This is a genomic window from Enterobacter sp. PL_is379, from assembly GCF_055817355.1.
This window is the reverse complement of the sequence record NZ_JBVPGT010000022.1, coordinates 114,150-170,976: the sequence shown is the minus strand read 5'-3', so window position 1 is coordinate 170,976 and position 56,827 is coordinate 114,150. Positions and strand designations below refer to the sequence as shown.

The following is a 56,827-nucleotide window of genomic DNA, read 5'->3' as shown; positions in this document are numbered from 1 at the left end:
TGCCAGATTGTATTTGCTCCAAAAGAAAAGTTTAAGAAAGCAATAGGTTTCTGCATTTTATCAATACAGAATACGGAGGAGCTTGAAGATAACAGTTCACTGAGACCTTTATCTTTTGAAAAGTTTGGCAAAGAGATGAAGGTTGTTTTCACTGGCAATCAGAATATTAGCAAAGGCATTTGGAAAATTATTGGCCACGCTAATCTTACTGAAGAAAAAAAAGAATTAAAAATATTTAATTATGCTGGCGGCTTATATGATGGGGAGGACGAAATCAGGCGTTTATCTGTTGCTGAATATCCAAATTACACAACAATGGGGGTTTCAGGCTTTGAGCTTGTCGACAATGTTCTGATAAATATTTGATCATCAGGGGAGGCGGGCTTCCTAAGCTAATTTTCATACAGCAACAGCTCATAAACACCTTAAATAAATTCGCGATTTTTTTGAACATCTGGCCAAATAATATATGAATCATTTCAGTAACTGTGAAAAAAAGATTGGACGTGCAGATATTGCTAAAAATGAAGAAGAATTATCTATTATTCTTCCTGATGATTTCATTTCACATTATCTGCAATTTAATGGTGGCACTCCTGAGAAAAGTTGGTGGGCCGATGATGAAGATTTTGAACCAGTAGAGGTGGCTGGGTTTAAACCGTTTATTTATAATAGTCAGACAAATGATGACCCTAGATCTTTAATTGATGGTTGCTATGTCAGCATGTTGGATAGGCAAGTGATCCCAAAAAACCTTTTTCCCTTCGCAAATGATTGGGGAGGGAATTTCTTCTGTCTGGATTTAGATAATTACTCAATTGTATACTTTGCTACAGATTCTTTTGATGAGTATTTGACTATGCAAGAGAATCATATAAAACTTCAAAGATATCTGACAAATTCATTTTCCATCTTTGTTAATGGATTGGTAACAGAAGAAGATCTTTCATAAGAAGCCATTGAATGTTAGCAATACATTCACTACAATTAATAAGGGTAAATGTAAATTGAATAAGATGCCAGATAATTCAATTGTTGTTATTGATGTGGCTGGGACTAGTATAAAAATACGTGTTTTGGGAAGTGGTTTAATTAAAAAAATGCAGGCGATAGGTTTTTCATTAAAAGATGAGTTTATGGTTATACCTGTAATTGACGAACAGAATAAACAAAGAATAATAAGACTGTTAGTTGACGAAGGTGCTCTTTTTTTATTTGGACATGGTTGGTATCCATCTGAAGTAATAGAGTATTATAAAGAACAAAACATCAAATTTGGTAAATATAAAATTATTTACTGGAGTAATAGAAATACATACCATATAGAGGAGAGATAATCCCTCATAAAATAAATTCTGAAGAGCACTAATCAACCATTCAGATAATCTTCAAAGTACAGGAAGAAAAAATACTTTTGTTTTACCGGCTGAAGGCGTTTTTTTACTTAAAATTGAAAAAGTCAAAGGAAGTAAATGTTGTCTGTAGCTTCACAGTTCATACCCTGAATACGACCAGGGTCGTGTTCAACAGCTGCATGCTGAAAATAGAGTTATTAATTACGACAAGATTGATATTTTCTCAGAGGAACTATGATAAATTTGCAATCTTATAATGAAGCATTGGATTTTCTGGAATTATTTTTTCAAAAATATATTCTTGATTATAATTGCCTCCAGGATATGCAATCTATTTTAGAGGGTTGTCGAAAAGAAAAAACGGTTTCTATTCGATCTATAGACTCATGCTTTATGGTATATAGACGAAAGACTCAAGATTATAGAGTCATTGCTCATGAGGAACAGGAGATATGGAGGCAGTTGTTCAATATATGGCAATAAATTTTTATAATCAAAACTGGCAAGAGATGACGGATATCAAAGAGCAGTAATTGTGGTGCATGTTGTAATATTGGTAACATTTTTATCAGAGCAGTCAGGTGTAACGAGAATAAAAATCGAGGTAAGGTAATGAACAATAAAAACATACAAATAGTTAATCTACTGATTTCGCATAGTCAAATATTGTTACGATCCCGAGACTATGATGAGAAACTGAGTCAGTGGGGGAAAGGAAATATTTCACAAGGTGCTGTACTTCATAAGGATTATGTCATATTTGATCCATTGCCAGATGATGCATTTGGCGCAAACGTGAATATTAAAGTAGAACAATCTTTCAATTTAGATGATAATTCTCAGCGCTGCATCGTTGTGCCATTTTTTGTTACGGAACAACATAAATTACAAGTCGCTTCAGCAACTGAAAAATTTGATTTAAGCTTAGGATTAAATGATAAAACTTATTCACTGTTTTATGAAGTTTGTGAAGGAGATGAAATTTATTATAATTTCACGCTCGTACCGACAAAAGAAACTGTTGCAGCTAAGTTTTTGCTAGACGATCCCTGGGGTGGAATAAAAAATCATCCTCTTAAAGAAGGTGTTTTTTAAATTTAAAGCTAACCAAAGAAGATTAATTTATAAAGAATCAGACGTAAAGAAGGCGATCATTATGTCGCCATCTTTAACGATGCAATTTTTCCCTTCCGCACGCAGGGCTGTTGAGCGCATGCGATGAATTCTACCGTCTCGATCGCTCATTGCCGCGTATTGACGGCGATGATGCACCGGCAGGGTTGCACGACAATCAGTTCCGGTATTTTTTGAACTGGCCGATTACTCTGAGGTACAGAAATGAAGAGAGATGACAGCGCGGTCGCGTGGATCAGATATAGACACTGCACTTTCAATAGACTCCTTTACAAGGTGACTCGTGGTCGTGGGAGTCTTCTTTTGACGCATGAAGGAACATGAAATCATTCTGAAAGGACTTCTAAGAGGCTACGTTGAGGCGAATTTACCATGATAAATGATGATGACCTTATTGAGTATGCGCGAGAAAAAATTCCGGATGAATATAATTCTTCTCTAAAAAAAAGAATAATCTTCAATGTGCATCATTTATAAACAATACTCAAGATGAGTTGCGAATAATGAAAGCGCATAAAAATAATACAAAACTTACAGGGTTGAAGGTAGAAGGTCTTGATGAATTAATTATTGCTCTTGAAAACTATGATGAAGAAACTGTCTTAGTAATTAATATCCTAACTAAGTCATTTTCCTTTAAAATTTATTCAGATAAAAACAATGCTCTACTGGGTGTTATAATCCTAAAATTAAAAAAGAAAACCAACGATGAAATTCGATTTGGGCGAGATGTTCTTAGCATTACGACTCCTCCTCCTGACATAGAAAATGATTAGTTTTTATTGCTTAAACAGGTGTACAAACCAACCAGAATCTCCATGCGTAGCGTTCTAGTATCAATTAACGCTTGCATACATGACTCCTTTGTTAAATGGAAACACTGTTTTAGGCGCAACCAAAAGTTGGATGTACTAAAATAAATCGAAATAAGAGCTCAGAGAAGCCTGTCATGAATTACGATTCATATAACGAAGTACTCGATTACCTCATTGTTTTTTTCAACGAAAGAGTGAATTCATCAATTTATTTAGAAAAAATAATGACTTTGATTGAAGGATCTCGCTCTGAAAAAACGGTGATGATAAGAGCTATTTATGAAACATACATGCAGTATGTAAAACAAAATAAAGATGGCATAAAAGTTATCGCTGGGGAAAAAGAAATGTGGATTGACTTATTGCACCATTGGCAATAAGACTTTATTGCTATGTGGATATTATTGTAAATGTTATAACAAATGTGATTTTACACGGAAAATTATCGTCATATAGTTGTTATCATGTTAAGTCGACTATATCATTAAGATCTTGTTAGACAGTCAAAAGTAAAGCAGGGGAACATGATTGAATTCAATTTAAATCCGATTACCGGTGATCTGACATTTGATGATCTTCCTTTGGGAATTGATACTGAAGAAGGATTTTGTAAGAGTGGATTATACCACGAATTAAACAAGCGAAAAGCTGTAAATAAAACCATGCCGAATCACTACCTTGTTGACTCAGTAGCGTTTTTCGACAAAGAATTTCAAGTTACTATACGCCCGTTGTGCTATGGTTTTCCTTTTATGCTTCATCTTGTTGATAAAAACAGTCAGTATTATAACGCATTAAATGACTGGAATGCGCGAGCTAATATTCACATGCTAAATGAATCAGTGAAAAGCTTATCTGATTGGCTAAAAGAATCACTCAATCTGGACACGCCTGATACCACGGAAACAGACATGATTAGGTGGCGCTTTGAATGGGGGCGGGTTTCTGTCTCATATGAGATAAAATCATTTAATCACGGGATATATTTAACCTGGAATATAATGTAGTCACTTCCAGACAAGGTGGTTTAGATATGTTAGAAATGAATTTTGATGTTAATAGTGGCTTTGTGGCTATTAACAATTACCCCCTCGAGTTAAAGGATGTTGAGACTTTTAAAAACTCCGAATTTTACATGTTATTCTCTCCGTTGAATACAATAGGCTCTTATTATTTCTCTATTGATAATATCGATTGGAAAGATCAAACTTTCATATTAGAACTGAGGCCTTCTGTGTTTTCTTTTTCTCCTTGCATATTCCTTACCAGTAAGAATGGGAATTTTTATAAAACTTTATGGGATTGGGATAAAAGAGCCAATTTGCGTAATTTATCTGAAGAAGAACAGCGCTTGACAGCATGGGTTAATAGTGAAATAACCTCACGCCCTAAACTTAAAATTAGTACGCCTCCATACGGAACTCAGTGGCATCATGAGTGGGGAAGCATTATTGTACAGTCTAATGAGAAAAGCTTCGACTGTGGAATTTATATAGAATGGAATGTTTGACTGAATGACATTATTGATTAATAAAATTAAAAGGTTATAGAAAATGAGAATAACTAATCGACTGAAAAAGAAGGTACTAGTCCTGGATGGCATAGATAATGACTTTTTAGATTCTGGCGCAGAAATAGCATGCCCTGAATGCGAGGGAGTAATAATCTATTCTATCGTAAACTCATATGAATTTGACTCGCTCTCTGAAGATGTGAAAGACTTTTTTGTTAAGAAAATGAGAGGTGTGAAGTTTGTTAGTGAACATAAGAAGTATATCTACGATGAAAGCCAATTATATGTTTCGAAAAACACTTGTTCAAAGTGTGTAAAGGAATTTTCTACTGTATTAACGTATAAAGAAGTGCAGCCAGCACGATACCGGGTATATCTTGTGGGGCTTTTTGAAGGTGATTTGAAACAGATCAAACTTTAAAAGTTGAGGTTTACCGATGATTGAAAATCTCATTTGTATTAAAGAAAATGACCTGCTTCAGTGGGCGTGTGCTGAACGTAACATACGGGTTAGGATGCCATTTTTAGACTCTGCAATGGTCGACTCAACACGCCAGTTAGTCTTTGCGTTAAGCGAACCAAAGCCATTACCAACTATTTTGACCATCTTCAGTGCTCAGGGCGAAAAACTATTTTGGTCTGCACCTCCTGAAGGCGCTATTTTCTATTACTTAACTTTCAACCAGTCAAAGGAAGTAATTGTGGCCTGTAGCTATGTGGTAAAGCAAAACGGCTGGCATGACTGGTTCTATTCGTGGAATAGGAAGAATAACGCGTTGTCTCGATCGGGCCCTGCATATTAAGATCAAATGTGCCCAAAATGATAACGATACCCGATGGCAACAGAGGAACTGCATAAGCAATTCCAACAAACGGCTAAAAACACAGCTGAGAGGCAAAGGATGAGCACGGTTTATATTGTCATTTTAACCTATATCAAACCACTCGAAGAGATTGACGCAGCAATACCTGCGCATGTCGAGTGGCTAAAAAAAGGGTATGCAGAGGGAATTTTCCTCGCATCCGGAAAACGGGTGCCGAGAATCGGTGGCGTCATTCTCGCGAAATGTGAGAGTCTTGCCTCTCTTGAAGAGCGATTACGCGAGGATCCTTTTCAGAGGTTAAAGCTCGCGACGGCTGAAATCATTCCTTTTGAACCCAGCATGAAAACAGAACTCTTAGACAATGTCTTTTGACCCCGCAATAAAAAAACCACGCCAGGGCGTGGTTTTTTTTCATTCAAGACGACTCAGACGTTGAACAGGAAGTTCATCACATCGCCATCTTTAACGATGTATTCTTTCCCTTCCGCACGCATCTTGCCGGCTTCCTTCGCGCCTTGCTCACCCTTGTAGGTGATGAAATCTTCAAACGCGATGGTCTGCGCACGAATAAAGCCTTTCTCGAAGTCGGTGTGGATTTTACCCGCAGCCTGAGGCGCAGTTGCACCCACTGGAATGGTCCAGGCACGCACTTCTTTCACGCCAGCGGTGAAGTAGGTCTGCAGGTTGAGCAGGGCATAACCAGCACGGATAACGCGATTCAGCCCGGGCTCTTCCAGGCCCAGTTCTGCCATAAACTCATCACGCTCTTCGTCATCCAGTTCGGCGATATCGGCTTCTACTGCGGCACAAACCGGAACCACGACAGAACCTTCTTTCTCGGCGATAGCACGCACCTGATCGAGGTACGGGTTATTTTCAAAACCGTCTTCGTTCACGTTGGCAATGTACATGGTTGGCTTCAGCGTCAGGAAGCTCAGGTAGCGGATGAGCTCTTTCTCGTCTTTGCTCAGATCCAGAGAACGCAGCATGCCCGCGTTTTCCAGCTGTGGCAGACATTTTTCCAGCACCGCCAACTCGGCTTTGGCATCTTTATCGCCACCTTTGGCTTTCTTGGAGATACGGTGGATCGCACGCTCGCAGGTATCAAGATCCGACAGCGCCAGCTCGGTGTTGATGACATCAATATCTTCAGCCGGGTTTACTTTACCCGCTACGTGAATGATGTTGTCGTTCTCGAAGCAGCGTACAACGTGGCCGATCGCTTCGGTCTCACGGATGTTGGTCAGGAACTGGTTACCCAGGCCTTCACCTTTGGATGCGCCTTTTACCAGGCCCGCGATGTCCACGAACTCCATGGTGGTCGGCAGAATACGCTGCGGCTTCACGATTTCCGCGAGCTGATCCAGGCGCGGGTCCGGCATTGGCACCACGCCAGTGTTAGGTTCGATGGTACAGAACGGGAAGTTCGCCGCTTCGATACCCGCTTTGGTAAGCGCGTTAAACAGGGTGGATTTGCCCACGTTTGGCAGACCGACGATACCGCATTTGAATCCCATTTCTAAATCACCTTAATATCTTGATAATCAATCCGTTAACGATAACCGATTGATGAAAAGTAAATAACTACGCCTATTATACACGTAACCCGCATGACGCGCGGTAAAAAAGCCGGAACGGGCAGATTATTGCGCTTTGAAAGCGTGTAAGCGGTTTGTCGCTTTGGTTAACCCGTCTTTTAGCCAGATTTCGGTGCAGCGCGCCGCTTCGTCTACCGCTTCGTCAATCAGTTTCTGCTCAGAAACCGGGGGCTTACCAAGTACGAAACCGACAACTTTGTTTTTATCGCCCGGATGGCCGATTCCGACGCGCAAACGGTGGAAATTCGGGTTATTGCCCAGCTTGCTGATGATGTCTTTAAGACCGTTGTGGCCGCCGTGCCCGCCGCCCAGTTTGAATTTTGCTACGCCAGGCGGGAGATCCAGCTCATCGTGAGCCACCAGAATTTCATCCGGGTTGATGCGATAAAACGTTGCCATTGCCGCCACAGCTTTACCGCTCAGGTTCATAAAGGTGGTAGGCACCAGTAAACGAACATCCGCGCCAGCAAGGTTGATACGTGAGGTATATCCGAAGAATTTAGGTTCTTCACGCAGGGGAGCACGTAACCGCTCGGCCAGCAGATCGACATACCATGCCCCGGCATTGTGGCGGGTAGCCGCATATTCTGCGCCCGGGTTGGCGAGGCCGACAATCAGTTTAATCGTCACGATTCAATTCCTAATGGGTTCCAGATCTGGCGCGTAGTTTACTGTCTGACGCGCCGCTTGACAAAATTCTGCGATCGTCGAAGCGAAATACGAATAATTTCTGATTTGAACAATTAGAATTTCAAGCTGTTCAAAGTGTTATTTGTAAACTTTTGTTTGGGAGTTATCTGTAATTGTGATCATTCACGCAACTCATAAAAGGGGCGTTGTCTATACTTTACACACAAGGATTAGGGGCTTTTCCCCTGACAACCCAAAGTTCCGGAGGTGACACATGAAACGCAAAAACGCTTCGTTACTCGGTAACGTGCTGATGGGGTTGGGGCTGTTCGTGATGGTAGCCGGCGTGGGTTATTCAATTTTAAACCAGCTGCCGCAGCTTGATCTTCCGCAATACTTTGCGCATGGCGCGATATTGAGCATCTTCATTGGTGCAGTGTTGTGGCTGGCGGGAGCACGCGTGAGTGGCCATGAGGAAGTGTGTGACAAATACTGGTGGGTGCGCCACTACGATAAACGCTGTCGTCGCGACCAGCATAAGCACAGCTAGTGCTATGATAAAGAACACCGAAACGGCTCCTGAGGGAGTCGTTTTTTTTGCATCAAAGGTTGACCCTCACGTAACGTAAGGCTCCAGAGTGATGCCACTGGCAAAGAAAAGGAGCAGTTATGTTGATTCAGGTGGGTGAGCTGGCGAAACGTGCCGGGATCACCGTGCGGACATTGCACCACTATGAGCAAACAGGGTTGTTGCTGCCTTCTGCCAGAAGCGCGGCAGGTTATCGGCTTTACAACCTGGCGGATGTCCAGCGTCTGCACATGATTCAGGCGCTGGCAAAAGCGGGGCTGGAACTTGCTGAAATCAGGGATTTCCTGGAACAGGAGTCGCTGTCGTTAACCGAATTACTCGATGCGCAAATCACGCTGCTGGATAAACAGCTGCGCAGCATACATACGCTGCGCGACCGGCTGGTGGAGCTGCGGACCGGGCTTCTCGACGATGCGACGCCGGATCTGGAATCCTGGCTACAGACTCTGGAGTTAATGAATATGTACGATCGCTGGTTTAGCAAAGAAGAGTTACAGCAGCTCCCGTTTGCGGTGCAGAAGGATGCGCTGGCGGCTATCTGGTCAGGGCTGGTTGCAGAGGCAAACACGCTGTTGAAACAGCACATACCCGTTACGGACCCGCGGGCCATGGACCTGGCGACGCGCTGGATGGAACGCCTGGAGCAGGATACGGCGGGCAAGCCGGAATTTCTCACCCGGCTGAATGAAATGCATAGCGTTGAACCGCAGATGCAGGTGCAGACCGGTATCACGCCGGTGATGACGGTTTACATCACGCGCGCGTTTGCGGAATCAAAGCTCAACATATGGGAGAAGTATCTCACTGCCGAAGAGATGGCCTTTACCCGGGCACACTACTTTGACCGCATGATGGAGTGGCCGCCGCTGGTGGCAAAACTGCATCAGGCGCTGCGAGAAAATATCGACCCCGCCTCTGACGATGCGCAAAAGCTGGCTGAAAACTGGCTGACATTGTTCCAGTCTTACGCGGGCACCAGCCCGGAGACTCAGCAAAAGTTTCGCACGGCCATGCAGCAGGAGCCGCATCTGATGAAGGGAACCTGGATGACGCCTGCCGTGCTTGCTTGGCTCCAGCAGGCGATCGGGGTGATGATGCAAAGACGTTTCTCTGCACCAGGTGGCTCACAGATCCGCTAATGCGGCTTCACGGTTAGGATAAAAGGCAAGGCGGCCAGGGATCGGCTGCACGCCCGCCCGCGCCATGGTGCGCAGTGGCTGAAACTCCAGGTTACTCACCCGCAGTTCACAGCCTTCCGGCAGACGTGCAACAAAGCGCTGGAAGGCATCCAGGCCGCCTGCATCCAGCACCGGTACGGCATCCCATTTCAGCACCACAACCCGTTTGCCCGCGATGCGGGACTCCAGATCGCTGAACAGACCTTCCGCCGCGGCGAAGAACAGCGGGCCAATTACGCGCAGAACCAGCACATCATCAGGCACCTCTACGTTGACCGGGGAGAGGCGCGTCATTTGCGCAATGCGGCGCATAAACAGCAAAGAAGCCAGCACGATCCCGACGCTGATGGCGATAACCATATCGAACAGCACAGTCAGCGACATGCAGATCAGCATCACGATGATGTCGTCTTTCGGCGCGCGACGCAGCAGGTTCACCACCTTATGCGCCTCACTCATGTTCCAGGCCACCATCAGCAGCAGGGCGGCCATGGCGGAAAGCGGTAGCCAGGAGAGCAGCGGGGCGAGGATCAGCAGGGCGAGGATCACCAGCACGGAGTGGATAACCGCCGAAACGGGTGAGGTTGCCCCCGCGCGCACGTTTGCAGCTGAACGGGCGATGGCTGCCGTTGCGGTAATTCCACCGAAGAACGGCGCGACAAGGTTGCCTAATCCCTGACCGACCAGCTCGCTGTTAGCTTTGTGCTTGGTGCCGGTCATCCCGTCCAGAACGACGGCGCAGAGCAGGGATTCAATCGCCCCCAGCATCGCCATAGAGAACGCGGCTGGAAGCAGGGCGCGCAGGGAATCCCAGCTTAGGGTAAAGCTGGAGCCGGGCATGTCCCACGGCAGCACCAGCTGCGGCAACAGCTGCGGAATGCCGCTACCCTGTGAACCGTCCGCCAGAACATAGTGGAACTGCGAGCCGATAGTCGCGACGTGACCACCGAACATATTGACGATGGCCATCACCGCGCAGCCCAGCAGCAGCGCGGGCAGGTGGCCCGGCAGACGGATCCCCAGACGGGGCCAGACGATCAGCGTGCCCAGCGTTACAATCCCGATGGCGGCGTCGCCGAGGTTCGCAGTCGGTAGCGCCATAAACAGGGCCCCCACTTTTTGCAGGTAGTGTTCCGGTACGTGGGGCATCTGCAGTCCGAGGAAATCCTTGATCTGCATGGTTCCGATGGTGATACCAATCCCCGAGGTGAACCCTAGCGTCACGGAAAGGGGAATGTACTCAATCAGCCGCCCAAAGCGGGCCAGGCCAAACAGAATCAAAAAGACCCCGGACATCAGGGTGGCGACCAGCAGGCCTGCCAGACCAAACTGCTGTGAAACCGGGTAGAGGATCACCACAAAGGCGGCGGTCGGGCCGGAAACGCTGAAGCGCGAGCCGCCCGTCAGGGCAATGACTATCCCGGCAACGGCCGAGGTGTACAGGCCATACTGCGGGGCAACGCCGCTGCCAATCGCCAGCGCCATCGCCAGCGGGATGGCAATAATGCCTACGGTGATCCCGGCAATCAGGTCACGCACAAAGCGTGAGGAGGTGTACTTCTCTTTCCAGCAGGCGTCGATGAGGGCGCGAAAGGGCAGAACATGTGAGGAGGCTACGTTTTTCACAATTATCTATCATCCGTATGCGCATCATCTGTCATGTGAATGGCAGGTGAAGGAGGCATTAATCATACAAATAAAACTCAGAGACAAAAAAACCCGCCGCAGCGGGTTTTTCGGCCGTGTTCGATTAGTGTTCGAACATTGCTGAGATAGATTCTTCGTTGCTGATACGACGAATCGCTTCGGCCAGCATCCCGGACAGGGTCAGGGTACGCACGTTTGGCAGTGCCTTGATCTCGTCGCTCAGTGGGATGGTATCGCATACCACAACTTCGTCAATTACGGAGTTGCGCAGGTTGTTTACGGCATTGCCGGAGAAGATCGGGTGGGTCGCGTAAGCGAATACGCGCTTAGCACCACGCTCTTTCAGCGCTTCAGCCGCTTTACACAGCGTACCGCCGGTATCGATCATGTCGTCGACCAGCACGCAGTCGCGGCCAGCCACGTCACCGATGATGTGCATCACCTGAGAAACGTTAGCGCGCGGACGACGTTTGTCGATGATCGCCATGTCGGTATCGTTCAGCAGCTTAGCGATAGCGCGAGCACGTACCACGCCGCCGATATCCGGAGAAACCACGATTGGGTTATCCAGGTTCAGCTGCAGCATGTCTTCCAGCAGAATTGGGCTGCCGAATACGTTATCAACCGGGACGTCGAAGAAGCCCTGGATCTGCTCTGCGTGCAGGTCAACGGTCAGTACGCGGTCAACGCCTACGCTGGACAGGAAGTCAGCGACAACTTTAGCGGTAATTGGCACACGCGCGGAACGGACGCGACGGTCCTGGCGGGCATAGCCGAAGTAAGGGATTACAGCAGTGATACGGCCTGCGGAAGCGCGACGCAGGGCGTCGACCATAACAACCAGTTCCATCAGGTTGTCGTTCGTTGGAGCACAGGTGGACTGGATGATGAAAATATCACCACCGCGTACATTTTCGTTAATTTGTACGCTGACTTCGCCGTCGCTAAAGCGACCTACGGCGGCGTCGCCGAGGGAAGTGTACAGGCGGTTGGCAATACGTTGTGCTAGTTCCGGGGTGGCGTTACCAGCAAAAAGCTTCATATCAGGCACGAGAAGAACCTCAGGCATGCGTCCAGTGGTGGATAGCGTTCGCCGTAAACTGTGCGGGCCAGGCAAAGGCTATCCAGGCGGTGTATTAAAGAGCGCGATGCAACGTCTGGAACAGGGTGACGTTGTCACCGAAACTCAGTCTGCGCCAGAATGGCCTGCTGTAGGGGGGAAATGTTCATCCCACGCGCTACAAAACCATGCAGCCAAACCGGCGCTTGCTCAAGCACCTGACGAGCGGCGGATTCGGTGTCAAATTCAGCAAAGACACAGGCCCCTGTACCAGTCAGGCGCGACGGCGCGTATTCTAACAGCCAGGAAAGCACCGCATCAACCTCGCGAAAACGTTTTCTTGCGATATCCTCGCAATCGTTGCTGAATTCACAATTTAATAACGTTTCTATTGACCGAACCGGGGTATTCCTTTTCAGGTCAGGATCTTTAAAGATGACCGGAGTCGGAATGCTCACGCCAGGGTGAGCAACCAGATACCATTTCTCCGGCGGTTCAGCCGGGGAGAGGATCTCACCCACGCCCTCGGCAAAGGCCGCATGACCGCGCACAAACACCGGGACATCCGCCCCCAGCGTCAAGCCCAGAGTTGCCAGTTCGTCCGTCGACAGCCCGCAGCCCCAGAGGTGGTTCAGCGCAACCAGCACGGTCGCGGCGTTAGATGAGCCGCCGCCCAGACCGCCGCCCATCGGCAGACGTTTCTCAATACGAATATCCGCACCGCTTCCTGCGGGCAGACGGCCTGATTCCGCCGCGGCTTTCATCAGCAGACGCGCGGCGCGCACGATCAGGTTGTCCTCATGCGCCACGCTATCGACCGGCGTCAGGAGGCAAATCTGCCCGTCCTGACGCAGTTCAATGGAGATCGTGTCGCCATAGTCAATAAACTGAAACAGCGTCTGCAGGGTGTGATAACCGTCAGCGCGCTGGCCGGTGATGTACAAGAACAGGTTCAGCTTTGCCGGAGAGGGCCATTGGGTCATCATTTAACGATCCAGTTGTCCATTTTCAGCTTGATACGCTGGCTGCCCTGGGTCAGTTCCATATTCGATGGCAGCGACGGTTTACTCTTACTGTCATAGGCGCTGTACACCACTTTCCAGGTTTTACCGTTCTGGGTGTAGTTCACCTGGCTCAGACGATACTGATCGTCCAGGGTGTAGTCGGTGGCGTCACCCGGCAGGCCGAGGATCCACTGGCGCAGGCTGTTGAGCGGGATAGGCATCCCGGTCAGCTTGCCAATCATCTCTTCGGCATCGGTCGCGGTGTAGTGCTGACCTTTGTTATCGGTGATCTGCGCTTCACCCGGTTTCGCGATAAGCTCCAGCTCGGTGCTGCCCAGCGGGTTCAGCAGCAGCAGGCGATAGTGGTCCTGACCCGTCTGCTGCCAGAAGAAGCGGGCATAAACTTTTTGTTCGTCAGAGAGATAAGCGAACGCGCCGCGGGTCTGGTACTGGTTCAAATTACGGACGTCCTGCTGGTGCTGACGCCACTGCGGTGAATCAGGGCTTTTGCCCGGGCCTTTTGGCTGGGTGACGGTACACGCGGTCAGAACCAGTGCTGCCAGCGGCAGCAGGCGAATCAGTCGGGTCATAATAAGGACAAATCCTTGAGATACGTTGCAGTTATAACTGTTAATGCTAGCGTCGAAGGGGGCTACCGTCTACGTTCAAATTATCTCAAAGCGTTGTATCTACCCTAAATAATTCAAGCTGCATGAAGGCGGCAAGAGAGTGAATCCCCATGAGCATAGATAACTATGTGATTGGGGTGAACGAGCGCAGCCAACGCGCATGCAGCTTGAAGTATGACGGGTATAAGCTATTACTCCGAAAGGGGGCTGTCTCTTTTATTGATCTCGCGCATCCTGTATGATGCGTTCTGCTAACCTTATTAACGCTGGTACTACTCCCGCTCAACATGACCCTATTAGCACTCGGCATCAACCACAAAACGGCCCCGGTTTCGCTGCGAGAACGCGTAACGTTTTCGCCAGATACGCTCGACCTGGCGCTGGACAGCCTGCTTGCACAGCCGATGGTGCAGGGTGGCGTGGTGCTCTCGACGTGCAACCGTACCGAGCTCTATTTAAGCGTGGAAGAGCAGGATAACCTGCACGAAGCGCTGATCCGCTGGTTATGCGACTACCACAATCTCAATGAAGACGAGCTGCGCAACAGCCTGTACTGGCATCAGGACAACGATGCCGTCAGCCATCTGATGCGCGTGGCCAGCGGGCTGGATTCGCTGGTGCTCGGCGAACCGCAGATCCTGGGGCAGGTGAAAAAAGCGTTTGCGGATTCGCAAAAAGGGCATCTGAAGGCCAGCGAGCTGGAGCGCATGTTCCAGAAGTCGTTCTCCGTGGCGAAGCGTGTGCGAACCGAAACCGACATTGGTGCCAGTGCGGTTTCCGTTGCTTTCGCGGCCTGCACCCTTGCGCGCCAAATCTTTGAATCCCTCTCCACCGTCACCGTGATGCTGGTGGGCGCGGGCGAAACCATCGAACTTGTGGCGCGCCATCTGCGCGAGCATAAAGTGAAAAAGATGATTATCGCTAACCGCACCCGCGAACGCGCGCAGGTGCTGGCGGATGAAGTGGGCGCAGAGGTGGTTGCCCTGAGCGACATCGATGAACGTCTGAAAGAGGCGGACATTATTATCAGCTCGACCGCCAGTCCGCTGCCGATTATCGGAAAAGGGATGGTGGAGCGTGCGCTGAAGTCCCGTCGTAATCAGCCGATGCTGCTGGTGGATATTGCCGTCCCGCGCGATGTTGAGCCGGAAGTGGGCAAGCTGCCTAACGCCTACCTCTACAGCGTGGATGACCTGCAAAGCATCATTTCGCACAACCTCGCCCAGCGTAAAGCGGCGGCGGTGCAGGCGGAAACCATTGTTGAGCAGGAAACCAGTGAGTTTATGGCCTGGCTGCGCGCGCAAAGCGTCAGCGAGACCATCCGCGAGTATCGCGGACAGGCGGAGCAGGTGCGTGACGACCTGACAGCCAAAGCGTTAGCGGCCCTGGAGCAGGGCGGCGACGCACATGCAATTATGCAGGATCTGGCGTGGAAACTGACCAACCGCCTGATCCATGCGCCAACCAAATCTCTTCAGCAGGCCGCCCGTGACGGGGATGATGAACGCCTGACTATTCTGCGCAACAGCCTCGGGCTGGAATAGCGCCCTATACCCATTTTCTAAGACAAGGTGCACTTACGCCTATGAAGCCTTCTATCGTCGCTAAACTGGAAGCTCTGCACGAGCGCCATGAAGAAGTCCAGGCGCTGCTCGGCGATGCCGGGACCATTGCGGACCAGGAGCGTTTTCGCGCGCTCTCACGTGAATACGCGCAGTTAAGTGATGTTTCTAAATGCTTTACCGACTGGCGACAGGTTCAGGAAGATATCGAAACCGCGCAGATGATGCTCGACGATCCTGAAATGCGCGAGATGGCGCAGGAAGAGTTGCAGGATGCGAAAGCGCGTTCTGAAGAGATGGAGCAGCAGCTTCAGGTGCTTCTGCTGCCAAAAGATCCGGACGACGAGCGTAACGCGTTCGTGGAAGTCCGCGCCGGGACCGGCGGTGACGAAGCGGCACTGTTTGCCGGGGATCTGTTCCGCATGTACAGCCGCTACGCCGAGTCGCGTCGCTGGCGCGTGGAGATCATGAGCGCCAACGAAGGCGAACACGGTGGCTACAAAGAGGTTATCGCCAAGATCAGCGGCGACGGCGTGTACGGTCGTCTCAAGTTTGAATCCGGCGGTCACCGCGTGCAGCGCGTACCGGCCACCGAATCCCAGGGCCGTATTCACACCTCCGCCTGTACGGTGGCGGTGATGCCGGAGCTGCCGGAAGCGGAACTGCCGGACATCAATCCGGCGGACCTGCGTATTGATACTTTCCGCTCCTCTGGCGCGGGTGGTCAGCACGTTAACACCACCGACTCCGCCATCCGTATTACCCACCTGCCAACCGGCATTGTCGTCGAATGTCAGGACGAGCGTTCACAGCACAAAAACAAAGCCAAAGCGCTGTCCGTGCTGGGCGCGCGTATCCACGCGGCCGAAATGGCGAAACGCCAGCAGGCGGAAGCGTCTACGCGTCGTAACCTGCTGGGGAGCGGCGATCGCAGCGACCGTAACCGCACCTACAACTTCCCGCAGGGCCGCGTCACCGACCACCGCATCAACCTGACGCTGTACCGTCTGGACGAGGTGATGGAAGGGAAGCTGGACATGCTGATTGAGCCTATCGTGCAGGAATACCAGGCCGACCAGCTGGCGGCACTGTCCGAGCAGGAATAATGGATTTTAAGCGCTGGTTACGTGAGGCGGCCGGTGAGCTTTCCGAAAGCGAAAGCCCGAAACGCGATGCCGAAATTTTGCTTGAGTATGTGACGGGTAAAGCCCGCACGTATCTGCTGGCTTTTGGTGAAACCGAACTGACCGCGGAGCAGGAAGCGCAGCTCGCCGCGCTGCTTGCCCGTCGTAAAACCGGCGAGCCGGTGGCGCACCTTGTCGGTGAACGTGAGTTCTGGTCGTTACCGCTGTTCGTCTCGGCGGCGACGCTGATCCCGCGTCCGGACACCGAATGTCTGGTGGAGCAGGCGCTGGCGCGTTTACCGGCGGCGGCCTGCAGTATTCTCGACCTCGGGACGGGAACAGGTGCTATCGCGCTGGCGCTCGCCACCGAGCGGCCCGACTGCGCGGTGACGGCGGTGGATGTCATGCCCGACGCGGTGGCGCTGGCGCAGCGTAACGTGGAACGTCTCGGGGTCCGCAACGTGACGGTGCTGCAAAGCAGCTGGTTTTCCGCGCTGGAGAATCGCACATTTGCGATGGTTGTCAGCAATCCTCCTTACATCGATGAACATGACCCGCACCTTGCGCAGGGAGATGTTCGCTTCGAACCGCTGACGGCGCTCGTGGCTGCCAACACGGGATTAGCCGATCTTGATCACATTGTGACAACGTCACGGGAACATTTACTTCCCGGCGGCTGGCTGCTCGTGGAGCATGGCTGGACGCAGGGAGAAGCCGTGCGCGCACTGTTTACGCAAGCAGGTTATGACGCTGTCGAAACCTGCCGCGACTACGGCGGCAACGAACGCCTGACGCTGGGGCGGTGGTCTTGAGTTCCGGGTATCTGCCATTTACTGATAAAGGCGTAAGGCTGACTGAAAGGCAGTTTGGCGTTATCATCTACATCGTTTTGAGTTTTATCGCGCCTGAGCGTCATTGTTCGCTCAGGCGTTACTGGGGTAAGTCATGAGGTCCTTAGCCGATTTCGAATTTAATAAAGTGCCGCTTTGCGATGGCATGATCCTGATTTCAGAGATGATTCGCGACGATTTTACGTCGCAGTTTGTCTATGATGAGCTGGAGAATCTGGTCAGCCTGGCGCGTGAAGAGATTAATCAGGCTCGCCCGCAAGACTGGCAACTAGAGAAGCTGCTGGAGCTTTTCTACGGCGAATGGGGTTTCTGCGACACGCGGGGCGTGTATCGCCTGTCTGACGCATTATGGCTGGACCAGGTCTTAAAAAATCGTCAGGGCAGCGCCGTGGCACTGGGGTCTATTTTACTATGGGTCGCACAGCGTCTGGATATTCCGCTGGTGCCGGTCATTTTCCCGACGCAGATGATCCTGCGTGCAGAGTGGCTGGACGGCGAAATGTGGCTCATTAATCCCTTTAACGGCGACACGCTGGATGAACATACGCTGGACGTGTGGCTGAAAGGCAATATCAGCCCGGTGGCCGAACTCTTCAACGAAGATCTCGACGAGGCGGACAACGCAGAGGTCATTCGCAAGCTGCTGGATACGCTGAAGTCTGCATTAATGGAAGAGCGTCAGATGGAGCTGGCCCTGCGCGCCAGCGAAGTGCTGCTGCAGTTCAACCCGGAAGATCCGTACGAAATTCGCGACCGCGGGCTGATCTATGCCCAGCTCGACTGTGAGCATGTGGCGCTAAACGATCTGAGCTATTTCGTTGAGCAGTGTCCGGAAGACCCCATTAGCGAAATGATTCGTGCGCAGATCAACGCGATCTCGCACAAGCAAATTACACTGCATTAATCTTAATTCCGATTCACACCTGAATAAGGCGATCCTATGAAACAAAAAGTGGTTAGCATTGGTGATATCAAGGTAGCAAACGACCTGCCGTTCGTCCTGTTTGGCGGCATGAACGTGCTGGAATCCCGCGACCTCGCCATGCGTATCTGCGAACACTACGTGACCGTGACCCAGAAGCTGGGCATCCCGTACGTGTTTAAAGCCTCTTTTGACAAAGCCAACCGCTCCTCCATCAACTCTTACCGTGGCCCGGGCCTGGAAGAGGGGATGAAGATTTTCCAGGAGCTGAAGCAGACCTTTGGCGTGAAAGTGATCACCGACGTGCATGAAGCCTCTCAGGCGCAGCCGGTGGCAGACGTGGTTGACGTGATTCAGCTCCCGGCATTCCTGGCTCGCCAGACTGACCTGGTGGCGGCGATGGCGAAAACCGGTGCCGTGATTAACGTGAAAAAACCGCAGTTCGTCAGCCCGGGCCAGATGGGTAACATCGTTGATAAGTTTATCGAAGGCGGTAACGATCAGGTGATCCTGTGTGACCGTGGCGCTAACTTCGGTTACGACAACCTGGTTGTCGACATGCTGGGCTTCAGCGTGATGAAGAACGTCTCTAACCAGTCTCCAGTGATTTTCGACGTGACCCACGCCCTGCAGTGCCGCGACCCGTTCGGTGCCGCATCCGGTGGCCGTCGTGCCCAGGTGACCGAGCTGGCGCGTGCCGGTATGGCGACCGGCCTGGCAGGTCTCTTTATTGAAGCGCACCCGGATCCGGCTAATGCGAAATGCGACGGCCCATCTGCGCTGCCGCTGGATAAGCTGGAGCCGTTCCTGAAACAGATCAAAGCGATTGACGATCTGGTGAAGAGCTTCGACGAGCTGGATACCAGCAACTAATAAAAAAACCCGCTTCGGCGGGTTTTTTTATGTTTTCTCCCTCTCCCTGTGGGAGAGGGTTGGGGTGAGGGCATCAGGCCGCACCGGATCACTCTTACGCAAAAATCGTCATTAAGTACGCAATAAACAAGGCCATATGCGCCGCGCCGTTCAGCACGTTGGTGCGCCCGGTGGAGAACGAAATCTGGCACAGCAGCAACGAGGCCACCATCACAATCATTTCCGGCGCACCCAGCGCAAACTGCAGCTCGTTGCCCGTCATAAAGGCAATCAGCGTCACCACCGGAACGGTAAGTGAAATGGTCGCCAGTACGGAGCCGAAGAACAGGTTCATTGCGCGCTGCACCTGATTGTTTAAGACGGCTTTCAGCGCACCCAGCCCTTCAGGAGACAGGATCAGCAGCGCCACCAGGAAGCCGGTAAAGGCTACCGGCGCGTTCAGCTCGGTTAACAGCCTTTCCAGCGGGTTGGCGTTCATCTTGGTGACGGCAATCACCGCAATCAGATGTACGATCAGCCAAACCGTATGCCACGCGCTGCTGTGGGCCGACGGCTTACCGTGGTGCGGATCATCGTCGTCGCTGTCGTCTTCATGCTCATACACAAACAGGCTCTGGTGCGTTTTGGTCTGAATCAGCAGGAACACGCCGTACATGGCGGCGGAAATCAGTGCGACCAGCAGTGCCTGACCGGTAGAGAAATTCGCGCCCGGCAGCGCCATCGGGAAGACCAGCACGATAATGGCCAGCGGGAAGAGGGCGATCAGATACTGTTTAATGCCGAACAGGTTCATATACTGGGTCGCGAACTTGCGCCCGCCCAGCAGCAGAGAGAAGCCCACCAGGCCGCCCGTCACAATCATAATGATAGAGTAGAGCGTGTCGCGCATCAGCGTCGGCGCGGCATCGCCGGTCGCCATGAGCGCGGAAATCAGGCTGACTTCGAGAATAACGACGGAAAGGCTGAGAATTAACGATCCGTACGGCTCGCCCAGACGGTGGGCCAGGACGTCCGCATGGCGAACGACGCTAAATGCGCTGGTTAAGATGCCGACCAGGGCAAGAATATTGATACCAACCACCACTGGCAGTGACTGACTGCTTCCCCAGAAGAGCAGCACAGCCAGTGCCAGAACCGGGAAAATGAGTGACGTCTCCTTGTGGCGGGTCTTTACCGCCTCGAGTGTTGCTGTCATGAGCTTCTCCATCAATGCAGGTGCTTGTAATTATAGATAGATTTTTGAGGTCATTAAACTAACAGATCTCTGTTAAATACCCTTTATTTTTTACTTAATTTTACCCTTTGTCATAAATTTAATACCTGACTCCTGTAATTGATGGTTTTCATATAATACTTATTAAATAACAATAAATTACATTTGGTTTGAAACCATAAATTAAGGCCGGGTGGCACGCTGCCATATCGTCGTCCACACTTATCTCTTTAAGCAAAAGAGAGGTGAGTGATGCCATATAAAACGAAACGCGAATTACCAGACAACGTGCAAAACGTGCTGCCCGCTCACGCGCAGGATATCTACAAAGAGGCGTTTAACAGCGCCTGGGATCAATACAAAGATAAGGACGATCGCCGGGATGATGCCAGCCGTGAAGAGACGGCACACAAAGTCGCCTGGTCCGCCGTAAAACATGAATATGAAAAAGGAGGCGACGATAAATGGCATAAAAAGAAATAGCCGTGAAATAATTCGCTGCCTTCATTTTGACTTTTCAGGCGGTTGAACTGCCGTTGTATTGCAACTGGTCCGCTAATTGCTTATCGTTATTTAACTGCTGGCAAAATGACCAGCACATAATGCCGGGAAGGCGAATTACAGATGTCGCAAGGAAGCATGCAGTGGCGGAGGTGTAAAGTGTTAACGCGTGATTTCTTAATGAAGGCAGATTGTAAGACGGCATTTGGTGCTATTGAGGAATCGCTTCTCTGGTCAGTTGAACAACGTGCGGCGTCACTTGCTGCCACGCTTGCCTGCCGCCCGGATGATGGCCCGGTATGGATTTTTGGCTACGGTTCCCTGATGTGGAACCCGGCTCTGGAATTTGTCGAATCGGCAACGGGAACGCTGCCTGGCTGGCATCGCGCATTTTGCCTGCGTCTGACGGCCGGACGCGGCAGCGCGTGCCAGCCGGGACGTATGCTTGCACTGAAAGAGGGCGGGCGCACCACGGGCGTGGCGTATCGCCTTCCTGATGCCTCGCTGGAAGAGGAGCTTACGCTGCTCTGGAAGCGTGAGATGATCACCGGCTGCTATATGCCGAGCTGGTGCAAGCTGGAGCTGGACGACGGACGCACCGTCAATGCGCTGGTGTTTATTATGGACCCGCGTCATCCGCTGTATGAAGCGGACACCCGCACGCAGGTCATAGCCCCGTTGATTGCTGCCGCCAGCGGACCGCTGGGGACCAATGCACAATATCTCTTCTCCCTGGATCAGGAGCTGACCCGCCTCGGCATGAAAGACGATTGTCTGAATGAGCTGGTGGTAAAGGTGAAGGCTCTGCTGGAAGGGAACCCGCTCAACGGCACGCTGCGACCGGGCTTTGCCTGATGATACGCCCGGCTCGCCGGGCGTTTATTATTATGCAGCCACGTAGCTGACGGAATGCTCCAGCGACTGGCTGTGGCTGTCGATCAGCACATCCCACGTGCCGGTATACGGTACGGTAAGCCACGCTTTATCATCCTGCACGGTGAGAATATCCGCCTGGGATTGTTTATGTGCTTTCGCACTCATCAGGTGAATACGACAGCGCTCTGAGCAACGCACCACTACCGTATCCCCGCCAAACAGTTTCAAACTTGTTTTTACCAGTGCCATTTTTTTACCCCGTCGATTTTGCCCATCCCGAGCGTGATATTGTTCACAAATTACTCATTGCATAACACCAAAGCGGGGGGCGAGGGATGATGATTTTGATCAAAAAATGGCATAACGTTTAAACAAAAATGACAAAATTCCTGAAAGCATTCAGCTGGCGCGGGTTTTACCCGGTAAACCCGCGCCGGAATAAAATTAAATGCGGAAATGGCCGGCGGTTTCAGCAAGGTCCCCAGCCTGGCTCTGCAGGGCACCCGCGGCGGCGGCGGATTCCACTACCAGCTCGGCGTTCTGCTGGACCATCCTGTCGAGATGGGTCACCGCATGATTGATCTCATGAATGCCTTTCATCTGCTCGCTGGTGGCGATGGAGATTTCGCGCATGATGCCGGAGACGCTACCGATGCTGGAGCGGATCTCGTCCATGCTTTCCCCGGCCAGATGCACGTAGCGGGAGCCGGTGGCCACGCTGTCGGTGGTGGAATCGATCAGCGATTTGATCTCTTTCGCCGCCTGGGCGCTGCGGCTTGCCAGGTTACGCACTTCGCCTGCCACCACGGCAAACCCGCGACCCTGCTCCCCGGCACGGGCCGCCTCGACGGAGGCGTTCAGCGCCAGAATGTTGGTCTGAAAAGCAATGCCGTCAATCACGCTGGTGATATCGCCAATTTTAGCCGACGCGACTTCGATGGACTGCATGGTGCTGATCGCCTGGGATACCACCTCGCCGCCGCGCGCCGCGGCCGCTGAGGCCTTGCTCGCCTGATCGTTCGCTTCTGCCGCCGACTCGTTCGACTGCGTCACGGAGGCGGTGATCTGCTCCACGGCGCTGGCCGTCTCGCGCAGGCTGGACGCCGCCTGCTCGGTACGTCCGGAGAGATCCTGGTTACCTGCAGCAATCTCCTGGGCGGCGTTTTTCACCGATTCACTGGCATCCCGGAGCTGCACCATCACCACCGACAGCTTATCGCTGAAGGCGTTAAAGGCCTGCGCAATCTGCGCGACTTCGTCCTCGCCGCTGTCCGGCAGACGCTGGGACAGATCGTTAGTCCCGTTGGCAATGTTGTGCATCGCGTCGCGAATGTCGGACAGACGCTTCAGCAGGCGGGCAATCAGGAGGTGAACAATGGTCGCGCTCAGCAGTGCCAGGATCACCAGCGAAATCGCCGATGCTTTAAGCAGGGAACGCATGCCGGAGGTGGCGTCGCCGTTGTCGAGGGCGACGACTAGCAGCCAGTTTGTGCCCGGCACGGCTGTCGCCACGAAGGTTTTTTCAGCATCGTTCAGCGTGCCGTCAACCGGGTTACCGCTTTTCAGCGCAGCAAAATCGATGCCTTTGATGGTCTCAGCAAACGGTTTAAGCGTCAGAGCCGGATCGTTAGCGGCAATCACGCTGCCGTCACTGTTCAGAAGCAACCCGCTGCTGGCCGGGGTTGGATGGATCCCGCGTACGTTCGCCACCACGCTGTCCATGGCCACATCGCCCGCCACTACCGCTTTCAGTGTGCCATTCTCTTTCACCGGCACGGCGAAGGTCACCACCAGTTTACCGGTCCCCGCGTCAACGTAGGGCGCGGTGACAACCGGACCGTCCGTACTGACCACCTGCTGATACCACGGGCGAATGGTCGGATCATAATCCGCCGGAACCCCCGCCGGTTCAGAGAATTTCGCCGTTTTGCTGGCGTAGCCGACATAAACGTTGGTGAATCCACCCGCCTGTGCAAGCTGTTTAAACACCGGAACCGGATCGTCACTCAGTGCGACGGTCTGCGCGGAGGCAATCACCGTCATCTTGCTTTTGACCCAGTCGGCAATCGCCATGTTATGGCTGGCGCTGGTGCTGGTCAGGATATCGCGCTGTGACTGCTGGTTATCCTGGCGTGTGACCTGGAAGTTAATAACGGTATTGAGGAGAAGGGCGACGACCAGACAGCCTGCCGTCGCCGCGATGATGCGTGCACGAATCGATCTGAACATAAGTGAAATACCTGCTGTGTTGTTTCCATGCCTATCGGCAACCCCGCAGGTAAACTTGATGCTGAAACCGCGTCCATAAGAAAATAATATTTTTACGGGTTTATTATTAAAAAGTTAATACTTTATCCGCGGACAGCGTCCACTCGGCCAGCTCAACCAGCGTACCAATTTCTACGCCATCAATCAGCGGCAGCCCGGTGATACCGCGCCCGTCGGTGCAGGTTTTGCACAGCTTCACCGGCACGTTTTGCGCGGTCAGGATCTCCAGCATCTGCTGAATGTTATAACCCTCTGCCGGTTTTTGTCCCTTCAGCCCTGCGGTGACCGCGTCCGACATTAAAAAGAGGCGTAACGCGAGGTCACTCTCTTTTTCGCGCAGCGCAATGGCCAGGCGCAGGCTGTTAAAAAGCGATTCACTCCCGTAGGCCGCACCGTTGGCGACGATCACAATCTTCTGCATGTTGACTCCTGTTCTTATAAAGGCACGAATATTGCTTAATTTCCCGGAGTTTCGCTGTCCGGGAGAGTAAGCATGATATTAATGGCAGGCATTTCGCCAGGCGCTGCCGAATGGCTCACGCGCGCAAAGATGATGCGCCAGGAGCAGTTCAGCAAGCTGGCACAGCTGGGTGTGCTTGTGCACGGCATTAGCCAACTGGTGCACATGTTACAGTGCGAGCGCGGGGCGTCCAACGTCTGGCTCTGCTCACAGGGCAAGCTGTACGCCCCCGAATGCAAAGCCAGCCGGGCGCTGGTGGATGAAAACCTCGCTGCCCTTTACGGCATTCTTGAAACACAGTCGCCGATCCCAGGAAGTGCCGTCTGTGAACGCATCGGCGGCGCGCTCCTGAGCCTGGATACACTTCCCGCGCTGCGTGACGGTGTGATTCAGCAGACTGTAACGGCACCCCAGGCGATGGAACACTACTCCCGTATGCTTCGCCATCTGCTCAGTATCGTGCCGCAGCTTAATGACAGCATTGACGATCCGCAAATCGCAGGACGTTTTGTCGCGCTTTATAGCCTGATGCAGGGAAAAGAGCTGGCAGGACAGGAGCGGGCGCTGGGGGCGATTGGCTTCACGCAGGGTTTTTTCGATGATGTGACTCGTCAGAGGCTGGTTGACCGCATTGACGGGCAGCAGGCCTGCTTTGAGATCTTTCTCTCGCACAGCTCCGCTGACGTTCAGACCACCTTTTCAATGCACTGTCAGCCCGATCGTGAAACGGAGCAACTCCGGCGCGTGGCCTGTACCCGCCAGCCTGCCGCCGATAACGGCCTTACCGCACTGGCCTGGTTTGCTCTGCAAACCGCGCGCCTTGAGCATCTGCGCACGCTGGAGGAGACGATCATCGCCGATCTGATGGTCGCGGTGGACGAATGCATTCACCGTGACGATGAGTACGCGCTCCCCGGCGATGAACAGGATGATCCGCCGATCCGCTATCCGGAAAAACCGTTGCTTACCCTGGTTCGCCAGCAGGCGCGCGAGATAGAGCAGCTCTCACGTCAGCTTGCGTCGCTGCGCGATACGCTTGAAGAGCGCAAAATCATTGATAAAGCGAAGAGCGTGCTGATGACCCACCAGAATATGAGTGAGGAACAGGCCTGGACGGCGCTGCGCAAAATGGCGATGGACAAGAACCAAAGGATGGTGGATATCGCCCGCGCGCTGCTCATGGTGAAGAATGTATGGCAGGTAACACCAAAGGAGTAGCTGCACGGTCAGTGGGCATTTTATGCCTGTTTGCGGTGCGTAAAGGCGAGGGAGGAACGGTAAGCACCGCAAGAAACAGTGTGTTAAAACCTGGCATTCACTTTGCATTATCAGATTAACCATTTTTGACGATGCGCCAACGGCGGTGCATCCGTCTTCGGGATAAAGGCGTCCACTGGTGCTTCGGCACCGTGGGCGCTTTTTTTTGGTTTTTTTTCAGGAGTGGTCATGGCGGATTTGTCGAGACGGCGTTTTTTGCAGGCCAGCATGCTGGCGAGTGGTGCAATTCTGTTGCCGGGTGTCATGCAGGCCGCATGGGCGGCAGGCTCGGATAAACCGGAGCAGGAAACAGTGCGCATCGGGTTTATCCCGCTGACCGACTGTGCCCCGGTGGTTATCGCTGCGCTGAAAGGGTTTGATAAAAAATACGGTATTACCATCCTGCCCACCAAAGAGGCGAGTTGGGCGGCGGTGCGCGACAAGCTGGTGGCGGGCGAACTCGATGCCGCGCACATTCTTTACGGCCTGCTGTACGGACTGGAGCTGGGCATCGCTGGCAAGCCACAGCAGATGGCTAACCTGATGACCCTCAACCAGAACGGCCAGGCGATTACGCTCTCCAGCGATTTGGCAGAGAAGGGCGTTCGTGACCTTGACGGGCTGAAAAAGCTGATTGGGCAGCAGGCGCCTGGCACCTATACCTTCGCGCACACCTTCCCGACCGGGACGCACGCCATGTGGCTCTACTACTGGCTGGCCAGCGCGGGCATTCACCCCTTTGACGACGTGCGTACGGTGGTGGTGCCGCCGCCGCAGATGGTTATGAACATGCGCATTGGCAACATGGTCGGCTTTTGCGTCGGCGAGCCGTGGAACGCGCGTGCCATCAACGACCGCATCGGTTTTACGGCCGCCACGTCGCAGTCTATCTGGGCCGACCATCCGGAAAAAATCCTCGGGACGCGTCGCGACTGGGTGGAGAAAAATCCGCACACCGCCCGGGCGCTGGTGAGCGCAGTGCTGGAGGCGGCACGCTGGATTGAGTCCTCCCCGGGAAACAAACGCGAAACCGCGCAGATCCTCTCCCGCCGGGCGTGGCTCAACTGCAAAGAGCAGTATCTCACCGGACGCATGCTCGGCGAGTACGACAACGGCCTGGGCCAGCGCTGGCAGGACGCGCACCCGATCCGCTTCTTCAACGAGGGGGCCGTCAGCTACCCGTATCACTCCGACGGCATGTGGTTCTTAACCCAGTTCCGTCGCTGGGGCTTGCTCAAAGCCGCCCCGGACTATACGGGCATCGCACAGCGCATTAACCAGACGGCGGTCTGGCAGGATGCCGCCACGGCGGTGGGGGGCATTACCACACCGACTTCACCACTACGCAGCAGCACATTGATGGACGGCACCGTCTGGAACGGTACCGACCCGGAAGAATACGCCAGCCGTTTCGCCATTCACCGTAAAGGGGCCTGATTATGCAGCATCTGCAAAAGACAAAATCACACGAGACGCCGGAGAGTGGAGAGGTGATTCTCCTGCCTCCGGTGCAGGTTCGCCGCCGTACGCCGACGTTTGCGCGTCGTATTAACGCGATCCTTCAGCGCATCATTCCGGCTTTTCTGGGGCTGGGACTGCTGGTGGTGCTCTGGCAACTGGCGGCGATTAACAGCAAAGGTTTCCCGACGCCGCTCAGCACGCTCGATTCCGCTATTACCCTGTTTGCCGATCCGTTTTATCGCGACGGGCCTAACGACATGGGCATCGGCTGGAACGTGCTCGCCTCATTACAGCGCGTGGCGGTGGGGTTTGGCCTGGCCGCGTTCGCCGGGATCCCGCTTGGTTTCCTGATTGGCCGCTTCACCTTTTTTTCGCGCATGTTCGGCCCGCTGATCGCGCTATTACGCCCGGTTAGCCCGCTGGCCTGGCTGCCCATCGGCCTGCTGCTGTTCCAGAAAGCGGAGCCCGCGTCGAGCTGGACCATTTTTATCTGCTCCATCTGGCCGATGGTGATCAACACCGCCGAAGGCGTGCGGTGTATTCCGCAGGACTACCTTAACGTCGCCCGGGTGCTGCAGCTTTCAGAGTGGACCATCATGCGCCGCATTCTCTTCCCGGCGGTGCTGCCCGCGGTGCTGACCGGGGTGCGCCTCTCTATTGGCATCGCCTGGCTGGTGATTGTCGCCGCCGAGATGCTGACCGGCGGTTTAGGGATCGGTTTCTGGATCTGGAACGAGTGGAACAATCTCAACGTCGAAAACATTCTCATCGCCATCGTCATCATTGGCGTGGTCGGGCTGCTGCTGGAGCAGGGGCTGATGCTGATCGCCCGTCGCTTTAGCTGGCAGGAAAAATAAGGAGCGAACATGAAACCATTAATCCAGGTCCAGGCCGTGAGCCAGCGTTTTTCCACCGCCAGCGGCGAATTTCTGGCGCTGCAGAACGTCTCCTTTGATATCCATGAGGGCGAAACCGTCAGCCTGATTGGGCACTCCGGCTGCGGTAAATCGACGTTGCTTAACCTTATCGCTGGGATCACGCTGCCGACGGAAGGCGGGCTGATTTGCGACAACCGCGAAATTGCCGGGCCGGGTCCGGAGCGCGCGGTGGTATTCCAGAACCATTCGCTGCTACCGTGGCTCACCTGCTTCGACAACGTGGCCCTGGCGGTAGATCACGTGTTTCGCCACAGCATGAGCAAGGCGGAGCGCCGGGAGTGGATTGAGCACAACCTCGACCGCGTGCAGATGGGGCACGCCCTGCACAAGCGCCCGGGTGAGATCTCCGGCGGCATGAAGCAGCGCGTCGGGATTGCCCGCGCGCTGGCGATGAAGCCGAAAGTCCTGCTGATGGATGAACCCTTCGGCGCGCTGGATGCGCTGACGCGCGCCCATCTGCAGGACTCGGTGATGCAGATCCAGCAGGCGCTGAACACCACAATCGTGCTGATTACCCACGACGTGGACGAGGCGGTGCTGCTCTCCGATCGCGTGCTGATGATGACCAACGGCCCGGCGGCGACCATCGGGGAGATCCTGCACGTTGACCTGCCGCGCCCGCGTAACCGGGTGCAGCTGGCTGACGACAGCCGCTATCACCACATGCGCCAGCAGATCCTGCATTTCCTCTATGAAAAGCAGCCGAAAGCGGCGTAGCGAGGGGGCTTTTTGATGCGACTGGTCATTATCGGAAATGGCATGGCGGCCACGCGGCTGATTGCCTCGCTCACCGGGCGTGCTGCCGATCGTTTCGCAATTACCGTCATCGGTGACGAGCCGGAGCATGCCTATAACCGCATCCAGCTTTCGCCGGTGCTGGGCGGTGAAAAAACGGCGGCGGGCATCAGTCTTCAGAATGACGACTGGTACCAGGAACGGGGCGTGACGGTGCTGCGGGGCGAAAAGGCGCTCGCCGTGAATGTGGACACGCGGGAAGTGCAAACCACCGTCCGCACGCTGGGCTGGGATGCGCTGGTGTTTGCCACCGGATCAACGCCCTTTGTTCCGCCAATTCCCGGCTGCGATGCGCCGCATGTCTTCACGTTCCGTACCCTTGAGGATATCCGGGCCATAGGGGCGATCGCCGGTCCGGTGGTAGTGCTGGGCGGCGGCGTGCTCGGGGTTGAGACGGCGGCAGCGCTGGCGCGCTCAGGGGACAACGTCATCCTTGTTCATCGCGGTCTGTGGCTGATGGAGCAGCAACTGGATGAGCAGGCGGGCGTGCTGCTGGAAGAGGCGCTGGTGGCGCGGGGCGTGCGCTGTGAGCTCGCCTCTGGCATCGCGGCGATTGACGGGAATAGCGTGACGCTGCTGAACGGAGGCAGCGTCACCGCCGCGCGCGTGGTGCTGGCGACGGGCGTGCAGCCTAACGTCGTACTGGCGCAGGCCAGCGGCATTCGCTGCGCGCGCGGCATCGTGGTGGATCACCAAATGCAAACCTCCGTGCCGGACGTCTACGCCATTGGCGAATGCTGTGAAATTGACGACCAGACGTTTGGCCTGGTCGCCCCCTGTCTGGCGCAGGCGGATATCCTCGCCGCACGGCTGGCCGGAGACGTCACCGCGCCATTTGCCCTGACCGACAACGGCATGCGCCTCAAGGTGACCGGCGTGGAGTTGTTCAGCCTTGGTCGCGCGGCAGAGCAGAAGGGCGATGTGGTCTGGAGCGCATGGGATCCGCTGACCCGTCACTATCGTCGTTTACTGATCCGTCAGGGGGCGCTGGCTGGCGTGCTGCTGATGGGGGACTGCCGCAGCGCGGCGACATTTACCGAATTACTGGCAACGGCTGCGCCCGCGCACGCGGACTGGCTGTTCGATCGTTTCACTACGCAACCGCAGGTTGCAGGACAGCACGCTATGACAAAACCTACTCTGGTGGTGGTTGGGCACGGTATGGTCGGCCATCATTTCCTCGAAGATTGCGTGAACCGCAATCTGCATCAGCAGTATCAGATCGTTGTCTTTGGCGAGGAGCGCTATGCCGCCTACGACCGCGTGCATCTGTCGGAATATTTTGGCGGCCGTAGCGCGGCGTCGCTTTCGCTGGTGGAAGGGGATTTCTTTGCCGACAACGGCATTGAGCTGCGCCTGTCGCAGCAGATTGTCGCTATCGATCGTGACGCGCGCGTGGTGCGTACCGCCAGCGGGCATGAGATCCACTGGGATAAACTGGTGCTGGCGACCGGGTCCTATCCGTTTGTCCCACCGATGTCGGGCCACGATCTACCGGGCTGTTTTGTTTATCGCACGCTTGACGATCTGGACAAGATTGCGGCGCATGCGGCGGGCTCACGCCGGGGTGTAGTGATTGGCGGCGGGCTGCTGGGGCTGGAGGCGGCGAATGCCCTGAAGCAGCTCGGGCTGGAAACTCACGTGGTGGAGTTTGCGCCCAATCTGATGGCGGTCCAGCTCGACAACGACGGCGCGGCGATGCTGCGCAAGAAAATTGAGGCGCTAGGCGTCGGCGTTCACACCAGTAAAGCGACAACGGAGATCGCCACGGCGGACGGCGGGCTGGTGTTGCGCTTTGCCGATGGCGAACAGCTTGAAACAGACATGGTGGTCTTTTCTGCAGGCATTCGTCCGCAGGACGCGCTGGCGCGCAGCAGCGGGCTGGCTATCGGCGAGCGCGGCGGGATCGGCATTGACGACCGCTGTCAGACCTCCGATCCGGACGTGCTGGCCATTGGTGAATGCGCCCTGTGGGAAGGGAAAATCTTCGGGCTGGTTGCGCCCGGCTACCAGATGGCGCGGGTGGCCGCCGCCGCGCTGGCGGGAGAGGAGAACCTCTTCGCCGGCGCGGATATGAGCACCAAACTCAAGCTGCTGGGCGTGGACGTGGCCTCTTTCGGCGATGCTCACGGGCGCACGCCGGGGGCGCTGAGTTACCAGTGGACGCACGGCCCGCAGCAAATCTACAAGAAAATCGTGGTCAGCCACGACGGCAAAACGCTGCTCGGCGGCGTGCTGGTGGGTGATGCCAGTGAATACGCCACGCTGGTACAGATGATGCTCAACGGGATAGCCCTGCCAAAAGAGCCGGAAACGCTGATATTACCCGCGTCTTCAGGCAGTGCGCCAAAAGCGCTCGGCGTGGCAGCGCTGCCGGAAAGCGCACAAATCTGTTCGTGTCATAACGTCAGCAAAGGCGATATCTGTCAGGCGGTAAGTGCGGGCGCAACGGATATCGGCGCGATTAAGCAGTGCACCAAAGCGGCGACCGGTTGTGGAGGATGTAGCGCACTGGTGAAGCAGGTGATGGAGTTCCAGCTGGCGGCGCAGGGCGTGGAGGTGAAAAAGGACATCTGCGAACACTTCCCGTACTCGCGTCAGGAGATTTACCACCTCGTGCGCGTCAACCATATCCGCACCTTTGACCAGCTCATTAGCCGCTACGGTCAGGGACACGGGTGCGAAATTTGTAAGCCACTGGTGGGGTCAGTGCTCGCCTCCTGCTGGAACGAGTATCTGCTGAAACCGGCACACCTGCCGCTGCAGGACACCAACGACCGCTACTTCGCCAATATCCAGAAGGACGGTACTTACTCCATCGTACCGCGCATGCCTGCGGGGGAAGTGACCGCCGACGGGCTGATCGCCATCGGCCAGATTGCGAAACGCTACAGACTGTACAGCAAAATCACCGGCGGCCAGCGTATCGATCTGTTTGGCGCCACGCTCGAACAACTGCCGGAGATCTGGCAGGCGCTGGTGGAAGCCGGATTTGAAACCGGGCACGCCTACGGCAAATCCCTGCGCACGGTGAAATCCTGCGTCGGGTCGACCTGGTGTCGCTACGGCGTGCAGGACTCCACCGGCCTCGCAGTCAGGCTCGAGCACCGTTACAAAGGCCTGCGCGCACCGCACAAAATCAAAATGGCGGTCTCAGGGTGTACCCGCGAATGCGCCGAGGCGCAGAGTAAAGACGTGGGGGTGATTGCCACCGATAAGGGGTGGAACCTCTACCTGTGCGGCAACGGCGGCATGAAGCCTCGCCATGCGGATCTCTTCGCCAGCGATCTCGATGATGACACGCTGATCCGCACCGTCGATCGATTCCTGATGTTCTACATCCGCACGGCGGATCGCCTACAGCGCACCAGCACCTGGATGGACAACCTGGAAGGCGGTCTCGACTACCTTCGGGAGGTGATCCTCAACGATAGCCTGGGCATCGCCCACGAGCTGGAGCAGGAGATGGCCCGGGTGGTGGAGACCTACCAGTGCGAATGGCAAACCACGCTTAACGATCCGAACCGTCTGGCGCTGTTCCGCACGACGGTGAACGACATCACAGCGGATCAAGGTAAACGCTGGCAGGAAATCTGTGGCATCGACGATATCCCCGAGCAGGCGGGCATTGGCGCGCGGCTTGGGCGTAAGCCGATTGCGTTGTTCCGATTTGGCAAAACCGTCTATGCCCTTGACGACCGGGAGCCTGGCAGCAGCGCGAACGTGCTTTCCCGAGGCATTCTTGGCGATGCGGCGGGGGAGCCGGTGGTGATCTCTCCGCTCTACAAGCAGCGTATTCGCCTGCGCGACGGCTGTCAGGTGGAGAACGGCGAACCCGCGGTGCGCGCCTGGCCGGTCAAAATTGAGAACGGCAAGGTGTGGGTCGGTAATGATGCCCTGGTAATGCGTGCGGAGGCCTCATGACGGAAACCCGGACAACGTGTCCCTACTGCGGGGTAGGCTGCGGCGTGGTCGCCCGCGTGGACGGTGAAACGGTCAGCGTTCGGGGGGATGAAACCCATCCTGCGAACTTTGGCCGCTTGTGCGTGAAAGGATCGGCCCTGGGGGAAACAATGGGGTTACAGGGGCGATTGCTGCGCCCCGTTGTTGACGGTGCTGAGGTGGCCTGGGCGCAGGCGCTGGGAGCGGCAGGCGAGCGCCTCCAGGACATTATCGACAAATGGGGGCCGCAGGCGGTGGCGTTTTACGCGTCCGGGCAATTGCTTACCGAGGATTATTACGCCGCCAATAAGCTGATGAAAGGGTTTATCGGCGCGGCGAACATTGATACCAACTCCCGGCTCTGCATGTCATCGGCGGTCGTTGGCTACAAGCGCGCCTTTGGTGAAGATGTCGTGCCGTGCAGCTACGAGGATGTGGAAAACAGCGATCTGGTGGTGCTGGTGGGCTCAAACGCGGCCTGGACGCATCCGGTGCTGTATCAGCGCCTGGTACAGGCAAAGCACAACAATCCGGAGATGAAAGTGGTGGTCATCGATCCGCGCAGAACCACCTCCTGTGATATTGCTGACCTGCATCTGGCGCTCACTCCCGGCAGCGACGCCGGGCTGTTCGTCGGTCTGCTCAATGTGATTCAGGGAACGGGCGCGTGGCCGATATCCCGCGTGGCGGCGTTTTGCGGCCTCTCGCCGCAGGATATTGGTACGTTTTACGACTGGTTTATGACGGCGCCCAGGGCCATCACGCTCTACACCATGGGAATCAACCAGTCCTCCAGCGGCAGCGACAAATGCAGCGCCATCATTAACGTGCACCTTGCCAGCGGGAAATTTAACCGTCCGGGCTGCGGCCCGTTTTCGCTGACCGGACAGCCAAACGCAATGGGCGGAAGAGAGGTGGGCGGGCTGGCAAATCAGCTGGCGGCGCACATGAACTTTGAGCCGGACGATCTCTCGCGGGTGGCGCGTTTCTGGGGAACGGAACGGCTTGCGCAGACGCCGGGCTTGATGGCGGTGGAGCTGTTTGACGCCATTGCCCGCGGCGAGGTGAAGGCGGTGTGGATCATGGGCACCAATCCTGCCGTCTCGCTGCCGGACAGCCACGCGGTGTGTCAGGCGCTGGGGCGCTGCCCGCTGGTCATTGTCTCTGAGGTGATGAACGATACCGACACCAGCCGGTTTGCCCATATTCGCTTTCCGGCGCTGGCCTGGGGAGAGAAGGACGGTACGGTAACCAATTCCGAGCGACGCATTTCGCGCCAGCGCGCGTTTCTGCCCGCGCCCGGTGAGGCAAAGCCGGACTGGTGGATCGTCGCGCAGGTGGCGAAACGGCTGGGGCACGGCGACGCCTTTGCCTGGCAGCATCCCCACGAGATTTTTTGCGAGCATGCGGCGCTGACGGCCTTTGAAAATGACGGCGCGCGGGCCTTAAACCTTCACGACCTGGCTACGTTAACCCGTGAGGAGTGGGAGCGGCTTGAGCCCTGGCAGTGGCCTGGGGGGGATTTTCCGTGCCGAAACATTGTTCCCGTTGACCCACAGTCGCACGGTGCGACGGTCAGCGCGTTGTACCCGCTGATTCTCAATTCCGGGCGCATCCGCGATCAGTGGCATACCATGACGCGAACAGGATATGTGGCCAGACTCATGCAGCATATCACCGAACCCTTTGTTGAGGTTTGCCCCGCAGACGCCGTTCGGTTTTCCCTGTGCGGCGGCCAGCTGGCGCGCATCAGTTCGCCGCGCGGCGTCATGGTAGCAAGAGTGCGCATCAGCGACGCTCAGCGTGAAGGGAACGCTTTTGCCCCGATGCACTGGAACGCTGAGTTTGCCCGCCAGGGAAAGGTGAATGCACTGGTGGAAGGGCGCTGCGATCCGGTTTCGGGGCAGCCGGAGAGTAAACAAACCGCCGTCAGAATCCAGCCCTGGCAGCCCGCCTGGCAGGGAGAACTCTATGCCCGCGAAGGACTGGAAATGCCCTCTCCGGTTTACTGGTGGCGTAAAGCTTCACGCCTGACGGTGGCGTGCGATAAACCGCTGCTGTCGTGGGTAATGGAATACGCCAGCGGCCGGGGCTGGCAACTGCAGGTTGCTCAGGCCGGTGAACGCAGCAGCGTGCTGGCCTGGTATGAAGGCCAGCTTATGCTGGGTTTCTGGGAAGGTACCGCGTTACCGGCGCTGGCGCATACGGTGATTGAAGCCGCTTTTCATTCACCACCCGTGCTGCCCGCAGAACGCCACGCCCTGTTGAACGGGCAGAGCGTCGGGAGGGCGACGGATCCGGGACGCATTATCTGTAGCTGTTTCAGCGTCGGGGAAGAGGCGATACGGGAGGCGATTGCCGGAGGGTGTGATTCCGTCACCGCGCTGGGGGCTAAGCTGCGCTGTGGTACGAACTGTGGTTCCTGCGTGCCGGAGCTGAAAGGGCTGTTTCAGGATAATCCTGAAATGTCCGCCAGGACTGCATTTCAGGGCTTATCGCGTTAACATAATAAGAGTTTATTCATAAACACAGGTTCTTATTGACGACGTTGATGGCTGTATCGTCCCGCATTCGTTTGCTGTTTTTACTCCCCCTTCTTACGGCCGGAGCCGTTCACGGTGCGCCGAATTCCTTTATGCATCAGGCGCAGCACCCCTTTGATAATAACGGGGACAGTCTGCCCGACCTCGGCATGGCGGCGCCCACCGGCGAAGGGGAAAAACATCTGGCCGAAATGGCGAAAGCCTTCGGTGAAGCCAGCATGACCGACAACGGTCTGACGACCGGCGAGCAGGCGCGTCAGTTTGCCTTTGGTCAGGTGCGCGACGCGGTAAGCGGGGAAGTGAACCAGCAGATTGAGTCCTGGCTGTCGCCCTGGGGAAACGCCAGCGTGAACCTGCTGGTGGATAACGACGGCAAATTTAACGGCAGCAGCGGGAGCTGGTTTATCCCGTGGAATGATACTAACCGCTACCTGAGCTGGAGCCAGCTTGGCCTGACGCAGCAGGCGGATGGCCTGGTCAGCAATGCCGGAATCGGTCAGCGCTGGGTCGCCGGGAAGTGGCTGCTGGGCTACAACACCTTTTACGATAATCTTCTGGATGAAAATTTGCAGCGTGCCGGGCTGGGGGCGGAAGCGTGGGGGGAAAATCTGCGCCTGTCAGCGAACTATTATCAGCCCTTTGCCGGATGGCGCGCGCGATCTGACGTTCAGGAGCAGCGCATGGCGCGCGGATATGACGTGACCGCAAAAGCCTGGCTGCCGTGGTTCCATCATCTGAATACCAGCGTCAGCTTTGAGCAATATTTTGGCGATAACGTCGACCTGTTCAACAGCGGCACCGGCTACCACAACCCGGTTGCGGTCAATCTGGGGCTTAACTATACCCCCGTTCCGCTGGTCACGTTGACCGCCGGGCACAAGCAGGGCGAAAGCGGCGAGAGCCAGAATAACCTTGGACTGAAGCTCAACTACCGCTTTGGCGTGCCGCTGGCTAAGCAGCTTTCCGCCGATGAGGTCGCCGCGACGCGATCCCTGCGCGGCAGCCGCTACGATTCACCGGAGCGCACTAGCCTGCCGGTGATGGAGTTCCGCCAGCGTAAAACGCTGTCCGTTTGGCTGGCCACGCCGCCGTGGGATCTGAAAGGGGGCGAGACCGTTATGCTGAAGCTGCAGGTTCGCAGCACGCACGGCATCCGTCAGATCCACTGGCTGGGGGATACGCAGGCATTGAGCCTGACGTCGCCGGCCAAAAGTAACAGCGCAGACGGCTGGAGCGTGATTATACCTGCCTGGAATGAACAGGAAGGTGCGACAAACCGCTGGCACCTCTCGGCGGTGGTAGAAGATGAGAAAGGCCAGCGCGTCTCGTCCAATGAGATCACGCTTGCTGTGGTGCAGCCGCTGGTCGCATTGCCCGATGACGACCCGCGCTGGAAGCTGCTGCCGGAGGAGTAATCCTTAGAAAATGCGTTCCTGATGCACCCACACGGCGGCTTCAACGCGAGATTTTAACTTCATTTTCTTCAGCATATGCTTCACGTGCACTTTGACCGTGCTTTCGGTGATGTCCAGGCGGCGAGCGATCATTTTGTTCGGCAGGCCCTGGGCAATGAGCTTGAGAATGTCGCGCTCGCGCGGCGTGAGCTGGCTGACGTCACGGTCAGAGGTGGCGCGGTTGGCGCGCAGGCTGGCGGCCAGCACCGGCGTTAAGGCTTCGCTCAATACCATCTCGCCCGCCGCCGCCTGCTGCAGCGCCTTAAGCAGATCTTCCGGCTCCATGTCTTTCAGCAGATAGCCATCCGCCCCGCGCTTCAGCGCCGTGACCACATCCTCTTCATGGTTCGACACGCTAAAGACGACGATGCGTCCGGAAAGCGATTTTTCCCGCAGCTTGTCGAGGGTCTCCAGTCCGTTCATGCCCGGCATATTCAGATCGAGCAGGATCAGATCGGGATCGAGGGATTCGGCAAGCTCAATGCCCTGTTCGCCGTTGCTGGCTTCACCCACCACGGTGATATCGGGCGCCATGCTGACCAGCTGTTTCACGCCAGTACGCAGCATCGGATGGTCGTCGATCAACAGGATGGATGCCGGTTCCTGATTAGTCATGGGTATCTCCTTGAGCAGTTGTAAGCGGTTTCTCGGGAATAAAGGTGACGACAACTTCCGTGCCGCCCGTCTCTCTCCGGCGAACCTGGCAATCACCGCGCAGGCTTTGGGCGCGGTCTCGCATAATGATTAAACCATAGTGGTTAGTGCGTTCGGCATTTTCCGGCACGCCGCGGCCGTTATCGTGAACCGTCAGTTTCACCTGATTGTCGTGCTGGCTGACGGTGACCGTGACCGCCGTTGCTTCAGCGTGTTTAAGCACGTTGCTCAGCGCTTCGCGGGCGATCTGCAGTAAATGTATGGCCTGATGGGAGGGGACAAAGCGCGGCGGCAGCTGGTAATCCAGCTTCACCGGGAACCCCAGCCGGGCGCTAAATTCGTGACAGCTGGATTCCAGCGCCGGGCGCAGGCCCGGCTCGGTCAACTGCAGACGGAAGGTGGTCAGCAGCTCGCGCAGCTGCACCCAGGAGGTGTTCAGCTCGTTGCGGATCTGGCTGAGCAGCTGCTTGTTGCTGTCGGGCATCTCCGCATCCTGCATCTGCAGGCAGCTCACCTGCATTTTCATACAGGAAAGCGACTGGGCGATGGAGTCGTGCAGCTCGCGGGCGATGGTCGCGCGCTCTTCCATGACGATCAGCTGCTGCTGTTTTTCCTGATGCCTGTCGAGCGCCAGCGTGGCCGTCAGCTGTTCAACCAGCGTATCTACCAGCTGCTGCTGGTCGTGGCTCAGGTGGCGCCCGGCTGGCAGCGTTGCCAGCAGTATACCGTACTGGGTGTGGCTGTCGGTCAGGCGCCACTTCAGGGTGGTGCCGCCGGTCGTCAGCGGCGGAAGGCCGCGAGGGCAAAGATGGCAGCCTTTGTCATCGCAGGACATATCGGACTGGCAGGTGAATTCCTGGTGGTTATCTTCGTCTTCCACATCGTAGACCCGCAGCTCAAGGTCGTGAAGCAGGGTCAGATTTTGCAGACCGTTCAGCACCGGCGAGAGACGTTCACATAGCGGTACCTGCATGTGCAGCCGACGGTTGGCCTGCCAGAGGAAGGAGAGGATCTCGTTTTTCTGCTCCAGCCCGGCCGTTTTTTCCTGAACGCGCTGTTCCAGCACCGCGTAGCTTTCGGAGAGCTCTGCCGACATGGTATTAAGCGCCTGGCCGAGCATGGCCATCTCATTGCGCCCGCTGATGTGCGTGCGCTGGGTAAAGTCGCGTGCGGTGACCGCGCGGGCCATGGCCAGCAGCTGTTTCCACGGGTTCAGCAGCCGCGCGCGGAGCCAGACGATGGTGAAGATCAGCAGCAGCCCCATAAACAGCGCCATGGCCCGGTGTACCATCACCACCCGGTCGATGCGTAATTCGGTGGTCTGGTCGAAAGCGGAGACCAGCGCATCAATGCGGGAGACAAACCCCGCCACGTCCTGTGCGACGGTTTCTGTGCTGCGCGCCTGTTTCAGCCCGGGCTGCAGCTGGGTGTGCCAGTAGCCCTGAAGGGCGTTAAGCTGGGATTGCTGACCGGCGCGGATAGCGGCGTTTTCCAGCTCGGGGCTGAAGACCGTGCGCTCCATTTCATCAATCAGGGGACGATCGTCCTGCGTCAGGGGAACCGATGCCAGCAGGCGATAGCTCTGCATGCGTAGCGAGCCTGCCTCGTTGATGGCATGCGCATTACCCTGTACTCCCTGTACCAGCCAGCCGGAGATCGCCATGCCGGTCACACCGATGGCGGTGGACAGCAAAACGATCAGGGCAAGCTGATTCACGAGCGTCAGCGGAGATAAACATCTTTTTAACATAGAGGTGGCGTGCTCCTGACGTGGCCTGCTTGCAGGAATGGCGCTATTCTGGTGCATACCCTGGAGTATACCCATACCAATAAAGGATTACCCCTAAATTGCCAACGGAGTAGGGGGAAGGAGGTGGGGGTAGCCAGGAACCGTCAGCACCGTGAAAAACCACGTCTTTTTTACCGAATTAGCCTACTCACTTAGGGTGAGGCCTTATTTTTCGCCGCAAATCCTCCCACTTTTCCTTTGATTTATATCAACTTACCGCCGCTCTAAAACCCTAATGTTTGCAGCATCATTCGAGAATCAGAGGTGTCTATGAGTCACTCATCCGCTCCCGAAAGGGAAAATGGTGCCGTTATTACAGACTGGCGTCCAGAGGATCCGGCGTTCTGGCAACAGCGCGGCCATCGTGTAGCAAGCCGGAATCTGTGGATTTCCGTGCCGTGTCTGTTATTAGCGTTTTGCGTATGGATGTTGTTTAGCGCGGTGGCGGTCAACCTGCCGAAAGTGGGTTTTACGTTTACCACCGATCAGCTATTCATGCTGACCGCGCTGCCGTCGCTGTCAGGCGCGCTGCTGCGTGTGCCTTACGCGTTTATGGTACCGGTGTTTGGCGGTCGTCGATGGACGGCGTTCAGTACAGGCATCATGATCGTTCCCTGCGTCTGGCTCGGATTCGCGGTGCAGGATACCTCTACGCCATTTAGCGTATTCGTGATTATCTCCCTGCTGTGCGGTTTTGCGGGTGCGAACTTCGCCTCCAGCATGGCGAACATCAGCTTCTTCTTCCCGAAAGCGAAGCAGGGCGGCGCGCTGGGCATTAACGGCGGTCTGGGTAACATGGGCGTGAGCGTGATGCAGCTGATTGCCCCGCTGGCGATCTCGGTCTCCATTTTTGCAGCCTTTGGCGGCGGTGGCGTTGAGCAGGCGGATGGTTCTTCCCTCTATCTGCAAAACGCAGCCTGGATCTGGGTACCTTTCCTGGTGGTCTTCACCCTCGCAGCCTGGTTCTTTATGAATGACCTGTCCGCGTCGAAGGCGTCGCTGAGCGAACAGCTGCCGGTGCTGAAGCGTGGACACCTCTGGGTGATGGCGCTGCTGTATCTGGCCACTTTCGGCTCGTTTATCGGCTTCTCTGCGGGCTTCGCAATGCTGTCGAAAACGCAGTTCCCGGAGATTCAGATCCTGCATTTTGCCTTCTTCGGGCCGTTTATTGGTGCCCTGGCGCGTTCGCTCGGCGGCATGGTGTCTGACCGTCTCGGCGGCACCCGCGTGACGCTGGTTAACTTCGTCGTGATGGCAATCTTCTGCGCGCTGCTGTTCCTCACGCTGCCCGTCGACGGACAGGGCGGTAACTTCATCGCCTTCTTCGGCGTGTTTATGGTGCTGTTCCTGACGGCCGGGCTGGGGAGTGCGTCCACCTTTCAGATGATCTCCGTGATCTTCCGTAAGCTGACCATGGACCGCGTAAAAGCACAGGGCGGGAGCGAAGAGCAGGCCATGCGCGAAGCGGCGACGGATACGGCTGCGGCGCTGGGCTTTATCTCTGCCATCGGCGCGATTGGCGGCTTCTTTATCCCGAAAGCGTTCGGTATCTCTCTGGACCTGACCGGCTCTCCGGCCGGTGCCATGAAAGTCTTCCTCGTCTTCTATATCGCCTGCGTTGTGATCACCTGGGCAGTATACGGGCGTAATTCTAAAAATAAAAAGTAAGTTGATTATCCGTTTACGCGGCCTTCGGGCCGCGTTTTTTTTGTGCTGGTTATAGTTACAACATACTGATGGGTTTACAGAGGAAGCCCGCGCGTAACGCTGTGATCGCCATCGCTTTACAGGTCGCTCTACCCCTTAATACCTGAGAAGTTAAATTTTGCCTGGCGGTTTGTACGATAAAATAAAAATAACGATATATTTCATGTGGATATGAAGTTTCAAAAGATACCGCTTTGGTGGTATTCGGTGTAATCCCTCGCCTGAAAGTCCCTCCTCGTCTTGATCGTTATCAATTCTCCCCCTCTTTGAGGGCGTTACCTTCGCTGCAAATCAGCAATGTCGATTTAGAGAGCCACAGGCTCCACACAGGAGATACCCGATGAGCAAATTTTTGGACCGGTTTCGCTACTTCAAGCAGAAGGGTGAAACGTTTGCCGATGGGCACGGCCAGGTTCTGGATACCAACCGGGACTGGGAAGACGGTTACCGCCAGCGCTGGCAGCATGACAAAGTCGTCCGTTCGACCCACGGCGTGAACTGCACTGGCTCATGTAGCTGGAAGATTTTCGTTAAAAACGGTCTGGTGACCTGGGAAATGCAGCAGACCGACTATCCGCGCACCCGCCCGGATATGCCAAACCACGAACCGCGCGGCTGCCCGCGTGGCGCCAGCTACTCCTGGTATCTCTACAGCGCTAACCGTCTGAAATACCCGCTGATGCGCAAGCGCCTGATGAAAATGTGGCGTGAAGCGAAAGTGCAACACAGCGATCCGGTGGATGCCTGGGCATCCATCATCGAAGACGCGGACAAAGCAAAAAGCTTCAAGCAGGCTCGCGGTCGCGGTGGTTTCGTTCGCTCTTCATGGAAAGAAGTGAACGAGCTGATTGCCGCCTCCAACGTCTACACCGTCAAAACCTACGGTCCTGACCGCGTGGCGGGCTTCTCGCCAATCCCGGCGATGTCGATGGTCTCTTACGCCTCCGGGGCACGCTATCTGTCGCTGATCGGCGGTACCTGCCTGAGCTTCTACGACTGGTACTGCGACCTGCCGCCTGCATCTCCGCAGACCTGGGGCGAACAGACCGACGTGCCAGAATCCGCGGACTGGTATAACTCCAGCTACATCATCGCCTGGGGCTCTAACGTTCCTCAGACGCGTACGCCGGACGCGCACTTCTTTACCGAAGTCCGTTACAAAGGCACCAAAACCGTGGCGGTGACCCCCGACTACGCCGAAATCGCCAAGCTTTGCGATCTGTGGCTGGCGCCGAAACAGGGTACCGATGCCGCGATGGCGATGGCGATGGGCCACGTCATGCTGCGTGAATTCCACCTGGATAAGCCAAGCCAGTACTTCACCGACTACGTTCGCCGCTACACCGACATGCCGATGCTGGTCATGCTGGAAAAGCGCGAGGGCTACTATGCCGCTGGCCGCACGCTGCGCGCCGCCGATCTGGTGGATTCACTGGGTCAGGAAAATAACCCTGAGTGGAAAACCGTTGCGTATAACAGCAACGGCGAGCTGGTGGCGCCAAACGGCTCTATCGGCTTCCGCTGGGGCGAGAAGGGCAAGTGGAACCTTGAGCAACGCAACGGCACCACCGGCGAAGAGACGGAGCTGCGCCTGAGCATGCTGGGCAGCCAGGACGAGATCGCTGAAGTCGGGTTCCCGTACTTCGGCGGTGAAGGTTCCGAGCACTTCAACAAGGTTGAACTGAAAAACGTACTGATGCACAAGCTGCCGGTGAAACGCCTGCAGCTGGCCGACGGGTCTACCGCTCTGGTCACCACCGTCTATGACCTGACCATGGCGAACTACGGCCTGGAGCGCGGTCTGGGCGATGAAAACTGCGCCACCGGCTATGACGATGTGAAAGCCTACACCCCGGCATGGGCAGAGCAAATCACCGGCGTTCCACGCGCGCAGATCGTGCGTATCGCCCGCGAGTTTGCGGATAACGCCGACAAGACCCACGGTCGCTCCATGATCATCGTCGGTGCGGGTCTGAACCACTGGTATCACCTCGATATGAACTACCGTGGCCTAATCAACATGCTGATCTTCTGCGGCTGCGTCGGCCAGAGCGGCGGCGGCTGGGCGCACTACGTGGGCCAGGAAAAACTGCGTCCGCAGACCGGCTGGCAGCCGCTGGCGTTTGCCCTCGACTGGCAGCGCCCGGCACGCCACATGAACAGCACTTCCTACTTCTATAACCACTCCAGCCAGTGGCGCTACGAGACGGTCACCGCGCAGGAGCTGCTGTCGCCGATGGCGGATAAATCCCGCTACAGCGGCCATCTGATTGACTTCAACGTGCGCGCCGAGCGCATGGGCTGGCTGCCGTCTGCGCCGCAGCTGGGCACTAACCCGCTGCGCATTGCGGAAGCGGCAAAGCAGGCAGGCATGTCACCGGTGGATTACACCGTGAAATCCCTGAAGGATGGCTCAATTCGCTTCGCGGCGGAACAGCCGGAGAACGGTAAAAACCATCCGCGTAACCTGTTTATCTGGCGCTCCAACCTGCTGGGCTCGTCCGGTAAAGGCCACGAGTACATGCTGAAATACCTGCTCGGTACCGAAAACGGTATCCAGGGGAAAGATCTCGGCAAGCAGGGCGGCGTGAAGCCGGAAGAGGTGGAGTGGAAAGACAACGGTCTCGACGGCAAGCTGGATCTGGTGGTCACCCTCGACTTCCGCCTGTCCAGCACCTGCCTCTACTCCGACATCGTGCTGCCTACCGCCACCTGGTACGAAAAAGACGACATGAATACCTCGGACATGCATCCGTTTATTCATCCGCTGTCTGCGGCCGTTGACCCGGCGTGGGAATCAAAAAGCGACTGGGAAATCTACAAAGACATCGCGAAGACATTCTCCGAAGTCTGCGTGGGGCACCTCGGCAAAGAGACCGACGTGGTGACGCTGCCCATCCAGCACGACTCCGCCGCCGAACTGGCGCAGCCGCTGGACGTGAAGGACTGGAAAAAAGGCGAGTGCGACCTGATCCCGGGCGTGACCGCGCCGCACATTATTCCGGTTGAACGCGACTACCCGGCAACCTACGAACGCTTTACCTCTATCGGCCCGCTGATGGAGAAAATCGGTAACGGCGGGAAAGGGATCGCCTGGAACACCCAGAGCGAGATGGACCTGCTGCGCAAGCTCAACTACACCAAAGCGGACGGTCCGGCCAAAGGCCAGCCAATGCTCAACACAGCGATTGATGCCGCAGAGATGATCCTGACCCTGGCGCCGGAAACCAACGGCCACGTGGCGGTGAAGGCCTGGGCGGCGCTGAGCGAGTTCACCGGTCGTGACCATACGCACCTGGCGACGAATAAAGAGGAAGAGAAAATCCGCTTCCGCGATATTCAGGCCCAGCCGCGCAAGATTATCTCCAGCCCGACCTGGTCTGGCCTGGAAGACGAGCATGTCTCCTATAACGCCGGCTACACCAACGTTCACGAGCTGATCCCATGGCGCACCCTGTCCGGCCGCCAGTCGCTGTATCAGGATCACCAGTGGATGCGCGACTTCGGTGAAAGCCTGCTGGTGTACCGTCCGCCAATCGACACCCGCTCCGTGAAAGCGGTGATGGGGGCGAAATCGAACGGTAACCCTGAGAAGGCGCTGAACTTCCTGACGCCGCACCAGAAGTGGGGTATTCACTCCACCTACAGCGACAACCTGCTGATGCTGACCCTGTCGCGCGGCGGTCCGATTGTCTGGATGAGCGAAACGGATGCCAAAGATCTGGGTATTGAAGATAACGACTGGATCGAAGTGTTCAACAGCAACGGTGCCCTGACGGCGCGTGCGGTGGTGAGCCAGCGCGTACCGGCCGGGATGACCATGATGTACCACGCGCAGGAACGTATCGTTAACCTGCCGGGGTCAGAAATTACCGAGCAGCGCGGCGGGATCCACAACTCCGTGACCCGCATTACGCCGAAGCCGACCCACATGATCGGTGGCTATGCGCAGCTGGCCTACGGCTTTAACTACTACGGCACCGTAGGATCGAACCGCGATGAGTTCGTGGTGGTACGTAAGATGAAGAATATTAACTGGTTAGACGGCGAAGGTAATGACCAGGTACAGGAGAGCGTAAAATGAAAATTCGTTCACAAGTCGGCATGGTGCTGAATCTGGATAAATGCATTGGCTGCCATACCTGCTCGGTCACCTGTAAAAACGTCTGGACCAGCCGTGAAGGTATGGAATACGCCTGGTTCAACAACGTGGAAAGCAAGCCGGGCACCGGCTTCCCGACCGACTGGGAAAACCAGGAGAAGTGGAAGGGCGGCTGGATCCGTAAAATCAACGGCAAGCTGCAGCCGCGCATGGGTAACCGCGCTTGGCTTCTGGGAAAAATCTTCGCTAACCCGCATCTGCCGGGCATCGATGATTACTACGAGCCGTTTGACTACGACTACCAGAATCTGCACAACGCGCCGGAAGGTAAACACCAGCCGATCGCTCGTCCTCGCTCGCTGATCACCGGTCAGCGCATGGACAAAATTACCAGCGGTCCAAACTGGGAAGAGATTCTGGGCGGCGAGTTCGAGAAACGCGCCAAAGACCAGAACTTCGAGAACATGCAGAAGGCGATGTACGGCCAGTTCGAAAATACCTTCATGATGTATCTACCGCGCCTGTGCGAGCACTGCCTCAACCCGGCGTGCGTGGCGACCTGCCCGAGCGGCGCCATCTACAAGCGTGAAGAAGACGGCATCGTGCTGATCGACCAGGACAAGTGCCGCGGCTGGCGTATGTGCATCACCGGCTGTCCGTACAAAAAGATCTACTTCAACTGGAAGAGCGGCAAATCCGAGAAGTGCATCTTCTGCTATCCGCGTATTGAAGCCGGGATGCCAACCGTCTGCTCCGAAAGCTGCGTAGGCCGTATTCGCTACCTCGGCGTGCTGCTGTACGACGCGGACGCGATTGAAAACGCAGCCAGCACCGAGCACGAGAAAGATCTCTATCAGCGTCAGCTGGACGTGTTCCTCGATCCGAACGATCCGAAGGTGATTGAGCAGGCGCTGAAGGACGGCATCCCGCAGAGCGTGATTGACGCCGCGCAGCAGTCGCCGGTGTACAAAATGGCGATGGACTGGAAGCTGGCCCTGCCGCTGCATCCGGAATACCGCACCCTGCCGATGGTCTGGTACGTGCCGCCGCTGTCGCCGATTCAGTCTGCGGCTGACGCGGGCGAACTGGGCAGCAACGGCATCCTGCCGGACGTGGAGAGCCTGCGTATCCCGGTTCAGTATCTGGCAAACCTGCTGACCGCAGGCGATACCCAGCCGGTCCTGCTGGCGCTGAAGCGTATGCTGGCAATGCGCCACTTCAAGCGTGCCGAAACCGTGGATGGCGTAACCGATACCCGCGCGCTGGAAGAGGTCGGTCTGACCGAAGCGCAGGCGCAGGAGATGTACCGCTATCTGGCGATCGCTAACTACGAAGACCGTTTCGTGGTGCCGAGCAGTCACCGTGAGCTGGCCCGCGAAGCCTTCCCGGAAAAAAATGGCTGTGGCTTTACCTTTGGCGACGGTTGCCACGGGTCAGACAGCAAATTCAATCTCTTCAACAGCCGCCGCATTGATGCCATGGATGTGACCAGCAAAACGGAGCCGCACCAATGATTGAACTCGTCATTGTTTCGCGTCTGCTCGAGTACCCGGATGCTGCGCTTGCGCAGCATCAGCAGGAACTCTTTGATGCACTCGCGTCATCTGAAAACCTGGATAAGGACGATGCCCAGAAGCTGGGTGTTTTCCTCCGCGACCTGCTTGCGCGCGACCTTCTGGATGCCCAGTCGGACTACAGCCAGCTGTTTGACCGTGGTCGTGCAACGTCCCTGCTGCTGTTTGAACACGTGCACGGTGAGTCCCGCGACCGCGGTCAGGCGATGGTGGATCTGATGGCCCAGTATGAACAGCACGGCCTGCAGCTCGACAGCCGCGAGCTGCCGGATCATCTGCCGCTGTATCTGGAGTACCTGGCGCAGCTGCCGAAAGAAGAGGCGCTGTGCGGTCTGCAGGACATCGCGCCGATCCTGGCGCTGCTCGGCGCGCGTCTTCAGCAGCGCGAGAGCCGCTATGCGGTGCTGTTCGATCTGCTGGTGAAGCTGGCCAACGCCGCGGTCGACAGTGAAAAAGTGGCGGAGAAAATTGCGGATGAAGCCCGCGATGATACGCCACAGGCGCTGGATGCGGTCTGGGAAGAAGAGCAGGTGAAATTCTTTGCTGACCAGAACTGCGGCGAGTCTGAAATCTCCGCTCACCAGCGTCGTTTTGCCGGCGCGGTTGCCCCGCAATATTTGAATATCTCTAACGGAGGACGGCACTAATGCACTTCCTGAATATGTTCTTCTTTGACATTTATCCGTATATCGCGGGCACCGTGTTCCTGGTGGGAAGCTGGCTGCGTTATGACTACGGTCAGTACACCTGGCGTGCTGCCTCCAGCCAGATGCTGGATCGTAAGGGAATGCATGTGGGCTCTAACCTGTTTCACATCGGTATTCTGGGGATTTTTGCCGGTCACTTCCTGGGGATGCTGACGCCGCACTGGATGTATGAAGCGTGGCTACCGATTGAGGTGAAGCAGAAGATGGCGATGATCGCCGGCGGTGCCTGCGGGGTGATGACCCTGGTCGGTGGCCTGCTGCTGCTGAAGCGTCGTCTGTTCAGCCCGCGCGTGCGTGCGACCACGACTGCAGCGGACATCCTGATCCTCTCCCTGCTGATGGTGCAGTGTGCGCTGGGTCTGTTGACCATTCCGTTCTCGGCGCAGCATATGGACGGGAGCGAAATGATGAAGCTGGTGGGCTGGGCGCAGTCCGTGGTGACCTTCCACGGCGGAGCCTCCACGCACCTGGACGGCGTGGCGTTTATCTTCCGCGTTCACCTGGTACTGGGGATGACGCTGTTTGTGCTGTTCCCGTTCTCCCGCCTGGTGCATATCTGGAGCGCGCCGGTGGAGTACCTGACGCGCAAATACCAGATAGTACGCGCCCGTCGCTAATTTGCCGTTTTGATACCAACCCCGCACTCGCGGGGTTTTTTTTCGCCCCAGCCCAGGTTGTTCCCAGCGGCAGCAAACAGGATCAGCGCGCCGCCCGCCAGCTGCGTCAGGTTCAGCGCGTGTCCGAACACCAGATTATCAACAACAATTGCCACCACCGGATAGATAAACGACAGGGAGCCGGTAATGGGCGTAGGCAGCTTCTGAATCGCGCTGTAGAGCAGCTGGTACATAATGCCGGTATGGACAATGCCCAGCGTCAGCAGGATCGGCCAGGGGAAATCACCGGAAAATGACGGCAGGCTGGCAAACGGCAAAAGCATCACGACGCCCGTCAGTACCTGGATAAAGGCAATATGCTGCGGCGCAACGGATCTGAGCTTGCGGGCAATAATGGCCGTGACCGCATAGAAGAAGGCCGCGGCCATCGCCAGACCGATTCCGGCGAGCCATTCACCGCCATGCGCGCCGGTCAGCTCGCTGGAGAGCAGTATCACCACGCCGCCAAAGGCGAGGAACAGCCAGCCCCATTTCACCAGGCTGACGCGTTCACCTAAAAACATCCCCATCAGTACCAGCATAAACGGCTGGGTGTTATACACCACGGTAGAAAGACCAATAGAGATCCGCTCATAGGCGGCGAAGAGCAGCAGCCAGTTCACCACTAATGCCACGCCGCCGAGAATAGCCAGCAGCAGCGTGGTGCGGGTGAGGGGACTGAAGGGCTTTTGACTTACCCGGATAAAAATAAAAAGCGCCATAGCCCCGATAAGACAGCGCCAGAACACCACTTCCGTCACCGGAAGACCGGAGAGCAAAACAAACGCGCCGATAGAGCCGGAAATTAACATTGCCAGGCTCATTTGCCAGACGCCTTTATGTAAATCACGCATCATCCACCTCCTGATTAATGACGCTATTGTCGAAAATCGCTGTCGGGTTTTACAGGGGTGATATAAGGTTGAAAAGGTAAATGACTTTTTAAAATTAGGTGAAAAGAATGGAATGCCTTATCGATGATATCGACCGACAAATTTTAGCCTGTCTGGTTGAGGATGCGCGCATGTCGTTGAAGGTGCTCAGCGGCCGCATCGGTCTGACGTCCCCCAGCACGGCAGAACGCCTGAAGAGGCTGGAAGAACGGGGTGTGATTCAGGGTTATGGTGCACGGGTGAATCTGGCGGCGCTGGGGTATACGCTGCAGGCGCTGGTGCGCGTGCGGCCTTTGCCGGGGCTGTTGCATAAGGTGGATAAGTACATTCAGGCGATGCCGGAGTGTATTGAGAGCGACAAAGTCACCGGGGAAGATTGCTTTGTGATTAGGCTGGTGGTGCGGTCAATCGAACAGCTTGATGCGCTGCTTGACGGCCTGGCAGAACATGCCCAGTGTAATACGTCGATTGTGAAGAGTTCGCCGGTGAAGCGCCGTTTGCCGCCGATGTAGGTTTCGGTCGCCGGGTGGCGGCTGCACCTTACCCGGCCTACGAAGGCGGACTCGGTTTTTTATGTTGGGAAAGTGATGGTGGTGGGGGAAGGATGACTCGGCGCGTTGCGCCTCGCCCTTCGGGTCGTTGCCTTCGGCAACGCTTTCTCGCTGCGCTCGAATCGAACCTTAGTCGAAGCTTCTCATCCTTCCCAGTTACGGAAATGTATGATGCCCGGTGCGAAAATAAGGTTTGGAGTTATTTGAAAGTGATGGTGGTGGGGGAAGGATGACTCGGCGCGATGCGCCTCGCCCTTCGGGTCGTTGCCTGCGGCAACGCTTTCTCGCTACGCTCGAATCGAACCTTAGTCGAAGCTTCTCATCCTTCCCCGTTACGGAAATGTATGATGCCCGGTGCGAAAATAAGGTTTGGAGTTATTTGAAAGTGATGGTGGTGGGGGAAGGATTCGAACCTTCGAAGTCGATGACGGCAGATTTACAGTCTGCTCCCTTTGGCCGCTCGGGAACCCCACCAGGGGTAATTCAAATTTTGAGGTCGTGCTGAGAGATGGTGGTGGGGGAAGGATTCGAACCTTCGAAGTCGATGACGGCAGATTTACAGTCTGCTCCCTTTGGCCGCTCGGGAACCCCACCACGGGGTAATGCTTTTTTACTGGCCTGCTTCCTGCTGGAAGCGGGGCGCATCATATCAAATGAGACGCCCCTGTAAAGCATTCCTTTAGGGAAATGAAGTCGTTTGCCTGCTTTTTATCCGTAAAGGCGCAAAGCTAATCAATTCATTTTCCGAAAGATTAAAGAATGATGGTCCTGTTGCCGTACACGAAGACCCGCTGCGCCAGCACCTGATACAGCGCACGACTCAACACATTCTTCTCAACGTCACGACCCGCACGCATCATGTCCTCAGCAGTGTAAGTGTGATCCACATGAATGACGTCCTGCATGATGATTGGACCTTCATCCAGGTTGTCATTCACGTAGTGCGCGGTCGCACCGATGATCTTCACGCCGCGCTCGTACGCCTGGTGGTAAGGACGCGCACCAATAAAGGCTGGCAGGAACGAGTGGTGAATGTTGATGATCTTGTTCGGGAAACGCGCTACGAAGGATGGCGTTAACACGCGCATGTATTTCGCCAGCACCACGTAGTCCGGGTTATGCGCTTCAATGGCCTGCGCCATCAGATCGTCGTGTTCTTCACGGGTATGGCCTTCGTGGCTCACCAGCTCGAACGGAATATCAAAACGCTCGACCAGCGTGCGCAGCGTCTCATGGTTACCAATAACGGCAGCAATTTCAACGTCCAGACCGCCGTAGTTGGCTTTCATCAGCAGGTCGCCCAGACAATGTGCTTCTTTGGTCACCAGGATTACGATGCGGCGTCGACCCGCTGGGGTCAGTTCGCGCACGGAACCTTCCGGAAGCGCGCTGTCCAGATCGGCAAGCAGGGTGGTGTCGTTGAAAATACCTTCCAGCTCGGTACGCATAAAGAAGCGACCGGTACGGTGGTCAACGAACTCGTTGTTCTGCACGATATTCAGTTCATGCTTGTAGCAAATGTTGGTAATTCGTGCGATCAGTCCTTTTTGATCGGGACAGATGGTGCGCAGAACTTTACGTTGTAATGATTGCATCGCCGGGAAATCCTGTTTGTATTTGCGAAGTCTGGGTTGTCAGGCATTACTGCCCGCAACACTTTTTAAATTTTTTACCTGAACCACACGGGCAGGGATCGTTACGACCAAACTGTGGGCGCGTTCCGTCAATATAATACCATTGCCCGCTTTCCTTTAAGAACCGGGAACGCTCGATAATGGCACCCGGTTTATTATTCTCGCTAAAACGGGCAACAAAGCTGACGTAACCTTCGTCAACATGACTGCCTGTTGCGGATTCATAGACGGTAAGGCCGAGCCACTGTGTGTTCGCGAACCCGGCTTCGATGTCCTGTTTGAAATCGGCTGCGCGGCAGGATGGATGCCAGGTTTTAATCAGGTAGTCTGCGTCCTTGATCACAAAAGCAGTGTACCGTGAACGCATGAGGTGTGACGGGTCTGGTGCAACCTGATCGCCAGACAGATATCGCTGGCAACATAGGCTATACTCCAGAGCGCTACCACAGGGGCAGAGTTGAGACACGATTCTCTTCCTGGAACAAAAAATAAAGGCGTTAAACGCTTCGGGTAGCACTATGTTAACTGAGCTGTTGCGTTGACGCTATGTCAGGAATCCAGGGGAAGTAAAACAGGGCTAATGAGAAAGGTTAAAATTGGACTGGCGCTGGGCTCAGGTGCAGCCCGGGGGTGGTCACACATCGGCGTAATTAATGCCTTGAACAAGATGGGCATTGACATTGATATAGTCGCAGGGTGTTCAATAGGATCGCTTGTCGGCTCCGCTTACGCGTGCGGGAAGCTTCCGGAACTCGAGACGTGGGTGCGCTCCTTCAGCTACTGGGACGTGCTGCGTCTGATGGACCTCTCGTGGCAGCGTGGTGGGCTGCTGCGCGGCGAACGCGTCTTTAACCAGTTCCGCCAGGTTATGCCTCTCGAAGACTTCACCGATTGTCAGATGCCTTTCGGCGCCGTCGCGACGAACCTCAGTACAGGACGCGAGCTCTGGCTCACCGAAGGGGATATCCATCTTGCCGTGCGTGCCTCCTGCAGTATGCCGGGGCTCATGGCGCCTGTCCCACACAACGGTTACTGGCTTGTCGACGGTGGCGTCGTTAACCCGGTTCCCATCTCTCTGACGCGCGCAATGGGGGCGGATATCGTGATTGCCGTCGACCTGCAGCACGACGCCCACCTGATGCAGCAGGATCTCATGCCGGTCAATCTCCAGAGCGAAGATGTTGAGGGCGAGAAACTGGCCTGGCATGAACGCCTGCGCGGAAGAATCGGGCGTATGGCCGCACGTCGCTCGGTTACCGCACCGACGGCGATAGAAATCATGACCACGTCAATTCAGGTACTCGAGAACCGCCTTAAACGTAACCGTATGGCAGGCGATCCTCCGGATATTCTTATTCAGCCGTACTGTCCGCAAATCTCTACCCTTGATTTCCATCGGGCTGAGGCCGCCATCGCAGCGGGCTCGTTAGCCGTCGAAAAGAAAATGGACGAATTGTTGCCTTTTGTGCAGACCGCACGTTAAGCACCTTTTTTTGACTACTTCAGCAAAATCTGACAGGCGATAGTGCCGATCGCATGCCACTATTTAGTTACTGTCAGCCAGGGGAGGAACCATGACGCAGCCATTGGCCGGAAAACACATTTTGATTGTTGAAGACGAGCCCGTTTTCCGATCGCTACTGGATTCGTGGTTATCCTCGCTGGGCGCAATGACGTCACTGGCTGAAGATGGCATCGACGCCCTGGAAAAAATGATTAGCATTACGCCCGATTTGATGATTTGCGACATTGCGATGCCGCGCATGAATGGACTGAAGCTGGTTGAACATCTGCGTAACGAAGGCAATCAGACGCCGATTCTGGTGATCTCTGCCACCGAGAACATGGCGGATATCGCCAAAGCATTACGTCTTGGGGTACAGGATATTCTGCTCAAACCAGTCAAGGATTTGCATAGATTGCGGGAAACGGTCTTAGCGTGCCTTTATCCGAATATGTTTAATTCCCGGGTAGAGGAAGAGGAGCGTCTTTTCCAGGACTGGGACGCGCTGGTGAGTAATCCGCCTGCCGCGGCGAAACTGTTGCAAGAACTCCAGCCGCCCGTCCAGCAAACTATTTCACACTGCCGTGTAAATTATCGCCAGCTGGTGGCCGCTGATCAGCCAGGACTGGTGCTGGATATTGCACCCCTGTCAGATTCCGACCTTGCGTTTTATTCTCTGGATGTCACCCGGGCGGGGGATAACGGTGTATTAGCCGCGTTACTTCTTCGTGCGCTATTTAATGGCTTGTTGCAGGAACAGTTATCCCATCAGGGACAACGGTTGCCGGAGTTAGGCAGTTTACTCAAACAGGTAAACCAGCTTTTTCGTCAGGCCAATTTGCCAGGACAGTTCCCGCTGCTGGTCGGCTATTACCACAGCGGTTTAAAGAACCTGATCCTCGTTTCAGCCGGTCTCAATGCATCACTGAATACCGGTGAACACCATATTCAGGTAAGTAACGGTGTGCCGCTTGGGACATTGGGAACGGCGTATCTTAATCAAATTAGCCACCGCTGTTCCTCCTGGCAGTGCCAAATTTGGGGCGCCGGGGGACGGCTACGCTTAATGTTGTCCACGGAATAAGCAATTGGATCGTAATTTTAAGATTGCTTTACCTGTGTTTTGCGGGGAGTGCTACTATCGCTGCCCGGTTTCATGCGTATTTATCCTAATTGATCGGCAACGCGTTCTTTTCAGACCCGGACTGCGGGGCGAGGCTGATATACTCAACGCGTTATTTATTGCATAAAAGTTCAAAAGTTGAACAGCTCAGGAGAATTTGAATGGCTGCCCTAAATTCGAAAGTCAGAAAGGCCGTTATCCCGGTAGCGGGATTGGGGACCAGGATGTTACCAGCAACTAAGGCGATTCCTAAAGAGATGTTGCCTCTGGTTGATAAGCCATTAATCCAGTATGTCGTTAATGAATGCATTGCAGCCGGCATCACTGAAATTGTGCTGGTTACGCATTCATCTAAAAACTCTATCGAAAACCATTTCGATACAAGCTTTGAACTTGAAGCCATGCTGGAAAAGCGTGTTAAGCGTCAGCTGTTAGAAGAGGTTCAGTCTATTTGCCCTCCACACGTCACCATTATGCAGGTTCGTCAGGGGCTGGCTAAAGGTCTGGGTCACGCTGTTATGTGCGCGCATCCTGTTGTGGGTGATGAGCCTGTAGCGGTAATTCTGCCTGACGTTATTCTGGACGAATACGAATCCGATCTTTCTCAGGATAACCTGGCTGAAATGATCAAACGTTTCGACGAAACCGGCAGCAGCCAGATTATGGTTGAGCCTGTTGAAGACGTAACGGCATACGGTGTGGTTGACTGCAAAGGCGTTAACCTTGAGCCGGGTGAAAGTGTGCCAATGGTTGGCGTCGTAGAGAAGCCTAAAGCCGATGTAGCCCCTTCAAACCTTGCTGTTGTAGGTCGCTATGTCCTGAGTACTGAAATCTGGCCTCTGCTGGCTAAAACGCCTCCAGGAGCGGGTGATGAGATCCAGCTGACGGATGCCATCGATATGCTGATCGAGAAAGAGACCGTTGAGGCCTACCATATGAAAGGTAAGAGCCATGACTGCGGTAATAAGCTCGGTTATATGCAGGCGTTTGTTGAATATGGTATCCGCCACAATACCCTTGGCGAAGAATTTAAAACCTGGCTCAAAGAGAGCGTAGGTATTAAGAAATAAGCCACGGTTGTAAATGTTCGAAACCGGTGAGGCGCTGCCCACCGGTTTTTTTATGCCTGTACCACTCCCGAAAACCTGTCTGAAAGTACAGTCGATAAAGTTGTTAAATAATGCTTTATGACAGAGTGTAAGAGGATGTTTGGGACAAATTTAGGTTAAAAAAAATCCCGCAATATGCGGGATTTCTCTGAATGTGCCGTGATTAATCCTTGATCAGGAAGTCATCCAGCTGTTTACCTTGCTCATCCATGGCTTTCTTGATAACAGCAGGAGTACGACCCTGGCCAGTCCAGGTTTTAGTTTCGCCGTTCTCGTCAACGTAGCTATATTTAGCAGGACGAGCAGCACGCTTGGCTTTGGTACCGGTTTTAGCCGCAGCCATGCTGTTCAGCAATTCATTTGGATCGATACCATCAGCAATCAGCATTTCACGATATTGCTGCAGTTTACGAGTACGCTCTTCGATTTCAGCAGCAGCAGCGCTTTCTTCTTCGCGACGTTCATTAACTACAACTTCTAATTTTTCCAGCATTTCTTCAAGCGTTTCGAGGGTGCATTCTCTTGCCTGCGCACGAAGAGTACGGATGTTGTTCAGAATTTTAAGTGCTTCGCTCATTGTAGTAATCTCAAACTTATAATGGGGGGGTGGTTTGTTGACCTAATAATAGAGCCATAAATTCATATGTGCAATAGCCAGGAATGTAAGGAATTCAAAAAATACTAAATCGTCTCACTATTATTAATTACGCTAACTTAAATTTCATCACCCGACAGTCTCGCTTGTTATCACATCAACCTGCTTTGTCCGGTTGATTGCCTCTTTTTTTTGTGACATTTACCGCAGGAATTATAGTTGCGGCGGATAAATATCAGCCTTTTGTATTAGTTCCACCCCGTGATGTTAAGGCTGAAATAGTTAATAAATGGTGAATTTTAATGAACGGTGATTCCACTATAAAAACAAGTGTTATGTTGGGCTTAACATATAACATATTGGCCTGGCTGCATGCGTTTACTTCATGTTTTAACGGATTATTTTCGAAAACAGAAGGTTCTGAACGCCGCGCTGAACTACATCCTTTGTGCGCTGTATCGCTGATGACCTGACAAAATATGGTACAATGACTCATCGGGAATATTACACATTGATTAGGGTTTTACGGCCAATGGCACAACTGTATTTCTACTATTCGGCGATGAATGCCGGTAAATCCACCGCGCTGCTGCAATCCTCGTACAATTACCAGGAGCGCGGGATGCGTACCGTTGTTTATACGGCTGAGATTGACGATCGCTTTGGGGCAGGGAAGGTGAGCTCCAGAATAGGACTCTCGTCACCTGCCAGGCTGTTTAACCCGAAAACCGATCTGTTTGAGGACATTCGCGCGGAACATGCTGAGCGGCCTATTCATTGTGTCCTGGTCGATGAGAGCCAGTTTCTGACGCGTGAACAGGTTCACGCACTTTCCGAGGTGGTTGATGAGCTTGATATCCCCGTGCTGTGCTATGGGCTGCGGACGGATTTCCGCGGTGAGCTCTTTGCCGGGAGTCAGTATTTGCTCGCCTGGTCGGATAAACTCGTCGAATTAAAAACGATCTGCTTCTGCGGTCGCAAAGCCAGTATGGTGCTTCGTCTCGACCAGGCAGGAAAACCTTATGCAGATGGTGAGCAGGTGGTTATAGGCGGTAATGAACGCTATGTATCGGTCTGTCGTAAGCATTATAAAGAAGCGCTGTCTGTAGGCTCGCTGACGGCGATTCAGCACGACAACAGAAAATAACGTCAGCTTTATTATTCGGACATAAAAAAACCCGCCATAAAGGCGGGTTTTTCATTTGCGGTCAAT

Annotated in this window: 54 protein-coding genes, 2 tRNA genes, 2 other RNA genes and 1 pseudogene (2 of these 59 only partly in view); 38 read left to right on the top strand and 21 right to left on the bottom strand. The window is 54.8% G+C overall.

What is annotated here, in order from left to right; all coding sequences use genetic code 11:
* From AC0TOY_RS04755 to AC0TOY_RS04705, 11 genes are all read left to right on the top strand, one after another.
* Positions 1-366, top strand: partial view of an immunity 26/phosphotriesterase HocA family protein gene (locus AC0TOY_RS04755; protein WP_473721544.1) — the 3' portion only. Its footprint begins 66 nt before the window's first position; only the last 366 of its 432 coding nucleotides appear in the window; its start codon lies beyond the left edge, outside the window; the stop codon is at positions 364-366.
* Between the two features lie 103 nt (positions 367-469).
* Complete coding sequence (locus AC0TOY_RS04750; RefSeq protein WP_023292200.1) at positions 470-952, top strand: SMI1/KNR4 family protein; 483 nt, start codon at positions 470-472, stop codon at positions 950-952.
* Between the two features lie 64 nt (positions 953-1,016).
* Positions 1,017-1,337 carry a hypothetical protein gene (locus tag AC0TOY_RS04745; RefSeq protein WP_071994458.1) on the top strand — a complete coding sequence of 107 codons (321 nt, stop codon included), beginning with the start codon at positions 1,017-1,019 and terminating at the stop codon, positions 1,335-1,337.
* Between the two features lie 630 nt (positions 1,338-1,967).
* Positions 1,968-2,450: a competence protein ComJ gene (comJ, locus tag AC0TOY_RS04740; protein WP_048990650.1), complete on the top strand. Its 483-nt coding sequence runs from the start codon at positions 1,968-1,970 to the stop codon at positions 2,448-2,450.
* Between the two features lie 542 nt (positions 2,451-2,992).
* Complete coding sequence (locus AC0TOY_RS04735) at positions 2,993-3,265, top strand: hypothetical protein (RefSeq protein WP_473721543.1); 273 nt, start codon at positions 2,993-2,995, stop codon at positions 3,263-3,265.
* Positions 3,266-3,438: 173 nt separating this feature from the next.
* Positions 3,439-3,684 (top strand): hypothetical protein, encoded by a 246-nt coding sequence (locus AC0TOY_RS04730; RefSeq protein ID WP_024907057.1) that lies wholly within the window; start codon positions 3,439-3,441, stop codon positions 3,682-3,684.
* A gap of 144 nt (positions 3,685-3,828) precedes the next feature.
* Complete coding sequence (locus AC0TOY_RS04725; protein ID WP_024907058.1) at positions 3,829-4,311, top strand: hypothetical protein; 483 nt, start codon at positions 3,829-3,831, stop codon at positions 4,309-4,311.
* Between the two features lie 26 nt (positions 4,312-4,337).
* The gene (locus tag AC0TOY_RS04720) at positions 4,338-4,814 is read left to right on the top strand and encodes a hypothetical protein (RefSeq protein ID WP_473721542.1); all 477 of its coding nucleotides are present in this window, start codon (positions 4,338-4,340) and stop codon (positions 4,812-4,814) included.
* Positions 4,815-4,857: 43 nt separating this feature from the next.
* The gene (locus tag AC0TOY_RS04715; protein ID WP_024907059.1) at positions 4,858-5,238 is read left to right on the top strand and encodes a hypothetical protein; all 381 of its coding nucleotides are present in this window, start codon (positions 4,858-4,860) and stop codon (positions 5,236-5,238) included.
* 16 nt (positions 5,239-5,254) lie between these two features.
* The gene (locus AC0TOY_RS04710; RefSeq protein WP_024907060.1) at positions 5,255-5,620 is read left to right on the top strand and encodes a hypothetical protein; all 366 of its coding nucleotides are present in this window, start codon (positions 5,255-5,257) and stop codon (positions 5,618-5,620) included.
* A 99-nt stretch (positions 5,621-5,719) separates the two neighbouring features.
* A complete protein-coding gene (locus tag AC0TOY_RS04705) occupies positions 5,720-6,013 on the top strand; it encodes a YciI family protein (protein WP_024907061.1) in 294 nt (97 codons plus the stop codon).
* Between the two features lie 53 nt (positions 6,014-6,066).
* Here AC0TOY_RS04705 and ychF read toward each other — a convergent pair whose 3' ends face one another.
* Together ychF and pth are read right to left on the bottom strand one after the other, a co-directional pair.
* Complete coding sequence (gene ychF, locus AC0TOY_RS04700) at positions 6,067-7,158, bottom strand: redox-regulated ATPase YchF (RefSeq protein WP_020690896.1); 1,092 nt, start codon at positions 7,156-7,158, stop codon at positions 6,067-6,069.
* 126 nt (positions 7,159-7,284) lie between these two features.
* The gene (gene pth / locus AC0TOY_RS04695) at positions 7,285-7,869 is read right to left on the bottom strand and encodes an aminoacyl-tRNA hydrolase (protein ID WP_023336005.1); all 585 of its coding nucleotides are present in this window, start codon (positions 7,867-7,869) and stop codon (positions 7,285-7,287) included.
* Between the two features lie 274 nt (positions 7,870-8,143).
* On the opposite strand from pth, the gene ychH reads away from it, so the two are divergent.
* Positions 8,144-8,419, top strand: coding sequence for a stress-induced protein YchH (gene ychH, locus AC0TOY_RS04690; protein ID WP_024907062.1), 276 nt, complete (start codon positions 8,144-8,146; stop codon positions 8,417-8,419).
* Between the two features lie 119 nt (positions 8,420-8,538).
* Entirely contained in the window at positions 8,539-9,597 is a 1,059-nt protein-coding gene (locus tag AC0TOY_RS04685) for a MerR family transcriptional regulator (protein ID WP_473721541.1), read from the top strand.
* On the opposite strand, the gene dauA is transcribed toward AC0TOY_RS04685, so the two are convergent.
* The 4 genes from dauA to lolB all read right to left on the bottom strand — a co-directional run bounded on the left by dauA (position 9,583) and on the right by lolB (position 13,937).
* The gene (gene dauA, locus AC0TOY_RS04680; protein WP_473721540.1) at positions 9,583-11,262 is read right to left on the bottom strand and encodes a C4-dicarboxylic acid transporter DauA; all 1,680 of its coding nucleotides are present in this window, start codon (positions 11,260-11,262) and stop codon (positions 9,583-9,585) included. The two genes, AC0TOY_RS04685 and dauA, sit on opposite strands and share 15 nt — an antisense overlap.
* Before the next feature lie 124 nt (positions 11,263-11,386).
* A complete protein-coding gene (gene prs / locus AC0TOY_RS04675) occupies positions 11,387-12,334 on the bottom strand; it encodes a ribose-phosphate diphosphokinase (RefSeq protein WP_003856663.1) in 948 nt (315 codons plus the stop codon).
* A gap of 125 nt (positions 12,335-12,459) precedes the next feature.
* Positions 12,460-13,329, bottom strand: a complete 870-nt coding sequence (ispE, locus tag AC0TOY_RS04670; protein WP_157189324.1) for a 4-(cytidine 5'-diphospho)-2-C-methyl-D-erythritol kinase — start codon at positions 13,327-13,329, stop codon at positions 12,460-12,462.
* The gene (gene lolB, locus AC0TOY_RS04665; protein WP_024907066.1) at positions 13,326-13,937 is read right to left on the bottom strand and encodes a lipoprotein insertase outer membrane protein LolB; all 612 of its coding nucleotides are present in this window, start codon (positions 13,935-13,937) and stop codon (positions 13,326-13,328) included. Before lolB ends, ispE begins: the two co-directional genes overlap by 4 nt.
* 326 nt (positions 13,938-14,263) lie before the next feature.
* On the opposite strand from lolB, the gene hemA reads away from it, so the two are divergent.
* The 6 genes and pseudogenes from hemA to kdsA all read left to right on the top strand — a co-directional run bounded on the left by hemA (position 14,264) and on the right by kdsA (position 19,308).
* Positions 14,264-15,520 (top strand): glutamyl-tRNA reductase, encoded by a 1,257-nt coding sequence (gene hemA / locus AC0TOY_RS04660; protein ID WP_024907067.1) that lies wholly within the window; start codon positions 14,264-14,266, stop codon positions 15,518-15,520.
* Positions 15,521-15,561: 41 nt separating this feature from the next.
* On the top strand, positions 15,562-16,644 hold the full coding sequence (prfA, locus tag AC0TOY_RS04655; RefSeq protein ID WP_021240360.1) for a peptide chain release factor 1: 1,083 nt from the start codon (positions 15,562-15,564) through the stop codon (positions 16,642-16,644).
* Entirely contained in the window at positions 16,644-17,474 is an 831-nt protein-coding gene (prmC, locus tag AC0TOY_RS04650; protein ID WP_157189323.1) for a peptide chain release factor N(5)-glutamine methyltransferase, read from the top strand. The genes prfA and prmC overlap by 1 nt, the downstream gene beginning before the upstream one ends.
* Positions 17,475-17,482: 8 nt before the next feature.
* Positions 17,483-17,566: pseudogene (locus AC0TOY_RS04645) on the top strand (siroheme synthase); the annotation flags it as partial.
* Positions 17,567-17,607: 41 nt separating this feature from the next.
* Positions 17,608-18,417, top strand: a complete 810-nt coding sequence (gene sirB1, locus AC0TOY_RS04640) for an invasion regulator SirB1 (protein ID WP_248272686.1) — start codon at positions 17,608-17,610, stop codon at positions 18,415-18,417.
* 36 nt (positions 18,418-18,453) lie between these two features.
* On the top strand, positions 18,454-19,308 hold the full coding sequence (gene kdsA, locus AC0TOY_RS04635) for a 3-deoxy-8-phosphooctulonate synthase (protein WP_048990640.1): 855 nt from the start codon (positions 18,454-18,456) through the stop codon (positions 19,306-19,308).
* Between the two features lie 94 nt (positions 19,309-19,402).
* On the opposite strand, the gene chaA is transcribed toward kdsA, so the two are convergent.
* Positions 19,403-20,503 carry a sodium-potassium/proton antiporter ChaA gene (chaA, locus tag AC0TOY_RS04630; protein ID WP_473721539.1) on the bottom strand — a complete coding sequence of 367 codons (1,101 nt, stop codon included), beginning with the start codon at positions 20,501-20,503 and terminating at the stop codon, positions 19,403-19,405.
* Between the two features lie 270 nt (positions 20,504-20,773).
* Here chaA and chaB point away from each other — a divergent pair, with 270 nt between their 5' ends.
* Positions 20,774-21,004 carry a putative cation transport regulator ChaB gene (gene chaB, locus AC0TOY_RS04625; protein WP_090420993.1) on the top strand — a complete coding sequence of 77 codons (231 nt, stop codon included), beginning with the start codon at positions 20,774-20,776 and terminating at the stop codon, positions 21,002-21,004.
* 177 nt (positions 21,005-21,181) lie between these two features.
* Complete coding sequence (locus AC0TOY_RS04620; protein ID WP_473721538.1) at positions 21,182-21,877, top strand: gamma-glutamylcyclotransferase; 696 nt, start codon at positions 21,182-21,184, stop codon at positions 21,875-21,877.
* A gap of 30 nt (positions 21,878-21,907) precedes the next feature.
* Here the strand turns inward: AC0TOY_RS04620 and AC0TOY_RS04615 are convergent, their stop codons facing one another.
* The 3 genes from AC0TOY_RS04615 to AC0TOY_RS04605 form a co-directional block, all read right to left on the bottom strand.
* Positions 21,908-22,147 (bottom strand): DUF1883 domain-containing protein, encoded by a 240-nt coding sequence (locus tag AC0TOY_RS04615; protein WP_024907074.1) that lies wholly within the window; start codon positions 22,145-22,147, stop codon positions 21,908-21,910.
* Between the two features lie 195 nt (positions 22,148-22,342).
* On the bottom strand, positions 22,343-24,127 hold the full coding sequence (locus tag AC0TOY_RS04610; protein ID WP_061714956.1) for a methyl-accepting chemotaxis protein: 1,785 nt from the start codon (positions 24,125-24,127) through the stop codon (positions 22,343-22,345).
* A 106-nt stretch (positions 24,128-24,233) separates the two neighbouring features.
* On the bottom strand, positions 24,234-24,587 hold the full coding sequence (locus tag AC0TOY_RS04605) for a DsrE/DsrF/TusD sulfur relay family protein (protein ID WP_008499522.1): 354 nt from the start codon (positions 24,585-24,587) through the stop codon (positions 24,234-24,236).
* A gap of 72 nt (positions 24,588-24,659) precedes the next feature.
* Here AC0TOY_RS04605 and nasR point away from each other — a divergent pair, with 72 nt between their 5' ends.
* The 7 genes from nasR (at position 24,660) to AC0TOY_RS04570 (ending at position 36,977) form a co-directional block, all read left to right on the top strand.
* Entirely contained in the window at positions 24,660-25,844 is a 1,185-nt protein-coding gene (gene nasR / locus AC0TOY_RS04600) for a nitrate regulatory protein NasR (protein WP_024907076.1), read from the top strand.
* A gap of 228 nt (positions 25,845-26,072) precedes the next feature.
* Positions 26,073-27,320, top strand: coding sequence for a CmpA/NrtA family ABC transporter substrate-binding protein (locus AC0TOY_RS04595; protein WP_473721537.1), 1,248 nt, complete (start codon positions 26,073-26,075; stop codon positions 27,318-27,320).
* Positions 27,321-27,322: 2 nt separating this feature from the next.
* Positions 27,323-28,201, top strand: coding sequence for a nitrate ABC transporter permease (ntrB, locus tag AC0TOY_RS04590; protein WP_024907078.1), 879 nt, complete (start codon positions 27,323-27,325; stop codon positions 28,199-28,201).
* Positions 28,202-28,210: 9 nt separating this feature from the next.
* Entirely contained in the window at positions 28,211-28,999 is a 789-nt protein-coding gene (locus tag AC0TOY_RS04585; protein ID WP_024907079.1) for an ABC transporter ATP-binding protein, read from the top strand.
* A 15-nt stretch (positions 29,000-29,014) separates the two neighbouring features.
* Entirely contained in the window at positions 29,015-33,001 is a 3,987-nt protein-coding gene (gene nirB, locus AC0TOY_RS04580; protein ID WP_473721536.1) for a nitrite reductase large subunit NirB, read from the top strand.
* Positions 32,998-35,523, top strand: a complete 2,526-nt coding sequence (locus AC0TOY_RS04575) for a nitrate reductase (protein ID WP_473721535.1) — start codon at positions 32,998-33,000, stop codon at positions 35,521-35,523. Before nirB ends, AC0TOY_RS04575 begins: the two co-directional genes overlap by 4 nt.
* 47 nt (positions 35,524-35,570) lie before the next feature.
* Positions 35,571-36,977: a YchO/YchP family invasin gene (locus tag AC0TOY_RS04570; RefSeq protein WP_473721534.1), complete on the top strand. Its 1,407-nt coding sequence runs from the start codon at positions 35,571-35,573 to the stop codon at positions 36,975-36,977.
* A gap of 3 nt (positions 36,978-36,980) precedes the next feature.
* On the opposite strand, the gene narL is transcribed toward AC0TOY_RS04570, so the two are convergent.
* Together narL and narX are read right to left on the bottom strand one after the other, a co-directional pair.
* Complete coding sequence (gene narL / locus AC0TOY_RS04565; protein ID WP_008499531.1) at positions 36,981-37,631, bottom strand: two-component system response regulator NarL; 651 nt, start codon at positions 37,629-37,631, stop codon at positions 36,981-36,983.
* On the bottom strand, positions 37,624-39,420 hold the full coding sequence (gene narX, locus AC0TOY_RS04560; RefSeq protein ID WP_473721533.1) for a nitrate/nitrite two-component system sensor histidine kinase NarX: 1,797 nt from the start codon (positions 39,418-39,420) through the stop codon (positions 37,624-37,626). Before narX ends, narL begins: the two co-directional genes overlap by 8 nt.
* A 309-nt stretch (positions 39,421-39,729) precedes the next feature.
* Here narX and AC0TOY_RS04555 point away from each other — a divergent pair, with 309 nt between their 5' ends.
* The 5 genes from AC0TOY_RS04555 to narI all read left to right on the top strand — a co-directional run bounded on the left by AC0TOY_RS04555 (position 39,730) and on the right by narI (position 48,166).
* Positions 39,730-41,127, top strand: coding sequence for a NarK family nitrate/nitrite MFS transporter (locus AC0TOY_RS04555; RefSeq protein ID WP_473721532.1), 1,398 nt, complete (start codon positions 39,730-39,732; stop codon positions 41,125-41,127).
* A gap of 379 nt (positions 41,128-41,506) precedes the next feature.
* Entirely contained in the window at positions 41,507-45,250 is a 3,744-nt protein-coding gene (locus AC0TOY_RS04550) for a nitrate reductase subunit alpha (protein ID WP_473721531.1), read from the top strand.
* The gene (narH, locus tag AC0TOY_RS04545) at positions 45,247-46,782 is read left to right on the top strand and encodes a nitrate reductase subunit beta (protein ID WP_024907086.1); all 1,536 of its coding nucleotides are present in this window, start codon (positions 45,247-45,249) and stop codon (positions 46,780-46,782) included. Before AC0TOY_RS04550 ends, narH begins: the two co-directional genes overlap by 4 nt.
* Positions 46,779-47,489, top strand: coding sequence for a nitrate reductase molybdenum cofactor assembly chaperone (narJ, locus tag AC0TOY_RS04540; RefSeq protein WP_473721530.1), 711 nt, complete (start codon positions 46,779-46,781; stop codon positions 47,487-47,489). The genes narH and narJ overlap by 4 nt, the downstream gene beginning before the upstream one ends.
* Positions 47,489-48,166 carry a respiratory nitrate reductase subunit gamma gene (gene narI, locus AC0TOY_RS04535; RefSeq protein WP_032656684.1) on the top strand — a complete coding sequence of 226 codons (678 nt, stop codon included), beginning with the start codon at positions 47,489-47,491 and terminating at the stop codon, positions 48,164-48,166. Before narJ ends, narI begins: the two co-directional genes overlap by 1 nt.
* Here narI and AC0TOY_RS04530 read toward each other — a convergent pair.
* Positions 48,163-49,059, bottom strand: coding sequence for a DMT family transporter (locus AC0TOY_RS04530; protein ID WP_473721529.1), 897 nt, complete (start codon positions 49,057-49,059; stop codon positions 48,163-48,165). The genes narI and AC0TOY_RS04530 overlap by 4 nt on opposite strands.
* Before the next feature lie 107 nt (positions 49,060-49,166).
* On the opposite strand from AC0TOY_RS04530, the gene AC0TOY_RS04525 reads away from it, so the two are divergent.
* Positions 49,167-49,610 (top strand): Lrp/AsnC family transcriptional regulator, encoded by a 444-nt coding sequence (locus AC0TOY_RS04525; protein WP_024907089.1) that lies wholly within the window; start codon positions 49,167-49,169, stop codon positions 49,608-49,610.
* Positions 49,611-49,686: 76 nt separating this feature from the next.
* On the opposite strand, the gene AC0TOY_RS04520 is transcribed toward AC0TOY_RS04525, so the two are convergent.
* The 6 genes from AC0TOY_RS04520 to AC0TOY_RS04495 form a co-directional block, all read right to left on the bottom strand.
* A non-coding RNA gene (locus AC0TOY_RS04520) (RtT sRNA) lies at positions 49,687-49,817 on the bottom strand.
* A 45-nt stretch (positions 49,818-49,862) separates the two neighbouring features.
* Positions 49,863-49,993, bottom strand: a non-coding RNA gene (locus AC0TOY_RS04515) — RtT sRNA.
* Between the two features lie 45 nt (positions 49,994-50,038).
* Positions 50,039-50,123, bottom strand: a tRNA-Tyr gene (locus AC0TOY_RS04510).
* 35 nt (positions 50,124-50,158) lie between these two features.
* Positions 50,159-50,243 (bottom strand) — tRNA-Tyr (locus AC0TOY_RS04505).
* 158 nt (positions 50,244-50,401) lie between these two features.
* On the bottom strand, positions 50,402-51,244 hold the full coding sequence (gene purU / locus AC0TOY_RS04500; protein WP_023312104.1) for a formyltetrahydrofolate deformylase: 843 nt from the start codon (positions 51,242-51,244) through the stop codon (positions 50,402-50,404).
* Between the two features lie 46 nt (positions 51,245-51,290).
* Positions 51,291-51,749 (bottom strand): YchJ family protein, encoded by a 459-nt coding sequence (locus tag AC0TOY_RS04495; protein WP_024907090.1) that lies wholly within the window; start codon positions 51,747-51,749, stop codon positions 51,291-51,293.
* Positions 51,750-51,863: 114 nt separating this feature from the next.
* Here AC0TOY_RS04495 and rssA point away from each other — a divergent pair, with 114 nt between their 5' ends.
* The 3 genes from rssA (at position 51,864) to galU (ending at position 54,980) form a co-directional block, all read left to right on the top strand.
* Entirely contained in the window at positions 51,864-52,766 is a 903-nt protein-coding gene (gene rssA / locus AC0TOY_RS04490; RefSeq protein WP_032647607.1) for a patatin-like phospholipase RssA, read from the top strand.
* Between the two features lie 91 nt (positions 52,767-52,857).
* Positions 52,858-53,871 carry a two-component system response regulator RssB gene (rssB, locus tag AC0TOY_RS04485; protein WP_032647605.1) on the top strand — a complete coding sequence of 338 codons (1,014 nt, stop codon included), beginning with the start codon at positions 52,858-52,860 and terminating at the stop codon, positions 53,869-53,871.
* 200 nt (positions 53,872-54,071) lie between these two features.
* Positions 54,072-54,980 carry a UTP--glucose-1-phosphate uridylyltransferase GalU gene (galU, locus tag AC0TOY_RS04480; RefSeq protein WP_473721528.1) on the top strand — a complete coding sequence of 303 codons (909 nt, stop codon included), beginning with the start codon at positions 54,072-54,074 and terminating at the stop codon, positions 54,978-54,980.
* A gap of 202 nt (positions 54,981-55,182) precedes the next feature.
* Here galU and hns read toward each other — a convergent pair whose 3' ends face one another.
* Entirely contained in the window at positions 55,183-55,596 is a 414-nt protein-coding gene (gene hns / locus AC0TOY_RS04475; protein ID WP_008502781.1) for a histone-like nucleoid-structuring protein H-NS, read from the bottom strand.
* A gap of 550 nt (positions 55,597-56,146) precedes the next feature.
* On the opposite strand from hns, the gene tdk reads away from it, so the two are divergent.
* On the top strand, positions 56,147-56,761 hold the full coding sequence (gene tdk, locus AC0TOY_RS04470; RefSeq protein ID WP_148769144.1) for a thymidine kinase: 615 nt from the start codon (positions 56,147-56,149) through the stop codon (positions 56,759-56,761).
* A gap of 65 nt (positions 56,762-56,826) precedes the next feature.
* On the opposite strand, the gene adhE is transcribed toward tdk, so the two are convergent.
* On the bottom strand, position 56,827 holds a 1-nt sliver of the coding sequence (adhE, locus tag AC0TOY_RS04465) for a bifunctional acetaldehyde-CoA/alcohol dehydrogenase (protein ID WP_032647603.1). 2,678 nt of this gene lie beyond the right edge of the window; a 1-nt sliver of its 2,679-nt coding sequence is all that appears in the window; its start codon lies off the right edge, out of view — the gene reads right to left on this strand; its stop codon straddles the right edge of the window (only 1 of its three bases is visible, at position 56,827).

Bases quoted from the DNA above. Each gene is read 5' to 3' on its own strand.
- AC0TOY_RS04750 (WP_023292200.1), top strand. From the start codon at position 470: ATGAATCATTTCAGTAACTGTGAAAAAAAGATTGGACGTGCAGATATT.
- AC0TOY_RS04745 (WP_071994458.1), top strand. From the start codon at position 1,017: ATGCCAGATAATTCAATTGTTGTTATTGATGTGGCTGGGACTAGTATA.
- comJ (WP_048990650.1), top strand. From the start codon at position 1,968: ATGAACAATAAAAACATACAAATAGTTAATCTACTGATTTCGCATAGT.
- AC0TOY_RS04735 (WP_473721543.1), top strand. From the start codon at position 2,993: ATGAAAGCGCATAAAAATAATACAAAACTTACAGGGTTGAAGGTAGAA.
- AC0TOY_RS04730 (WP_024907057.1), top strand. From the start codon at position 3,439: ATGAATTACGATTCATATAACGAAGTACTCGATTACCTCATTGTTTTT.
- AC0TOY_RS04725 (WP_024907058.1), top strand. From the start codon at position 3,829: ATGATTGAATTCAATTTAAATCCGATTACCGGTGATCTGACATTTGAT.
- AC0TOY_RS04720 (WP_473721542.1), top strand. From the start codon at position 4,338: ATGTTAGAAATGAATTTTGATGTTAATAGTGGCTTTGTGGCTATTAAC.
- AC0TOY_RS04715 (WP_024907059.1), top strand. From the start codon at position 4,858: ATGAGAATAACTAATCGACTGAAAAAGAAGGTACTAGTCCTGGATGGC.
- AC0TOY_RS04710 (WP_024907060.1), top strand. From the start codon at position 5,255: ATGATTGAAAATCTCATTTGTATTAAAGAAAATGACCTGCTTCAGTGG.
- AC0TOY_RS04705 (WP_024907061.1), top strand. From the start codon at position 5,720: ATGAGCACGGTTTATATTGTCATTTTAACCTATATCAAACCACTCGAA.
- ychF (WP_020690896.1), bottom strand. From the start codon at position 7,158: ATGGGATTCAAATGCGGTATCGTCGGTCTGCCAAACGTGGGCAAATCC.
- ychH (WP_024907062.1), top strand. From the start codon at position 8,144: ATGAAACGCAAAAACGCTTCGTTACTCGGTAACGTGCTGATGGGGTTG.
- AC0TOY_RS04685 (WP_473721541.1), top strand. From the start codon at position 8,539: ATGTTGATTCAGGTGGGTGAGCTGGCGAAACGTGCCGGGATCACCGTG.
- ispE (WP_157189324.1), bottom strand. From the start codon at position 13,329: ATGATGACCCAATGGCCCTCTCCGGCAAAGCTGAACCTGTTCTTGTAC.
- lolB (WP_024907066.1), bottom strand. From the start codon at position 13,937: ATGACCCGACTGATTCGCCTGCTGCCGCTGGCAGCACTGGTTCTGACC.
- hemA (WP_024907067.1), top strand. From the start codon at position 14,264: ATGACCCTATTAGCACTCGGCATCAACCACAAAACGGCCCCGGTTTCG.
- prfA (WP_021240360.1), top strand. From the start codon at position 15,562: ATGAAGCCTTCTATCGTCGCTAAACTGGAAGCTCTGCACGAGCGCCAT.
- prmC (WP_157189323.1), top strand. From the start codon at position 16,644: ATGGATTTTAAGCGCTGGTTACGTGAGGCGGCCGGTGAGCTTTCCGAA.
- sirB1 (WP_248272686.1), top strand. From the start codon at position 17,608: ATGAGGTCCTTAGCCGATTTCGAATTTAATAAAGTGCCGCTTTGCGAT.
- kdsA (WP_048990640.1), top strand. From the start codon at position 18,454: ATGAAACAAAAAGTGGTTAGCATTGGTGATATCAAGGTAGCAAACGAC.
- chaA (WP_473721539.1), bottom strand. From the start codon at position 20,503: ATGACAGCAACACTCGAGGCGGTAAAGACCCGCCACAAGGAGACGTCA.
- chaB (WP_090420993.1), top strand. From the start codon at position 20,774: ATGCCATATAAAACGAAACGCGAATTACCAGACAACGTGCAAAACGTG.
- AC0TOY_RS04615 (WP_024907074.1), bottom strand. From the start codon at position 22,147: ATGGCACTGGTAAAAACAAGTTTGAAACTGTTTGGCGGGGATACGGTA.
- AC0TOY_RS04610 (WP_061714956.1), bottom strand. From the start codon at position 24,127: ATGTTCAGATCGATTCGTGCACGCATCATCGCGGCGACGGCAGGCTGT.
- AC0TOY_RS04605 (WP_008499522.1), bottom strand. From the start codon at position 24,587: ATGCAGAAGATTGTGATCGTCGCCAACGGTGCGGCCTACGGGAGTGAA.
- nasR (WP_024907076.1), top strand. From the start codon at position 24,660: ATGATATTAATGGCAGGCATTTCGCCAGGCGCTGCCGAATGGCTCACG.
- AC0TOY_RS04595 (WP_473721537.1), top strand. From the start codon at position 26,073: ATGGCGGATTTGTCGAGACGGCGTTTTTTGCAGGCCAGCATGCTGGCG.
- ntrB (WP_024907078.1), top strand. From the start codon at position 27,323: ATGCAGCATCTGCAAAAGACAAAATCACACGAGACGCCGGAGAGTGGA.
- AC0TOY_RS04585 (WP_024907079.1), top strand. From the start codon at position 28,211: ATGAAACCATTAATCCAGGTCCAGGCCGTGAGCCAGCGTTTTTCCACC.
- nirB (WP_473721536.1), top strand. From the start codon at position 29,015: ATGCGACTGGTCATTATCGGAAATGGCATGGCGGCCACGCGGCTGATT.
- AC0TOY_RS04575 (WP_473721535.1), top strand. From the start codon at position 32,998: ATGACGGAAACCCGGACAACGTGTCCCTACTGCGGGGTAGGCTGCGGC.
- AC0TOY_RS04570 (WP_473721534.1), top strand. From the start codon at position 35,571: ATGGCTGTATCGTCCCGCATTCGTTTGCTGTTTTTACTCCCCCTTCTT.
- narL (WP_008499531.1), bottom strand. From the start codon at position 37,631: ATGACTAATCAGGAACCGGCATCCATCCTGTTGATCGACGACCATCCG.
- narX (WP_473721533.1), bottom strand. From the start codon at position 39,420: ATGTTAAAAAGATGTTTATCTCCGCTGACGCTCGTGAATCAGCTTGCC.
- AC0TOY_RS04555 (WP_473721532.1), top strand. From the start codon at position 39,730: ATGAGTCACTCATCCGCTCCCGAAAGGGAAAATGGTGCCGTTATTACA.
- AC0TOY_RS04550 (WP_473721531.1), top strand. From the start codon at position 41,507: ATGAGCAAATTTTTGGACCGGTTTCGCTACTTCAAGCAGAAGGGTGAA.
- narH (WP_024907086.1), top strand. From the start codon at position 45,247: ATGAAAATTCGTTCACAAGTCGGCATGGTGCTGAATCTGGATAAATGC.
- narJ (WP_473721530.1), top strand. From the start codon at position 46,779: ATGATTGAACTCGTCATTGTTTCGCGTCTGCTCGAGTACCCGGATGCT.
- narI (WP_032656684.1), top strand. From the start codon at position 47,489: ATGCACTTCCTGAATATGTTCTTCTTTGACATTTATCCGTATATCGCG.
- AC0TOY_RS04530 (WP_473721529.1), bottom strand. From the start codon at position 49,059: ATGCGTGATTTACATAAAGGCGTCTGGCAAATGAGCCTGGCAATGTTA.
- AC0TOY_RS04525 (WP_024907089.1), top strand. From the start codon at position 49,167: ATGGAATGCCTTATCGATGATATCGACCGACAAATTTTAGCCTGTCTG.
- purU (WP_023312104.1), bottom strand. From the start codon at position 51,244: ATGCAATCATTACAACGTAAAGTTCTGCGCACCATCTGTCCCGATCAA.
- rssA (WP_032647607.1), top strand. From the start codon at position 51,864: ATGAGAAAGGTTAAAATTGGACTGGCGCTGGGCTCAGGTGCAGCCCGG.
- rssB (WP_032647605.1), top strand. From the start codon at position 52,858: ATGACGCAGCCATTGGCCGGAAAACACATTTTGATTGTTGAAGACGAG.
- galU (WP_473721528.1), top strand. From the start codon at position 54,072: ATGGCTGCCCTAAATTCGAAAGTCAGAAAGGCCGTTATCCCGGTAGCG.
- hns (WP_008502781.1), bottom strand. From the start codon at position 55,596: ATGAGCGAAGCACTTAAAATTCTGAACAACATCCGTACTCTTCGTGCG.
- tdk (WP_148769144.1), top strand. From the start codon at position 56,147: ATGGCACAACTGTATTTCTACTATTCGGCGATGAATGCCGGTAAATCC.